This window comes from Winogradskyella marincola (genome assembly GCF_029624125.1).
GTDB lineage: Bacteria > Bacteroidota > Bacteroidia > Flavobacteriales > Flavobacteriaceae > Winogradskyella > Winogradskyella marincola.
Window position 1 is genome coordinate 1 of record NZ_JARSBN010000001.1, and the last position, 57,671, is coordinate 57,671.

General features: G+C 33.1%; 62 protein-coding genes and 2 tRNA genes (1 of these 64 running past the window's edge). 30 read left to right on the plus strand and 34 right to left on the minus strand.

The window, feature by feature from the left end:
* The first annotated feature begins 289 nt into the window (after nt 1-289).
* From thrS to P7122_RS00025, 5 genes are all read left to right on the plus strand, one after another.
* Nucleotides 290-2,227, plus strand: coding sequence for a threonine--tRNA ligase (thrS, locus tag P7122_RS00005; protein ID WP_278003734.1), 1,938 nt, complete (start codon nt 290-292; stop codon nt 2,225-2,227).
* A 36-nt stretch (nt 2,228-2,263) separates the two neighbouring features.
* On the plus strand, nt 2,264-2,815 hold the full coding sequence (gene infC / locus P7122_RS00010; protein WP_278004346.1) for a translation initiation factor IF-3: 552 nt from the start codon (nt 2,264-2,266) through the stop codon (nt 2,813-2,815).
* A gap of 62 nt (nt 2,816-2,877) precedes the next feature.
* Nucleotides 2,878-3,075 (plus strand): 50S ribosomal protein L35, encoded by a 198-nt coding sequence (gene rpmI / locus P7122_RS00015; protein ID WP_129761794.1) that lies wholly within the window; start codon nt 2,878-2,880, stop codon nt 3,073-3,075.
* A gap of 107 nt (nt 3,076-3,182) precedes the next feature.
* Nucleotides 3,183-3,527, plus strand: coding sequence for a 50S ribosomal protein L20 (rplT, locus tag P7122_RS00020; RefSeq protein ID WP_208155216.1), 345 nt, complete (start codon nt 3,183-3,185; stop codon nt 3,525-3,527).
* A gap of 102 nt (nt 3,528-3,629) precedes the next feature.
* The gene (locus tag P7122_RS00025) at nt 3,630-4,433 is read left to right on the plus strand and encodes an HAD family hydrolase (protein WP_278003735.1); all 804 of its coding nucleotides are present in this window, start codon (nt 3,630-3,632) and stop codon (nt 4,431-4,433) included.
* Here P7122_RS00025 and P7122_RS00030 read toward each other — a convergent pair.
* The 11 genes from P7122_RS00030 to tgt all read right to left on the minus strand — a co-directional run bounded on the left by P7122_RS00030 (nt 4,407) and on the right by tgt (nt 15,531).
* Complete coding sequence (locus P7122_RS00030) at nt 4,407-4,829, minus strand: secondary thiamine-phosphate synthase enzyme YjbQ (RefSeq protein ID WP_278003736.1); 423 nt, start codon at nt 4,827-4,829, stop codon at nt 4,407-4,409. The genes P7122_RS00025 and P7122_RS00030 overlap by 27 nt on opposite strands.
* Entirely contained in the window at nt 4,830-5,528 is a 699-nt protein-coding gene (locus P7122_RS00035) for a T9SS type A sorting domain-containing protein (RefSeq protein ID WP_278003737.1), read from the minus strand.
* Nucleotides 5,529-5,584: 56 nt separating this feature from the next.
* Entirely contained in the window at nt 5,585-6,769 is a 1,185-nt protein-coding gene (locus P7122_RS00040; protein ID WP_437130084.1) for an asparagine synthetase B, read from the minus strand.
* Between the two features lie 146 nt (nt 6,770-6,915).
* Entirely contained in the window at nt 6,916-7,641 is a 726-nt protein-coding gene (locus tag P7122_RS00045) for a sulfotransferase-like domain-containing protein (RefSeq protein WP_278003739.1), read from the minus strand.
* Complete coding sequence (locus P7122_RS00050) at nt 7,634-8,551, minus strand: aminotransferase class IV (protein ID WP_278003740.1); 918 nt, start codon at nt 8,549-8,551, stop codon at nt 7,634-7,636. The genes P7122_RS00045 and P7122_RS00050 overlap by 8 nt, the downstream gene beginning before the upstream one ends.
* 61 nt (nt 8,552-8,612) lie before the next feature.
* Entirely contained in the window at nt 8,613-9,647 is a 1,035-nt protein-coding gene (locus tag P7122_RS00055) for an AI-2E family transporter (protein WP_278003741.1), read from the minus strand.
* A gap of 73 nt (nt 9,648-9,720) precedes the next feature.
* Nucleotides 9,721-11,253: a replicative DNA helicase gene (dnaB, locus tag P7122_RS00060; RefSeq protein ID WP_278003742.1), complete on the minus strand. Its 1,533-nt coding sequence runs from the start codon at nt 11,251-11,253 to the stop codon at nt 9,721-9,723.
* Nucleotides 11,254-11,422: 169 nt separating this feature from the next.
* Complete coding sequence (locus P7122_RS00065; RefSeq protein WP_278003743.1) at nt 11,423-12,376, minus strand: acetyl-CoA carboxylase carboxyltransferase subunit alpha; 954 nt, start codon at nt 12,374-12,376, stop codon at nt 11,423-11,425.
* A 49-nt stretch (nt 12,377-12,425) separates the two neighbouring features.
* Nucleotides 12,426-13,334, minus strand: coding sequence for a DMT family transporter (locus tag P7122_RS00070; protein WP_278003744.1), 909 nt, complete (start codon nt 13,332-13,334; stop codon nt 12,426-12,428).
* Nucleotides 13,321-14,397: an LptF/LptG family permease gene (locus P7122_RS00075; RefSeq protein ID WP_278003745.1), complete on the minus strand. Its 1,077-nt coding sequence runs from the start codon at nt 14,395-14,397 to the stop codon at nt 13,321-13,323. The genes P7122_RS00070 and P7122_RS00075 overlap by 14 nt, the downstream gene beginning before the upstream one ends.
* A gap of 3 nt (nt 14,398-14,400) precedes the next feature.
* Nucleotides 14,401-15,531: a tRNA guanosine(34) transglycosylase Tgt gene (gene tgt, locus P7122_RS00080; protein WP_278003746.1), complete on the minus strand. Its 1,131-nt coding sequence runs from the start codon at nt 15,529-15,531 to the stop codon at nt 14,401-14,403.
* 166 nt (nt 15,532-15,697) lie between these two features.
* On the opposite strand from tgt, the gene P7122_RS00085 reads away from it, so the two are divergent.
* The 3 genes from P7122_RS00085 to P7122_RS00095 are packed head-to-tail and all read left to right on the plus strand — an operon-like array spanning nt 15,698 to nt 18,171.
* Nucleotides 15,698-16,543, plus strand: a complete 846-nt coding sequence (locus P7122_RS00085) for a transketolase (RefSeq protein ID WP_278003747.1) — start codon at nt 15,698-15,700, stop codon at nt 16,541-16,543.
* Nucleotides 16,544-16,563: 20 nt separating this feature from the next.
* Complete coding sequence (locus P7122_RS00090; protein ID WP_278003748.1) at nt 16,564-17,517, plus strand: transketolase family protein; 954 nt, start codon at nt 16,564-16,566, stop codon at nt 17,515-17,517.
* 54 nt (nt 17,518-17,571) lie between these two features.
* Complete coding sequence (locus P7122_RS00095; protein WP_278003749.1) at nt 17,572-18,171, plus strand: outer membrane beta-barrel protein; 600 nt, start codon at nt 17,572-17,574, stop codon at nt 18,169-18,171.
* An 82-nt stretch (nt 18,172-18,253) separates the two neighbouring features.
* Here P7122_RS00095 and P7122_RS00100 read toward each other — a convergent pair whose 3' ends face one another.
* Nucleotides 18,254-19,285 (minus strand): FKBP-type peptidyl-prolyl cis-trans isomerase, encoded by a 1,032-nt coding sequence (locus P7122_RS00100; protein WP_278003750.1) that lies wholly within the window; start codon nt 19,283-19,285, stop codon nt 18,254-18,256.
* A gap of 138 nt (nt 19,286-19,423) precedes the next feature.
* Between P7122_RS00100 and P7122_RS00105 the strand changes: the two genes are divergently transcribed.
* From P7122_RS00105 to P7122_RS00115, 3 genes are read left to right on the plus strand one after another with little or no spacing between them, the layout of a single operon-like run.
* Nucleotides 19,424-19,792 carry an RNA-binding S4 domain-containing protein gene (locus tag P7122_RS00105; RefSeq protein ID WP_278003751.1) on the plus strand — a complete coding sequence of 123 codons (369 nt, stop codon included), beginning with the start codon at nt 19,424-19,426 and terminating at the stop codon, nt 19,790-19,792.
* Nucleotides 19,779-20,369 (plus strand): methyltransferase domain-containing protein, encoded by a 591-nt coding sequence (locus tag P7122_RS00110; protein ID WP_278003752.1) that lies wholly within the window; start codon nt 19,779-19,781, stop codon nt 20,367-20,369. Before P7122_RS00105 ends, P7122_RS00110 begins: the two co-directional genes overlap by 14 nt.
* Before the next feature lie 54 nt (nt 20,370-20,423).
* Complete coding sequence (locus P7122_RS00115; protein WP_278003753.1) at nt 20,424-20,927, plus strand: phosphoribosyltransferase family protein; 504 nt, start codon at nt 20,424-20,426, stop codon at nt 20,925-20,927.
* Here P7122_RS00115 and P7122_RS00120 read toward each other — a convergent pair.
* The gene (locus tag P7122_RS00120) at nt 20,919-21,440 is read right to left on the minus strand and encodes a shikimate kinase (protein ID WP_278003754.1); all 522 of its coding nucleotides are present in this window, start codon (nt 21,438-21,440) and stop codon (nt 20,919-20,921) included. The genes P7122_RS00115 and P7122_RS00120 overlap by 9 nt on opposite strands.
* A 137-nt stretch (nt 21,441-21,577) precedes the next feature.
* Here P7122_RS00120 and P7122_RS00125 point away from each other — a divergent pair.
* The 6 genes from P7122_RS00125 (at nt 21,578) to P7122_RS00150 (ending at nt 25,621) form a co-directional block, all read left to right on the plus strand.
* Nucleotides 21,578-21,650, plus strand: a tRNA-Lys gene (locus P7122_RS00125).
* 55 nt (nt 21,651-21,705) lie between these two features.
* A tRNA-Leu gene (locus P7122_RS00130) sits at nt 21,706-21,790 on the plus strand.
* A gap of 141 nt (nt 21,791-21,931) precedes the next feature.
* Nucleotides 21,932-22,834, plus strand: a complete 903-nt coding sequence (locus P7122_RS00135; protein WP_278003755.1) for a MerR family transcriptional regulator — start codon at nt 21,932-21,934, stop codon at nt 22,832-22,834.
* Entirely contained in the window at nt 22,834-24,294 is a 1,461-nt protein-coding gene (crtID, locus tag P7122_RS00140) for a bifunctional phytoene desaturase/3,4-desaturase (protein WP_278003756.1), read from the plus strand. Before P7122_RS00135 ends, crtID begins: the two co-directional genes overlap by 1 nt.
* A 23-nt stretch (nt 24,295-24,317) precedes the next feature.
* Nucleotides 24,318-25,157, plus strand: coding sequence for a phytoene/squalene synthase family protein (locus P7122_RS00145; RefSeq protein WP_278003757.1), 840 nt, complete (start codon nt 24,318-24,320; stop codon nt 25,155-25,157).
* A 17-nt stretch (nt 25,158-25,174) separates the two neighbouring features.
* Nucleotides 25,175-25,621: a sterol desaturase family protein gene (locus P7122_RS00150; protein ID WP_278003758.1), complete on the plus strand. Its 447-nt coding sequence runs from the start codon at nt 25,175-25,177 to the stop codon at nt 25,619-25,621.
* Here the strand turns inward: P7122_RS00150 and P7122_RS00155 are convergent, their stop codons facing one another.
* From P7122_RS00155 to P7122_RS00195, 9 genes are all read right to left on the minus strand, one after another.
* On the minus strand, nt 25,622-26,185 hold the full coding sequence (locus tag P7122_RS00155; RefSeq protein WP_278003759.1) for a TlpA family protein disulfide reductase: 564 nt from the start codon (nt 26,183-26,185) through the stop codon (nt 25,622-25,624). It lies immediately after the preceding gene.
* Between the two features lie 11 nt (nt 26,186-26,196).
* Nucleotides 26,197-26,868, minus strand: a complete 672-nt coding sequence (locus tag P7122_RS00160) for a Crp/Fnr family transcriptional regulator (RefSeq protein ID WP_278003760.1) — start codon at nt 26,866-26,868, stop codon at nt 26,197-26,199.
* Nucleotides 26,869-26,998: 130 nt separating this feature from the next.
* Nucleotides 26,999-29,266, minus strand: a complete 2,268-nt coding sequence (locus P7122_RS00165) for an aconitate hydratase (protein ID WP_278003761.1) — start codon at nt 29,264-29,266, stop codon at nt 26,999-27,001.
* Between the two features lie 195 nt (nt 29,267-29,461).
* Nucleotides 29,462-32,242 carry a bifunctional aconitate hydratase 2/2-methylisocitrate dehydratase gene (locus P7122_RS00170; protein ID WP_278003762.1) on the minus strand — a complete coding sequence of 927 codons (2,781 nt, stop codon included), beginning with the start codon at nt 32,240-32,242 and terminating at the stop codon, nt 29,462-29,464.
* Nucleotides 32,243-32,626: 384 nt separating this feature from the next.
* Nucleotides 32,627-33,619 (minus strand): acyltransferase family protein, encoded by a 993-nt coding sequence (locus P7122_RS00175; RefSeq protein WP_278003763.1) that lies wholly within the window; start codon nt 33,617-33,619, stop codon nt 32,627-32,629.
* Between the two features lie 50 nt (nt 33,620-33,669).
* On the minus strand, nt 33,670-34,623 hold the full coding sequence (locus P7122_RS00180; protein ID WP_278003764.1) for an AAA family ATPase: 954 nt from the start codon (nt 34,621-34,623) through the stop codon (nt 33,670-33,672).
* Nucleotides 34,624-34,626: 3 nt separating this feature from the next.
* The gene (locus tag P7122_RS00185; protein ID WP_278003765.1) at nt 34,627-36,066 is read right to left on the minus strand and encodes a peptidylprolyl isomerase; all 1,440 of its coding nucleotides are present in this window, start codon (nt 36,064-36,066) and stop codon (nt 34,627-34,629) included.
* Entirely contained in the window at nt 36,029-36,880 is an 852-nt protein-coding gene (locus tag P7122_RS00190; protein WP_278003766.1) for a peptidyl-prolyl cis-trans isomerase, read from the minus strand. The genes P7122_RS00185 and P7122_RS00190 overlap by 38 nt, the downstream gene beginning before the upstream one ends.
* 6 nt (nt 36,881-36,886) lie before the next feature.
* Nucleotides 36,887-38,833, minus strand: coding sequence for a peptidylprolyl isomerase (locus P7122_RS00195; protein ID WP_278003767.1), 1,947 nt, complete (start codon nt 38,831-38,833; stop codon nt 36,887-36,889).
* 232 nt (nt 38,834-39,065) lie between these two features.
* Between P7122_RS00195 and P7122_RS00200 the strand changes: the two genes are divergently transcribed.
* Nucleotides 39,066-39,521, plus strand: coding sequence for an SRPBCC family protein (locus P7122_RS00200; protein WP_278003768.1), 456 nt, complete (start codon nt 39,066-39,068; stop codon nt 39,519-39,521).
* Nucleotides 39,514-39,753 carry a hypothetical protein gene (locus tag P7122_RS00205; RefSeq protein WP_278003769.1) on the plus strand — a complete coding sequence of 80 codons (240 nt, stop codon included), beginning with the start codon at nt 39,514-39,516 and terminating at the stop codon, nt 39,751-39,753. The genes P7122_RS00200 and P7122_RS00205 overlap by 8 nt, the downstream gene beginning before the upstream one ends.
* 24 nt (nt 39,754-39,777) lie before the next feature.
* Here P7122_RS00205 and P7122_RS00210 read toward each other — a convergent pair whose 3' ends face one another.
* Both P7122_RS00210 and P7122_RS00215 read right to left on the minus strand, forming a co-directional pair.
* Nucleotides 39,778-40,917 carry a lycopene cyclase family protein gene (locus P7122_RS00210; protein WP_278003770.1) on the minus strand — a complete coding sequence of 380 codons (1,140 nt, stop codon included), beginning with the start codon at nt 40,915-40,917 and terminating at the stop codon, nt 39,778-39,780.
* A gap of 91 nt (nt 40,918-41,008) precedes the next feature.
* Nucleotides 41,009-41,941, minus strand: coding sequence for a peptidylprolyl isomerase (locus tag P7122_RS00215; protein WP_278003771.1), 933 nt, complete (start codon nt 41,939-41,941; stop codon nt 41,009-41,011).
* Between the two features lie 282 nt (nt 41,942-42,223).
* On the opposite strand from P7122_RS00215, the gene P7122_RS00220 reads away from it, so the two are divergent.
* The 4 genes from P7122_RS00220 to P7122_RS00235 all read left to right on the plus strand — a co-directional run bounded on the left by P7122_RS00220 (nt 42,224) and on the right by P7122_RS00235 (nt 44,322).
* Nucleotides 42,224-42,703 carry a MarR family transcriptional regulator gene (locus P7122_RS00220; RefSeq protein WP_278003772.1) on the plus strand — a complete coding sequence of 160 codons (480 nt, stop codon included), beginning with the start codon at nt 42,224-42,226 and terminating at the stop codon, nt 42,701-42,703.
* A complete protein-coding gene (locus tag P7122_RS00225) occupies nt 42,700-42,942 on the plus strand; it encodes a YgjV family protein (RefSeq protein ID WP_278003773.1) in 243 nt (80 codons plus the stop codon). Before P7122_RS00220 ends, P7122_RS00225 begins: the two co-directional genes overlap by 4 nt.
* On the plus strand, nt 42,939-43,739 hold the full coding sequence (dapB, locus tag P7122_RS00230) for a 4-hydroxy-tetrahydrodipicolinate reductase (RefSeq protein ID WP_278003774.1): 801 nt from the start codon (nt 42,939-42,941) through the stop codon (nt 43,737-43,739). Before P7122_RS00225 ends, dapB begins: the two co-directional genes overlap by 4 nt.
* Nucleotides 43,740-43,896: 157 nt before the next feature.
* Nucleotides 43,897-44,322 carry a hypothetical protein gene (locus P7122_RS00235; protein WP_278003775.1) on the plus strand — a complete coding sequence of 142 codons (426 nt, stop codon included), beginning with the start codon at nt 43,897-43,899 and terminating at the stop codon, nt 44,320-44,322.
* A gap of 21 nt (nt 44,323-44,343) precedes the next feature.
* Here P7122_RS00235 and P7122_RS00240 read toward each other — a convergent pair whose 3' ends face one another.
* The 3 genes from P7122_RS00240 to P7122_RS00250 all read right to left on the minus strand — a co-directional run bounded on the left by P7122_RS00240 (nt 44,344) and on the right by P7122_RS00250 (nt 46,390).
* Nucleotides 44,344-44,727 (minus strand): VOC family protein, encoded by a 384-nt coding sequence (locus P7122_RS00240; RefSeq protein ID WP_278003776.1) that lies wholly within the window; start codon nt 44,725-44,727, stop codon nt 44,344-44,346.
* Nucleotides 44,728-45,096, minus strand: coding sequence for a DUF1428 domain-containing protein (locus P7122_RS00245; protein ID WP_278003777.1), 369 nt, complete (start codon nt 45,094-45,096; stop codon nt 44,728-44,730).
* 463 nt (nt 45,097-45,559) lie between these two features.
* Nucleotides 45,560-46,390, minus strand: coding sequence for an alpha/beta hydrolase (locus P7122_RS00250; RefSeq protein WP_278003778.1), 831 nt, complete (start codon nt 46,388-46,390; stop codon nt 45,560-45,562).
* 193 nt (nt 46,391-46,583) lie between these two features.
* Between P7122_RS00250 and P7122_RS00255 the strand changes: the two genes are divergently transcribed.
* Nucleotides 46,584-47,276: a CPBP family intramembrane glutamic endopeptidase gene (locus P7122_RS00255; RefSeq protein WP_278003779.1), complete on the plus strand. Its 693-nt coding sequence runs from the start codon at nt 46,584-46,586 to the stop codon at nt 47,274-47,276.
* A 32-nt stretch (nt 47,277-47,308) separates the two neighbouring features.
* Here the strand turns inward: P7122_RS00255 and P7122_RS00260 are convergent, their stop codons facing one another.
* From P7122_RS00260 to recQ, 4 genes are all read right to left on the minus strand, one after another.
* Nucleotides 47,309-47,827 carry a GNAT family N-acetyltransferase gene (locus tag P7122_RS00260; protein ID WP_278003780.1) on the minus strand — a complete coding sequence of 173 codons (519 nt, stop codon included), beginning with the start codon at nt 47,825-47,827 and terminating at the stop codon, nt 47,309-47,311.
* Between the two features lie 9 nt (nt 47,828-47,836).
* Nucleotides 47,837-48,166 (minus strand): DMT family transporter, encoded by a 330-nt coding sequence (locus tag P7122_RS00265; protein WP_278003781.1) that lies wholly within the window; start codon nt 48,164-48,166, stop codon nt 47,837-47,839.
* A gap of 72 nt (nt 48,167-48,238) precedes the next feature.
* Nucleotides 48,239-48,802 carry a Crp/Fnr family transcriptional regulator gene (locus P7122_RS00270; RefSeq protein WP_278003782.1) on the minus strand — a complete coding sequence of 188 codons (564 nt, stop codon included), beginning with the start codon at nt 48,800-48,802 and terminating at the stop codon, nt 48,239-48,241.
* Nucleotides 48,803-49,003: 201 nt separating this feature from the next.
* Entirely contained in the window at nt 49,004-51,205 is a 2,202-nt protein-coding gene (gene recQ, locus P7122_RS00275) for a DNA helicase RecQ (RefSeq protein ID WP_278003783.1), read from the minus strand.
* Between the two features lie 218 nt (nt 51,206-51,423).
* Here recQ and P7122_RS00280 point away from each other — a divergent pair, with 218 nt between their 5' ends.
* From P7122_RS00280 to lptB, 4 genes are all read left to right on the plus strand, one after another.
* On the plus strand, nt 51,424-52,389 hold the full coding sequence (locus tag P7122_RS00280) for a KpsF/GutQ family sugar-phosphate isomerase (RefSeq protein ID WP_278003784.1): 966 nt from the start codon (nt 51,424-51,426) through the stop codon (nt 52,387-52,389).
* Nucleotides 52,389-53,213, plus strand: coding sequence for a twin-arginine translocase subunit TatC (gene tatC / locus P7122_RS00285; RefSeq protein ID WP_278003785.1), 825 nt, complete (start codon nt 52,389-52,391; stop codon nt 53,211-53,213). Before P7122_RS00280 ends, tatC begins: the two co-directional genes overlap by 1 nt.
* Nucleotides 53,206-53,553: a carboxymuconolactone decarboxylase family protein gene (locus tag P7122_RS00290; RefSeq protein ID WP_278003786.1), complete on the plus strand. Its 348-nt coding sequence runs from the start codon at nt 53,206-53,208 to the stop codon at nt 53,551-53,553. The genes tatC and P7122_RS00290 overlap by 8 nt, the downstream gene beginning before the upstream one ends.
* Before the next feature lie 73 nt (nt 53,554-53,626).
* Nucleotides 53,627-54,367, plus strand: a complete 741-nt coding sequence (gene lptB, locus P7122_RS00295) for an LPS export ABC transporter ATP-binding protein (protein ID WP_278003787.1) — start codon at nt 53,627-53,629, stop codon at nt 54,365-54,367.
* A 1-nt stretch (nt 54,368) separates the two neighbouring features.
* On the opposite strand, the gene P7122_RS00300 is transcribed toward lptB, so the two are convergent.
* From P7122_RS00300 to P7122_RS00310, 3 genes are read right to left on the minus strand one after another with little or no spacing between them, the layout of a single operon-like run.
* Nucleotides 54,369-54,680, minus strand: coding sequence for a hypothetical protein (locus P7122_RS00300; protein ID WP_278003788.1), 312 nt, complete (start codon nt 54,678-54,680; stop codon nt 54,369-54,371).
* On the minus strand, nt 54,677-55,483 hold the full coding sequence (locus tag P7122_RS00305; RefSeq protein WP_278003789.1) for a TerC family protein: 807 nt from the start codon (nt 55,481-55,483) through the stop codon (nt 54,677-54,679). Before P7122_RS00305 ends, P7122_RS00300 begins: the two co-directional genes overlap by 4 nt.
* A gap of 20 nt (nt 55,484-55,503) precedes the next feature.
* On the minus strand, nt 55,504-56,262 hold the full coding sequence (locus tag P7122_RS00310; protein ID WP_278003790.1) for a CDP-alcohol phosphatidyltransferase family protein: 759 nt from the start codon (nt 56,260-56,262) through the stop codon (nt 55,504-55,506).
* Nucleotides 56,263-56,407: 145 nt separating this feature from the next.
* On the opposite strand from P7122_RS00310, the gene P7122_RS00315 reads away from it, so the two are divergent.
* Entirely contained in the window at nt 56,408-57,478 is a 1,071-nt protein-coding gene (locus P7122_RS00315; protein ID WP_278003791.1) for a putative type IX sorting system protein PorV2, read from the plus strand.
* A 13-nt stretch (nt 57,479-57,491) separates the two neighbouring features.
* On the plus strand, nt 57,492-57,671 hold the 5' end (the start) of the coding sequence (locus P7122_RS00320; RefSeq protein ID WP_278003792.1) for an Lnb N-terminal periplasmic domain-containing protein. The gene runs 981 nt beyond the window's last position; only the first 180 of its 1,161 coding nucleotides appear in the window; its start codon is at nt 57,492-57,494; its stop codon lies beyond the right edge, outside the window.

Genomic DNA, 57,671 nt, shown 5'->3' on the forward strand with positions numbered 1-57,671 from the left:
TGAAATTATTTTTGCCTTTTTTTAACCCCAAACAACCAACACCTTGTATAACAACTATATGAGGTCTTATTTTTTTTGATTAATTACATATTACTATATAAATACGTTTCATTATAACTTTCTTCAGCTTTACATATTAATATATAATAAGTGTCTTAATAATATTATGTGCAAAAGTTACTTTATTATATATATGTATTATTAAAAGAAATAATTCATCATTAAACTTTGCTTTGACTATTACTATAATAGATATATCTTTGTTAGCTTAAAACAGATAATTAATAAAATGATTAAAATTACTCTACCTGATGGTTCAGTTAGATCTTTTGAAAAAGATGTAACTCCTTATGAAGTGGCTGTAGATATTAGCGAAGGTTTTGCTCGCAATGTTATTTCAGCAAAGTTCAATAATAATGTTATTGAAACTACCACTCCCCTAACCACAGATGGTGACCTTATATTATACACATGGAGAGATGATGAAGGTAAAAAAGCATTCTGGCATTCTTCAGCACATATTTTAGCACAAGCTTTAGAGGAACTTTATCCTAATGTAAAGCTTTGGGTTGGTCCGGCTATTGAAAATGGTTTTTATTACGATGTAGATTTAGGCGAAGGTTCTATCTCTGACAAGGACTTTAAAACCATTGAAAATAAAATGATAGAAATTGCTCGTGGTAAACATGATTTTAAAATGAGAGAAGTTTCTAAAGCTGATGCTATATCATATTATAAAGGTAAAAATGAATACAAAGTAGATCTTATTGAAAATCTAGAAGATGGTACAATAAGTTTTTGTGACCATTCTACTTTTACAGATTTGTGCCGTGGAGGTCATATACCAAATACAAGCATTGTTAAAGCTGTAAAAATACTTAGTGTAGCTGGCGCATATTATAAAGGTGATGAAAATGAAAAACAATTAACCAGAGTTTATGGTATTTCTTTCCCAAAACAAAAAGAGTTAACTGAATATTTACACCTATTAGAAGAAGCTAAAAAAAGAGACCATAGAAAACTAGGTAAAGAATTAGAACTATTCACATTCTCTCAAAAGGTAGGACAAGGATTACCTTTATGGCTACCAAAAGGGGCTGCCTTAAGAGAACGTCTTGAAAATTTCTTAAAAGCAGCTCAGAAAAAAGCAGGTTATGAAATGGTCGTTACACCACATATAGGTAATAAAGACTTATATGTTACTTCTGGTCACTTTGCTAAATACGGTGAAGATAGTTTTCAACCAATTAACACACCTGCAGAAGGAGAAGAGTTTCTCTTAAAACCTATGAACTGTCCACATCATTGTGAAATATACAATAATAAACCTTACTCATATAAAGAATTACCTAAACGATTTGCTGAATTCGGTACAGTATATAGATATGAGCAAAGTGGAGAGTTACATGGACTAACACGTGTTAGAGGATTTACGCAAGACGATGCACACATTTTTTGTACACCAGATCAATTAGACACTGAGTTCAAAGAAGTAATAGATTTAGTATTATATGTATTTGGTTCTTTAGGCTTCGAAAATTTTACAGCTCAAGTTTCGCTAAGAGATCCAGAAAATCCTGAAAAATATATTGGTAGTGACGAAAATTGGGAAAAAGCAGAGCAAGCCATATTAAATGCAGCTAAAGACAAAGGTCTTAATTATGTTGTTGAAACAGGAGAAGCTGCTTTTTATGGTCCAAAATTAGACTTTATGGTTAAGGATGCTTTAGGCCGTCAGTGGCAGTTAGGTACTATCCAGGTAGATTACAACCTTCCTGAGCGTTTTGATTTAACATACAAAGGCAGTGACAACGAGCTTCATAGACCTGTTATGATCCACAGAGCACCCTTTGGAAGTATGGAACGATTTGTCGCTATCTTGTTAGAACATACAGGCGGAAACTTCCCACTTTGGCTTATGCCAGAGCAGGTTATGATATTATCTGTAAGCGAGAAATATGAAAAATACGCCGAAAAAGTTTTAAATTTGCTAGAAAATAACGAAATTCGCGCCCTCGTAGATAACAGAAATGAGACTGTAGGGAAGAAAATAAGAGAAGCAGAAATGCAAAAATTTCCTTATATTATCGTTGTCGGAGAACAAGAAGAAAATAATAACACCATTACGGTGAGACAACATGGAGGTGAAGATCTTGGCACAATAAGTGTTAATGACTTTTCTGAAATGATTGATAAAAAAATAAAAGAAAGCTTAAAAAGCTTTTAATAAATATTGTTTAATTAAAATTTATAAGCCATAGCAATACGTAGAAACAGAAGGAGTTATAACAGACGAGAAGTCCAAGAAGACAAACATCGTATAAATTCTAAAATTAGAACTGAAGAAGTTCGATTAGTAGGAGACAATGTCGAAGTCGGTATTTACCCTATTAAGAAAGCATTATCCATGGCTGACGAACAAGGATTAGATCTTGTTGAGATTTCACCAAATGCAAATCCTCCTGTTTGTAAGATTATGGATTATAAGAAGTTTCTTTACGAACAAAAGAAACGTGATAAAGCTTTAAAAGCAAAAGCCACTAAAGTAGTGGTGAAAGAAATTCGTTTTGGACCTCAAACAGACGACCATGATTACGAATTTAAAAAGAAACATGCTGAGAAGTTTTTAAAAGATGGAGCAAAACTTAAAGCTTTTGTGTTCTTTAAAGGACGATCAATAGTATTTAAGGAGCAAGGACAAATCTTATTATTAAGATTAGCGCAAGATCTTGAAGAGTATGGTAAAGTAGAACAAATGCCAAAGCTTGAAGGTAAGCGTATGATTATGTTTATCGCTCCAAAAAAAGCAAAATAACTTAAGACAACATCTTAAGCTATAAATAAAATAAGCGAAACGTAAATTAAAACTAGGACAAAATGCCTAAAATGAAAACTAAATCGAGTGCTAAGAAACGTTTCAAACTAACTGGCACTGGTAAGATTAAAAGAAAGCACGCTTTTAAAAGTCACATCTTAACAAAGAAGTCTAAAAAGCGTAAGCTTGCGTTAACTCATGATACATTAGTACATAAGTCTGACGAAGATAATATTAAAACAATGTTACGTTTAAAGTAACAACGTTTTAATCGGTTAAAACAATTTATAAACCCTGGAGTTAGGCAAAATTATTTAGCAAGTACCATATTTTTTTGGTCGCCTACTACAAAAAACAATTAAAAGAAATGCCAAGATCAGTAAATTCAGTTGCTAAAAGAGCTAGAAGAAAAAAGGTTCTTAAGCAAGCAAAAGGTTACTTCGGAAGACGTAAAAACGTTTGGACAGTAGCAAAAAATGCGGTTGACAAAGCGATGCAATACTCGTATAGAGACCGTAGAAACAAAAAAAGAACATTCCGCGCGTTATGGATTATGCGTATTAATGCAGGTGCAAGACAACACGGAATGAGCTATTCTAAGTTTATGGGTAAATTAAAAGCTAACAATATCGAATTGAACCGTAAGGTTCTTGCAGATTTAGCAATGAATCACCCAGAAGCTTTTGAAGCAATAGTAAACAAAGTAAAGTAAGGCTTTTAGCCAAATTAATAACAACATTTCGCTTATATAAAATCCGATTCATGCATTTGAATCGGATTTTTTTATTGTATCAATTTATACTCTAATAAAAAAATGAAATATGTAAAACTAGTTGTATCCGATATGGATGGCACACTACTAAATTCAAATCACGAAGTAAGTCAACGCTTTTTTAATTTGTTTAAAAAGATGCAGTCTTTAAATATAAAATTTGTTGCAGCTAGTGGCAGACCATATTATAGTATTACAGAAAAACTTCACCCTATAACAAAGGACATAATAATTGTGGCAGAAAACGGAGGGCTTGTTATAGAAAACAAAGAAGTCTTACTTAGCAACAACATCCATTCAGATAAGTTAAATAAGCTTTATAATTTAGTCTCTAATATAAAAGATGTATATCCTATATTTTGCACTAAACATCTTGCTTACTTTCTTAATACACCTTTAGAAATAGTAAATACTTTTTCTGAATATTATTCAATAAATAAAACCATTAGTTCTTTAAAAGAAATAGAAGATGACGTTATAAAAATAGCTCTATATCATTCTAAAAATTCAGAAAGCTTTATTTACCCACACGTAAAACATTTGGGCTCAGAATTTAATGTTGTTGTGTCTGGTAACCATTGGGTTGACATTTCAGAATCTATCACAGATAAAGGAAATGCGCTTTCTTTTCTACAAAACAGATACAACATAAAACCTTCTGAAACTATGGTTTTTGGAGACTTTAATAACGATTTAGAAATGCTTAAACTATCTAAATATAGCTATGCAATGGCAAATGCACATAAAGATGTTAAAGCTACAGCCAATTTTGAAACTGACACAAATGATAACTTTGGTGTAGAGAAAGTAATAGAATTATTAATTGCCGAAAGCAGTCAAGACTAACAGTCTTCCTGAAGCATTATTTCTATGCTCACAGAGGTATATGCCTTGCCAAATACCTATATTTAGTTTACCATTAGTAATTGGTATTTGTACCGAAGTTCCCATCAAAGAAGCTTTTATATGTGCTGGCATATCATCTGGTCCTTCATAGGTATGTTTATAATACGATTGATTTTCGGGCACCATTTTATTAATATGACTTTCAAAATCTAATCTTACTGTTGGGTCTGCATTTTCATTTATGGTTAAACTTGCAGAAGTATGCTTAATAAAAACTTGTAATTGACCTATTCTTATTTCTTCTAACTCAGGAATTGCATTTATTATTTTTGAAGTAATAAGATGAAAACCTCTTGGATAAGCTTCTAGTCTAATCTCTTTTTGAAAGAATTTCATTTAATTTTTAATAAACTTTACTATCATTTCACCATGATCACTCTTAATTTCTAAGAAGTATAATCCTTTTGATAATTGTGATGTATCAATCGTTGGGCTTAACGTTACGTTCTCTAAGATTAAAGCTCCTCTTATATCTAAAATATTAAGCGTTAAAAAATCTGAGCCTTTGTAATCTATATTTAGTTTATCCTGAACTGGATTTGGATATACTTTTATTTGATTGATAAACTTTTCTGCAATAGATAAACTCACACTCCTGTAGATTGCAATATACCCTGGATAATTCTCTAAACGTAATTCGTCATAATCATCATATGACGTTAATGTTATTGTATGATCAGTATCTGCCTCTATGTAATTAAAATAACTGCCTTCAAAATTGTTTTCTTCAGAAGTATCACAAACTGAAAGAGTAAATACTACATCATTAGGATTTAACGAGTTTAAAGATGAATTATAAGTGTAATATCCATAGAACCCATTGCAAGCACCGACACCATCAAAAGTTAAATCATCATTTATAGTTATCGAAGGTAAAAAATTTGGTTGTTCATCCTCTATATCCCATACAACTCCTTCTAAATCTACCTCAAGCTGATATAAGTACCAAGTTTGGTAAAGATTAGTATCTTGGGAGTAAATATTAAAAGTAAAGAATAGGAATAGGAATATAAATATGTATTGTAATTTTATCATAACTTATTGTTTTCACATCTTTTTTAAAACTACAAAATTTATAATATACAAAACCATCAAGTTTTTTGCTTCTTCTTCTTAGCAGCTGGAAAAAGTACATTATTTAATATTAACCTATAACCAGGAGATGTTGGGTGTAAATCGAGTTCTGTCTTTGGGTCTCCTACTCTATGCGTATAATCTTCTGGATCGTGACCTCCATAGAATGTAAAAAAGCCTTTACCCTTAATTCCGTGAATGTATTTTGCTTCTCCATTAGTTCTATTTTCACCCATTACTAATACATTAGATTTTATTTCATCTCTTGTAAATGATGTGGTCTGTCCCATAAAACCTTTTACCAAAGATGTATGATTTTGAGTTAACATCGTTGGAATTGGATCCCATTTTGCTGAATATTCCATCAACGAGAAGTAATCAGTTTTAAAAGGTATCTGACGTTTAGACGTCATATCTATTGAAGAAAATTCATAAACATTAGGACTTCTTTCTAATATGTAGTCCTTAAACGCAAAGGTTTTTGAGTAATCTATTTTGTTCTGATATCCAGGATCACTTCCATCTCCATCAAACATAGGCTCGCAAATGTCAACGCCTTCTGCTGATAAAGCAATATCAAAACTATCGGTTGCAGAACACATTGCAAACATAAATCCTCCACCTACTACGTAATCTCTAATTTTTAAGGCTACTGCTAATTTTGCATCCGAAACTTTATCATAGCCTAACTTATTTGCCAGTTCTTCTGCCGCTTTCTTTTCTTCAATATACCAAGCTGCAGAACGGTAGGTTCTGTAAAATTTCCCATATTGACCTGTAAAATCTTCGTGATGCAAGTGTAACCAATCATAAAGCAACAATTCATCATTCAAAACCTCTTCATCATAAATAGTCTCATACGGAATTTCCGCATAGGTCAAAACCATAGTTACCGCATCGTCCCAAGGCTGCTTTCCATAAGGTGTGTAGACTGCAATCTTTGGTGCTTTTTCTAACACAACAGCTTCTTGATTTACTGCAGGACTTGCAATTTCATCTAATATTTCTTTTGCTTTGATGTCTGAAATCACTTCAAAAGACACACCTCGTATCTGACATTCGCGCTGAATGATTTCTGCATCAGGTAACAAAAACGAACCTCCTCTATAATTTAAAAGCCAATTTACTTTGAGTTCGCGCTCCAAAGTCCAATAGGTAACTCCATAAGCCTTGAGATGGTTTTCCTGAGACTCAGCATCCATTGGAATTAATATATATGAAGCGTATGCATTAACACTGAGTAACAGTGCAAATAATATGAAAGTTAATTTTTTCAAGTTCATAGATTTAAAACGAAATATAACCAATTTTTAGTCTTTCTAGTCTTATTTTATCATTCTTTTAAGAGCTAAATGGTATACTCCATCAGTCTATTATAGTGAGGTAAACATTGGTCTAAGAGCGCATTTAGGTGTGTTGGAAAAGCTTCTGTTTTTGGTTTATATTTTTGAAATCCACTTGATTTATGAACGTTATGATACCAATAATCTGCCCAAACACCATCTTCTTCTCGCTTTTGTGGTTTCCAGGATAACATTGATTTTTCAAAAAGAATACCAGCAAATTCGCATAACTTCCGTAGTGTCACTTCAGGATTTTTAAGGACTTGTTTAGAATTTATAACCTTGAAAGGAATACTTTGACTTTCAAAATAGTTTAAAAGATCGATATGAAGTTGATAACCTACATCATCAATTGTAGGATTATGAATCACTTTATCAAAGGATGGCAACATATCTACAGGATCTCTGGTTAAAATAATGTTGATGGTATCCTTCATAAATGAACGATCTATATCTAAAAGATGATGCGTCATTTGTTTGAAAAACAAGACTGGCTTTTCAGTATTATTCAACATCATTTCTACCACCTTCTCTCCATCATATTCCATTGTATTCATAATCTCTTCTGCACCTGGATGATAACTATTTGCATCTGGATGATGCTTTAAGTAATAGGCATAAAGTGGTTCATCAAACACTTTTGTATCCTTACGTTGTGCAAAAGAATACATCAGTGCCGTGGATATATTTCTTGGTCCAGACCACAGACATATACGCTTTATATTATCCATTGGCTATTGTTTTTTGGATTAACTTTTCATACAAATCGTTAAGTTTTCTAGTCATTTTTCCATACTTACCCTCTCCTATTTGTCGTCCATCAATTTTTGTAACAGGTGTTAAACCACCAAAGGTTCCTGTAACAAAAGCCTCGTCTGCTCCATAAACATCAAATAAAGAAAAATCCTTTTCAAAACAAGGAATATTGTTGGCCTTGCAAACTTCTATAACCTTAGCTCTGGTAATGCCATTCATACAATACTTGCTTGTGGATGTCCATACTTCGTTATTTTTAATCATAAAAAAATTAGTAGCGTTACAAGTGGCTACAAATCCATTAACATCTAGCATTAAAGCTTCATCAGCACCTGCTTCAATCGCTTGAATAAGTGCCTGAACTTCGTGAAGCTTACTATGGCAATTTAACCTTGGGTCTAGATAATCTGGAGAACCTCTTCTAATGGTACTTGTAAATAAAGTAATTCCTTTCTCTTTAGATACTTTTGATGCTTTTTTATACTCAGGAATAATAACCACATTGGGTCCAGAAATAGTTAATCTTGGATCTTGAGATGGTGTTTTTTTAATGCCACGTGTTACCATAATTCTAACGTGTACATCATCTGTCATACCATTAACATTAAGTGTGTCCCATACTTTTTGGGTTAACTCTTTTTTAGTAAATGGTAATACCATACCAACCGTTTTTGCAGATTGCCATAAACGGTTAAAATGATCTTCGATAAATACCAGAACTCCTTGGTGTAATCGTAAAGCTTCCCAAACACCATCTCCTACTAAATAACCACTATCAAAAACAGAAATTTTTGCTTCGTTTCTGGGAAAGAGTTCGTCATTAATGGAAATAAGAATAGTATCGTTTCTAGAGTCTTCTTGTGCATTGTGCGTACCGTGAACCATAATGTTTTGTTTATGGTATGAAGATACTTAAAAATTACAACGCTAAAAACGCTTAAAAATCTTAATCTAATTTTGTCTCATTGCCAGAAAGAAGACTCGCAATGACCTTAGTACTTGGAAATTGCTCTAAAATAATCTTGATAAAAACAGTGATAGGAATAGCCATTATAAGTCCTGGAATTCCCCAAAGAAATCCCCAAAACATCAACATAACCAAAACTGCTATGATATTTATTGAGAAAGATTTTCCCATAAAAATTGGTTCTAAGATTGCACCAAAAACAACCTGAACCATTGAAATTGAAACTATAAAGAAAAGTAATGTACTTGTTGGATCTAACTCTACAAAGGCAAAAATTGAAAGTAGAATCACAGAAATAAAGGATCCTACCATTTGCACAAAGTTAATAGCAAATGCAAATAAGCCCCAAAATATTGGAAAACTCACATCAAACATTACACACATTAAACCCGTAAACAAACCAGTTAAAGCACTAACTAACACCTTTACTTTAATAAATTTAATCAGATCTTTTTCAATCTTCATAAAAGCTTTTATGGACGTATGCTTTTGTTTTAATAATGTATTGTTGAGCAAATTATGAACGTTTATAGACTCACCTAACCATAACACTACAAAAAAAGCAGTCATTAAAAGTGTTGTAAAAAAGGTGCGAATAAAACCAAATGTAGTTCCTAAGTTTTCTTTTTCAAAAAACTGGGCTAAGAAGCCTTTGTCTTGTTCAAATTCAATACCAAAACTATTGGATAGGTATCCTTTTAAATCTACTATTTTTTCTTCAGCCTTTGGAATAAATTCTGATTTGGTAGCTAAGATTTCTCTACTAGATAACTGAATTAATTCTATACCTAAATATACACCTACAGTAACCAACAATAACACAACAAGGATACTGAGAAATTTTGGAACTTTTTTTCGTCCCAATTGTCTCATAAGAGGCAAAAACAACAATGCAATAAACATTGAAAAAATCAAAGGTATAAATATAAAAGACAGTACTTTAAGTAAATAAAATACTAATGGTATAACGATGATTAACAACAGGATATTGGTTGTACGTCTTTGATCTAACATGAGGCAATTTTCTTCTTAAATAGCGAAGCGTAAATATAGGTTAAAAAAGAGGCTTAATACTTATAAAATGATGTTAAAAAGGTACACCATCATCATCAGGACCACCAAAGGCATCACTAGCCGATGGAAAACTATCTGGTGTAAAAGCGTCTTCGTTTGCTCCTGTATTCATTTTTGAATGAAATTCGCCAAAAGGTGTATCAAAATCATCTAAATTATCAAACTTACCTAAATGACCGATAAACTTCAACCTAATGTTTTCTAAACCACCATTTCTGTGTTTTGCTACAATAAATTCTCCTTGACCTTCTGTTGGTGAGCGCTCTTCGTCATCCCACTCATCAATCTTATAATATTCTGGTCTGTATATAAACGATACAATATCCGCATCTTGCTCAATCGCACCAGATTCACGTAAGTCTGAAAGTAATGGTCTTTTACTTCCACCACGCGTTTCTACCGCACGCGATAACTGAGATAATGCAATTACAGGTACATTCAATTCCTTTGCTAAAGCTTTAAGGTTACGAGAAATCATAGAAATTTCTTGCTCACGATTACCTCCTTTTTGACTTCCACCTGCTGTCATTAACTGCAAATAATCAATCATAATCATCTTGATACCATATTGCGAAGCTAAACGACGTGCCTTTGCTCTTAAATCGAAAATGGATAAGGATGGTGTATCATCAATATATAATGGAGCTTTTTCTAAAGTTTTAACTTTAACATTAAGCTGTTCCCACTCGTGTTTTTCTAGTTTACCTGTTCTTAGTTTTTCTGAAGATAAGCCTGTTTCACTAGAAATTAAACGTGTTATTAACTGTACAGAAGACATCTCTAGAGAGAAGAAAGCTACAGGATTGTTAAAGTCTACAGCAATATTTCTCGCCATTGTTAAGGTTAAGGCCGTTTTACCCATACCAGGACGTGCTGCAACGATAATTAAATCTGAAGGCTGCCAACCAGAAGTAAGCTTATCTAATTTATCAAACCCAGTTGGTATACCACTTAATCCTTCTTTGTTAGAAATTTCTTCAATTTTCTTTTTTGCCTGTATTACTAAACTTTGCGCTGTCTCTGTCGACTTCTTAACGTTACCTTGAGTAACTTCATAAAGCTTAGCTTCTGCATTATCTAAAAGATCAAAAACATCTTTAGTTTCATCGTAAGCTTCTTCTATAATTTCATTTGAAATTTTTATTAAACTTCGCTGAATATACTTTTGAAGAATTATACGTGCATGAAACTCAATATGTGCTGAAGATGATACACGTTGAGTTAACGAAATTAGATAAAAATCTCCGCCAACTAAATCTAGTTTTTCATCTTTCTTTAATTGTGTAGAAACGGTTAATAAGTCAATAGGTTCACTATTTTCAAACAACTTAAAAATGGCTTCGAAGATGTATTTATGAGCATCTTTATAAAAAGCATCAGGACTTAAAATATCTATAACCTCATCAACACCTTTTTTATCGATCATCATAGCTCCAAGCACAACTTCTTCTAAATCAATTGCTTGAGGTGGTATTTTACCTTTTTCTAAACTAATAATAGTGCTTTTATCGACTTTATAACTTGGTATTGGATTGGGTTGTTTCATAAATAACAAAAGTAATTAAATAGTATCGATGAACTGTGTATTATAGGAATTCCAATCTCAACAGGTCTTCAACAATCTAACTGTTAATAACTTAAATATATTGTTAATAGTGCCAAAAAAAACCGAAGACTCAACTTCAGTTTTTTTTAGTTGCTTATGTTTAGTGGATTTAGTCTTTATAGACTCCCATTTCATCGTATTTACTCATACGATTTTTCACTAATTCTTTTGGTGATAAGTTTTTTAACTCTTCGTAGGTCTTTACTATAGCATCTTTTACAGCTAAAAATGTTTTTTCTCTATCTGTATGTGCACCACCAAGCGGTTCTTTAATAATTTGGTCTACAAGCTTCATACGCTTCATGTCTTTTGCTGTAAGCTTTAAAGCTTCTGCTGCTTGTTCTTTGTACTCCCAACTTCTCCATAAAATAGAAGAACAAGACTCTGGCGAAATAACAGAATACCATGTATTCTCTAACATCATAACCTTATCTCCTACTCCAATACCTAAAGCTCCACCTGAGGCTCCTTCACCAATAATAATTGTTATAATTGGCACTTTTAAACGAGACATTTCTAAAATGTTTCTAGCAATAGCTTCACCTTGTCCTCTTTCTTCTGCTTCTAGACCAGGATAAGCACCAGGAGTGTCTATTAAGGTTACAACAGGAATTCCGAATTTTTCAGCAGACTTCATAAGACGCAGTGCCTTACGATAACCTTCTGGATTAGACATTCCAAAGTTTCTATACTGTCTTGTCTTGGTGTTATATCCTTTTTGCTGACCTATAAACATATAGGTTTGATCGCCAATTTTACCTAAACCACCAATCATAGCTTTATCATCCTTAACATTTCTGTCTCCATGCAATTCTAAAAAAGAATCTCCACAAAGTGCTTTGATGTGATCTAGTGTATATGGTCTGTTTGGGTGACGAGACAACTGAACACGCTGCCAAGCTGTAAGATTTTTATATATCTCTTTTTTAGTTTCAGCTAGCTTTTTTTCGATCTGCTTACAGGTTTCTGTAACGTCTACATCACTCTCTTTTCCAATGATTTGACATTTATCAAGCTGCTCTTCTAATTCTTTTATGGGTAATTCAAACTCTAAATATTCCATACAATTTGAAGTTAGTTTTTAGTTAATTTAGTGTACAAATATACAAACTTCAATTGTTAACAGGCATCTTTTTTCGTTTTCGAGCTTTATTGTTTTTTAATATGGCGTCTAATAGCACCATTAATATTATTAAAGTAGCACCAAGATAAAACTGTGAGGACATCTGCTCAGTTTCTGGAAAAAGGAACAGCGCTAATATTATACCGTAGATTGGCTCTAGGTTATACGTTAAAATTACCGTAAAGGGACTTATGTATCTCATTACTTCTACAGCTCCAATAAAAGCATAAGCTGTACATACTGAAGCCAAGATTAAAATATAAACCCAATCCATTTGAGGTAGCGTAAAGAAATCTTTATTAAAATGAATTCCTGAAAAGTGTATGAATAGACTTAAAAATATAACTCCACTTATAAACTCATAAAATGAAATGACCGTTGAATTATATTTTTCTATAAATCGTCCATTTATAACTGCAAATAAGGTTGAAAAAAGTGCGGACAGCAATCCTAGTATAATACCGTTGATATATTTTAGCTCACTACTCGTAATTAGAAATACTCCTAATATTACTATTAATCCAAAACCTATTTCATAGAGCAAAACACGTCTTTTAAAAAAAATAGGTTCTATAAATGACGCAAAAAAAGCACCTGAGGAAAACATAGCTAAGGCTATAGAAATGTTAGACTGTTTTATGGATTCAAAAAAAGTAATCCAATGCAAAGCTATTATTACGCCTGCTGCAGAAAACTTAATAATTGCTTTTTTACTTACCTTAATATTAAGTTTAATAATTTTTATGTAGATGAACATTAAAACAGCTGCAATGGCCATTCTATACCATACTATTGCTGTTGCTCCTGCTGAAATTTCCTTACCTAGAATTGCTGTAAAACCAGCAATAAAAACCAGAAAATGTAAATGAAGATAATCCTTTAATCTAGCGTTTTGCATTCTGTAGAAGGTATACTGCTAAAATACCAAATATAATATTAGGAAACCATACTGCTATAACAGGCGAAAAATTAGATTGCTCTGCCATAACACCAAATATTTTATCAAAAAAGACATAAATCATAGCTATAGCAATACCAAAGGCTAAGTTAACTCCCATACCTCCTCTTCGTTTAACCGAAGACACTGCAACCGCTATAATTGTTAATATGAATATTGAAACAGGTAAGCTCCATTTTTTTAGCTTAACAACTTCATATCTACCAATATTTTTAGATCCTTTTTTTCTTTCAGACTCAATAAATCTTAGAAGTTCTCCATAAGATTTTGTTTCTGCAGCATACTCTACTGGAGTTAAATCGGCTAGTTCAAAAGGCAAAATGGTGTCTTTTCGTCTTACTTTTTCTACAATTTCTTCACCATCTTTAAAAGTACGTTTTATATAAGATATAAGCCTGTAACTACTGTCTTTTTCTATATACCTAATATTATCAGCAAAGATCTTGTATTTTAATTCGTTGCCCTCAAAATGCTCGTAAGTAAAATTATTACCTGTTTTACTACTAGGCACAAAACTACTTACATATATATAGTCGTTATCGTTAATTTGCTGATATACGTGTCTGGTTTCTTGTATTTTTTTGTGCTTTTTAAGGTATTTGTATTTAAACTCATTAAACCCTTGACTGGCTATAGGTGCCAGATACATCCCTAAAACCAATGCTACAGCTGCTACAATAGTTGCACCTATTAAATAAGGCCTTAAAAACCTTGTAAATGATACTCCAGAGCTCAAAAAAGCTACTATCTCTGTATTATTAGCTAGCTTAGATGTAAACCAGATTACAGATAAAAATAAGAACAAAGGAAATAACAGATTGGCAAAGTAGACTGTAAAATCTATGTAATAGGCTGTAACCTCACTAAAAGGTGCTTCATTCTCTATTATCTTACCAACTTTTTCGGCTAAATCTACTGTTATTCCTATAGGAATAAACAGTAATAACATCATTAAAAATGTTAACAAATAGCGCTTTAGTATGTACCAATCTAAGATTTTCACTTACTACAATCTTTTATCCATTTGTTTAACCATTTTCTCTTTCCATACTTTAAAGTCTCCTTCTATAATATGCTTTCTGGCCTCTCTCACCAACCATAAATAAAATCCTAAATTATGAATTGTAGCTATTTGTTTTCCTAACAATTCATTTACTGAGAACAAATGTTTAAGATATGCTTTACTATACTCTGTATCCACATAAGTTATTCCCATTTCATCTATTGGCGAAAAATCTTCAGCCCATTTTTTATTCTTAATATTTATGGTGCCATGTGCTGTAAATAACATACCGTTTCTGGCATTTCTGGTAGGCATAACACAATCAAACATATCTACACCTAACGCAATATTCTCTAAAATATTGATTGGTGTACCAACACCCATTAAATAACGAGGTTTTTCTTCTGGTAAAATATCACAAACTACCTCTGTCATAGCATACATTTCTTCAGCAGGCTCACCAACCGACAAGCCTCCAATAGCATTTCCTTGTGCTCCTGCATTTGCTATATACTCAGCAGACTGTATTCTTAAGTCTTTGTATGTGCTACCTTGTACTATTGGAAAAAACGTTTGTTCATAACCATATTTAAAAGGCACTTTTTCTAAATGTGTCATGCATCGTTCTAGCCAACGATGTGTCATGTGCATAGAACGCTTGGCATAATTATAATCGCAAGGGTAAGGTGTACATTCATCAAAAGCCATAATGATATCTGCACCAATAGAGCGTTGAATTTCCATTACATTTTCTGGTGTAAATACATGGTAACTACCATCTATATGCGATTTAAACTTTACACCTTCCTCCTTAATCTTTCTGTTTGCAGATAAAGAATACACTTGATAACCACCAGAATCGGTTAAAATATTACGATCCCAATTCATAAACTTATGCAATCCACCAGCCTTTTCTAAAATTGGTGTTTGCGGTCTGAGGTAAAGGTGATATGTATTTCCTAAAATAATATCTGGATTGATATCATTTTTCAATTCGCGTTGGTGCACGCCTTTTACAGTGGCTACAGTACCAACAGGCATAAAAATTGGTGTTTCTATAACACCATGATCAGTTGTAATAACACCTGCTCTTGCCTTTGTTTCTTTATCTTTTGCTATGCGATTAAATTTCATAAAAGTAAGTCTGGTGGCAAATATAATTAACTCTAACGCATTGGACTCTTAATTAAATTCAAAAATTGTTAGCAATTATTCAAAATCGTTAATAAGTGTCTCTAAACGGCTTTTGAATGCCACTTATAAAAAGTTATTTTTGCAGCATTAATTTAAGCTCAAAAACATGTCTAATATTCAACAATTAGAAGATTTAACTACTCAAGTTCGTAGAGACATTCTACGCATGGTACACAAAGTAAATTCTGGTCATCCTGGCGGATCGCTAGGTTGCGCAGAATTTTTCGTATGCCTTTACAAAGAATTAATGGAAACCAAAGATGGTTTTGAAATGGATGGCATAGGAGAAGATTTATTTTTCTTGTCTAACGGTCATATATCACCAGTATATTATAGTGTACTTGCGAGATCTGGTTATTTTGCAGTTGATGAATTAAACACTTTTAGATTAATAGATTCTAGATTACAAGGACATCCTACAACCCACGAAGGCTTACCTGGAATTAGAATTGCATCTGGTTCTTTAGGACAAGGAATGTCTGTTGCTATAGGTGCTGCTGAGACAAAAAAACTCAATAATGATAAGCACTTAGTATATAGTCTTCATGGAGATGGTGAGTTACAAGAGGGTCAAAACTGGGAAGCAATAATGTATGCTGCCGGAAATAAAGTAGACAACCTTATTGCCACCATAGACTTAAACGGCCAGCAAATTGATGGCTCTACAGACAACGTTTTACCAATGGGTAATGTAAAAGCTAAGTTTGAAGCTTTTGGTTGGACAGTTGTAGAAATTGAAGAAGGTAATAATATTGAAGCTATTTTAGAAGGTATGCAAAACGCAAAATCCTTAACAGGAAATGGCAAACCAGTATGTGTATTACTAAAAACCGTTATGGGTAATGGTGTAGATTTTATGATGCATACACACGCATGGCATGGTAAAGCACCAAACGATGAGCAATTAGCAACAGGTCTTGCTCAAAATGCAGAAACTTTAGGAGATTATTAATCTAGCAATCAAAACACGAAATGAAAACATATACAAATACAGGAAGTAAAGATACACGCTCTGGTTTTGGAGCCGGTTTAACAGAGTTAGGACAAACGAATGAAAATGTTGTAGCGCTTTGTGCCGACTTAACAGGATCTCTTAAAATGGATGAATTTAAAGCTAATCATCCAGAACGTTTCTTTCAGGTAGGTATAGCAGAGGCTAATATGATTGGTATGGCTGCAGGTATGACAATTGGTGGTAAAATTCCTTTTACAGGTACGTTTGCTAACTTCTCTACAGGTAGAGTCTATGACCAAATACGTCAAAGTGTTGCTTACTCTCACAAAAATGTAAAAATCTGTGCTTCGCACGCTGGTGTTACATTAGGTGAAGATGGTGCTACTCATCAAATTCTAGAGGACATTGGTTTAATGAAGATGCTCCCAGGAATGACTGTAATAAATACTTGCGATTACAACCAAACTAAAGCTGCAACCTTAGCTATAGCAAAGCATGATGGTCCTGTATACTTAAGATTTGGTCGTCCAAAAGTACCTAATTTCACTCCAGAAAATGGTGAATTTGAAATTGGTAAAGCCGTAAAACTTACAGACGGAAACGATGTTACAATAGTAGCTACAGGTCATTTAGTATGGGAAGCTCTTGAAGCTGCAAAGACTTTAAACGACAACGGAATTAGTGCAGAGGTTATAAACATTCACACTATAAAGCCATTAGATGATAAAGCTATTTTAGATTCTGTTTCTAAAACAGGATGTATTGTAACTGCAGAAGAGCATAATTACTTAGGTGGTCTTGGAGAAAGTGTTGCTAGAGTATTAGCGCAACACAAACCAACACCTCAAGAGTTTGTTGCTACTAAAGATACATTTGGTGAGTCTGGTACACCTGCTCAGCTTATGGATAAGTATGGTTTAAACAGTTCTGCTATACAAGAAGCTGTAAAAAAAGTAATCAAAAGAAAATAACTTCATTTTGGCAACGTTTTTGATATTAGATACCTAATCTTAAAAACGAACATTATGAAAAATTTGAAAAAAGCAGCTCTATTAGCTGTAGTTCTGGCATTTGTTGGATTAAGTGCTCATGCACAAAAAGGAAGTGCTTTTGGGTTTAAAGGTGGTTTAAACTATGGTGCTAATGGAGATTATTTTGAATCCATTGGTGACAACGCTAAAAATCCAGACAGAAACATTGGCTATCATATTGGTCTGTTTGGTAAAATTGGAAATCAGTTTTATTTTAGACCAGAGCTTGTTTATACTGCAACCAAAAGTGATTATGACGACAATGCCTTTAATGTAAAGAAAATTGACGCACCGCTTTTAGTTGGAATTAAAGTTTTAGGACCTGTAAGTGTCTTTGGTGGCCCTTCGCTACAATATATACTTGACACAGAATTTGAAGGCATTGATGTTAATGATGTAGAGGATGATTTCTCTGTAGGTTTAAACTTTGGTATAGGGCTTAACTTTAATAAAATAGGTATTGACCTAAGATACGAAAGAGGTTTTAACGATAATGAAGCCACTTTTATTAATAACAATTTAGGTTCTGGTGCCTCTAGTAGAATAGACACAAGACCAGATCAATTGATTTTAAGTTTATCAATTGCGTTATAGATTATATTGAAAAACATAGAAAATAAAAAAGCCGCTAAAAAGCGGCTTTTTTATTGCAATTATTTCTAATTGAAAAATATTACTATTCCTCTTCTTCGTTATAATTTATTGAAATGTCTTCTTGTAAATAATCTGGTATACCGTTATTATCAGAGTCTATTGCAGTAACAGTATTAATTGTTATAACACCATTAGAAGTAGATCTGTTTAATTCATACTCATTACTAGCTAATACTGGCTCAGTATCACCCATATTTACAGTGTAAGTATTAGGCACTAATTCATTAATTGTTAATACACCATCATTATCGTCGTCTTGATCTATGTAATTTGGTGCAGAATCATCGTCTGTATCATCATCTAAAACATCTAAATTAGCATCTAAATCTTCTACATAAGAAGGTATACCGTCTGCATCATGATCAACTTCATCGTATTGTAAAAGTTCAAACTTAAATACAAGATTAGAATAAGATGCTATACTTCCTGAAGCTGTTCCTGAGAAATAAGCAATACCAGAAGGCACAAACATTACACCTAATCCATAGTTATTATAGTTTGTTATACCATTAGAATTTGTAAAACTATCTGCACAGTTAAACATTGGTATAATTAATTGCCAAGATCTAATAAGACCAGGATTAAAACCAGCACCTGTTAAAAATAAATCTTCTGGTGTAGCAAGAGAATCAAAGACAGTTCCATCTACAAGTGTAAAACCTTCGTATCGCATTCTAACCTGATCGGTAAATCTTGGAGAGTCACCACCACCTTGGTTTATTCTTAAAACATAGTAATCATAATCTGTATCTTCATAAGTAGTTGTATGAGTTTCTACAGCATCAATCAATAGTGTATGTCCTGCTGGTAAATCTTCTCCTTCCTCTAATTCTGTAATGATAATATCTGAGTACTTATGGTTTGATCCAGATAAAAAGAAATCTGAATTATAATAGTGTGTAGATAAATAATCTACAAGAGAATCACTATCTGCCAATTGTTGTTCTCCTCTGTCTCTAACTACCACATCAGGAACTTTTACATCATCATCCTCACAAGACACTACAAATACAGACACTAATACTAGATAAACTATAAGTTTTATTGATTTCATATTCTAAAAATTATATTTTGATAGGATTAACCACAAATCTTATCAAATGTTCATTATTGCTTTAATTATGTGGTGCAAGATACATTAAATTAATATTTTTATGCCAAAAGGTTAACGTAGATTTTAGTTAAAAAATATATGCGAATTGATAAATATTTATGGTGTGTACGCTATTACAAAACCAGAAGTTTGGCAACCCAAGCTTGCAAAAAAGGACAAATTAAGATAAATGATAGTGTAGCAAAGCCTTCTAGAGAGGTGTACCCAACTGATAAAATAGAATTGAGAAAAGATCAAATCTCTTATCAACTAACGGTTAACGATCTTCCTCCAAACAGAGTTGGTGCTAAACTGGTTGATATTTACCGAACCGACACCACGCCAAAAGACGCTTTTGCTGCCAAAGAACTTTTAAAATATAGTAAAGATTACTATCGTAAAAAAGGTAGCGGAAGACCAACAAAAAAAGACAGAAGAGATATAGATAATTTTTATGAAGAAGAATAAATTAGACAAAGATTATTGGGAAAACAGATACTCTAAAGATGAGACAGGTTGGAACATTGGATACGCCTCTACTCCTATCGAAAAATACATTTCTCAGCTACAGGATAAATCTATCAAAATTTTAATACCTGGAGCAGGAAATAGTTTTGAAGCAGAGCTTTTATGGAATAAAGGATTTAATAATACTTATGTATTAGATTTTGCAAAACAACCCATAGAAAATTTCAAAAACAGGGTTTCAACATTTCCACACAAGCAATTACTTCATCAAGATTTTTTTGAACTCAATCAAACATTTGATCTTATCATTGAACAAACTTTTTTCTGCGCTTTAAATCCTAATCTGAGAAAGCAATATGTAGAAAAAATGTTTCAATTATTAAACCCTAAAGGAAAACTAGCTGGCTTGCTATTTGATTTTCCATTAACAGAATCTGGACCACCTTTTGGCGGAAGCTTTAATGAGTATGAAACTGCTTTTAGTAAATATTTCAAAATTAAAACACTAGAACGCGCAACAAATTCTATAAAAGAAAGGCAAGGTAAAGAACTGTTTTTTATCTTTGAGCGTCTATAACAAAATCTAATTGCTAGTTAGTAGCATTACAATTTAAAACCAAAAAAGCGCACCATGGCACTTACAAAAAACACTATTTTAAGCCATAAAGAAATTGAGCACAAAATAAGACGTATTGCTTACCAGATCTACGAAAGCAATGTTAATGAAACTGAAATTGTAATAGCTGGTATTGAAAGTAATGGATACATTTTGGCTAAAAAAATTAAATCTCAACTCGATAAGATTTCTGATATTAATTCTACGCTTTGTAAGGTAACCGTTGACAAAAACGAACCTACCAATCCTATAAAAACATCTATAAAAAGTGAAGATTATACTAACAAATCTATAGTTCTTATAGATGATGTTTTAAACTCTGGAAGTACACTAATTTATGGTATTAAGCATTTTCTAGACGTCCCTTTAAAGCAATTTAAAACTGCTGTTTTAGTTAACCGTAACCACAAAAAGTTTCCTGTAAAAGCCGATTTTAAAGGTATTTCTTTATCTACATCGCTTTTTGAGCATGTACACGTTAATCTTTCTAAGCAACCTTATGAAGCTTATTTAGATTAAAGCTTTTACAATCTCTTCTAAAATATCCTTCTTAGACTTATTATCTGATGTAATAATATTTGAAGCTTGATTATAATATTGGGTTCGTTCAAACAGATGCTTACCTATAAACTCTGTGAGCTCTTCTTTTGTTGTTAAATGACTAATCAGCGGTCTGCTATCTTTCTCTTTAAATAACCTTAGAACTAAATTTGGTATCGATAACTTTAGGTAAAATAAATTAACATTAGAATTATCTAAAAGTATGTTTATGTTATTACCATAACAAGGTGTGCCACCTCCTAAAGCCAAAACTAAATTATCTTTTGTACTTAAAACTTCGTTTAAATATTGTGTTTCCTTTTTTCTGAAATATATCTCCCCTTTATTTTTAAATAATTCAGGAATTGAGCAGTTTTCTTGCTCAGAAATGTACTCATCTAGATCTAAAAAATTGTAATTCAGAACAGTAGCTAAATTCTTGCCAATTGTAGATTTTCCAGAACCCATATATCCCATTAAAGCAACTATCATAAGCCTTACTTTTTTGATTTTTAATTAACTAAGTCAGCGCAACACAAAAAAACAAAAAATTAAATAAAAAAAGTGTTGTTTTATTAAATAAAGCTTATATATTTGCACCCGCATTAGAGAAGCACATTTAATGTTTAGACCGGGTAGCTCAGTTGGTAGAGCATCTCCCTTTTAAGGAGAGGGTCCTGGGTTCGAGCCCCAGCCCGGTCACAAAAAAGTTAAGCGTAAAGCTTAACTTTTTTTTTATATTTACTTTTTGTTTTTTGCGCACGTGGCGGAATTGGTAGACGCGCTGGCTTGAGGGGCCAGTGACTGTTTAGGTCGTGGAAGTTCGAGTCTTCTCGTGCGCACAATTACTTTCTTCTTTATCCTTTTTTTTATTTCTAACTCTAATCTTAGATTGCTAACACTAAATTTTTCATTAATTTTTGTTAATTCTGATAATGCTATTATTTAAAATCTTATTTTTGTTTAACTTATTTTAAAAATAAATGAACAATATTAAGAATCAATTTAGTATTAAAGATTTAGAAAACCTTACAGGAATTAAAGCGCATACAATAAGAATATGGGAAAAGCGCTATAATTTATTACAACCAAAACGCACAGACACCAATATACGATATTATGACTTGGCTAACTTTCAAAAACTACTTAATGTTAGCTACCTTAATAACAATGGCTATAAAATCTCTAAAATAGCCACTATCCAAGAAGAAGAGATACCTAATTTAGTTAAAGAGATTGCAAACGAAAACAATTTAGACAGTCACGCTATAAATGCTTTTAAATTGTCTATGCTAAATTTTGATCAGTCTTTGTTCTATAAAACTTACGAATCCTTATTAAAAGACAAAGACTTCGAAAGCATTTTCTACACCATTTTTATTCCGCTTCTAACCGAAATAGGACTCTTATGGCAAACAGACACTATAACACCAGCTCACGAGCATTTTATATCTGGTTTAGTAAGGCAGAAAATTTTAATTAATACAGAGCTCTTACAAGCTAAACTGCAAAACAAGTCCACAACAACATTTGTCCTTTATTTACCTGAAAACGAAATACACGAGCTTGGATTAATGTTTGTAAATTATCTTTTACTTAAGAAAGGTTACCACTGCATTTACTTAGGGCAAAGTGTACCAATTCTTAGCCTTAAAGATATACAGAGTTATTACGATGATATTGTTTTCATATCTTATTTAACCGTAAAACCAAGTTCAGAAGACTTACGTAAATATCTTGAGGAATTTGAAATTACATTATTAAAAAATCATAACTCTAAACTTTGGCTTTTAGGCAAAGTATTACAAAGCTCTAATATGGAAAACCTACCAAAGCAAATAATACCTTATAAGTCTATAAAATCCTTAATAAGCACCATAGACTAATGAATAAAACCATCTCAATAATAGGATCAGGGTTTTCTTCGCTATCAGCAGCATGCTATTTGGCTAAGGCTGGATATAAAGTGTCTATTTTTGAAAAAAACAACACTGTAGGCGGAAGAGCAAGACAACTCATTAAAGATGGTTTTACGTTCGATATAGGACCTAGCTGGTATTGGATGCCTGATGTTTTTGAAAAGTTCTTTAACGACTTTAATAAAAGCACTAGCGACTACTACACATTAGACAAATTGAGTCCTGCCTACAAAATTTTCTTTTCAGATGACGTAATTACCATTGGAGACCACATGGATCAAATTTGTGAAGAGTTTGAACGTATTGAATCTGGAAGCTCTAAGCCTTTACGCAAATTCATTGCTCAAGCTCAAGATCATTACAACATCGCCATAAACAAAGTAGTTTTAAAGCCTGGTATTTCACCTTTAGAATTAGTTACAAAAGACACCATAACTCGTGTTGATCGTTTTTTTAAATCTATAAGTTCTGAGGTTAGAAAAAACTTTAAAAACCCAAAACTCATTTCTACGCTAGAATTTCCTGTTTTGTTCTTAGGTGCTAAACCCAACCAAACACCATCATTTTACAGCTTTATGAACTTTGCCGATTTTGGTTTAGGTACATGGCACCCAAAAGGCGGCATGTACGAAATCATTAAAGCTATGAAAAGCTTAGCAGAAAGCTTAGGTGTTACAATACACACCAACAGTAATGTTGAAAAGATTAATGTTGAAAACGGAAAAACAACTGGCATTACTGTTAACGGTAATTTTGTAACCTCAGATGCTGTGTTGAGTGGTGCAGACTATCATCATTCTGAAACACTATTGGATAAAAACCTCAGGCAATATTCAGAATCTTATTGGGACAAACGCACCTTTGCTCCTTCTTCTCTACTCTTTTATGTTGGTTTTAATAAAAAACTAAAAGACATAGAGCATCATAATTTGTTTTTTGACACAGATTTTAAAAACCATGCAGAAGATATATATGATAATCCTAAATGGCCAAAAAATCCATTATTTTATGTTAACTTCCCTTCAGTAACAGATAAAAGTATGGCACCAGAAGGGTGCGAAACAGGTTTTTTTCTTATTCCTATTGCACCTGGACTAGAAGATACACCTGAGCTGAGAAAACAGTATTTTGACATTATCATAAATCGTTTCGAAAGCTTAACAAAACAAGAAGTAAAAGACAGTATTCTGTTTAAAGAATCGTTTTGCGTTAACGATTTTATAAGTGAATACAACTCATACAAAGGAAATGCCTATGGCATGGCAAACACCTTAAGACAAACTGCTTTTTTAAGACCAAAACTAAAAAGCAAAAAAGTAAATGGACTCTACTTTACAGGCCAATTAACCGTACCTGGTCCTGGAGTACCTCCATCTTTAATTTCAGGAAAATTAGTTTCTGAACTTATCCTTAAAAACGAAGTTTAATCGCATAGAAAAAAGACCGTATTATGAAATCAATTTTTGACAATGTTTCCAAAGAATGTAGCAAGTTAGTAACCAATGCTTACAGTACATCTTTTTCTATAGCAACAAAAATGCTATCAGATAGTATTAGACAAGATATTTATAACATTTATGGCTTTGTTCGTTTTGCAGATGAGATTGTAGACACGTTTCACGATTACAATAAAGAAAAGCTATTCAATAATTTTGAATCAGATTTAGATGCTGCATTAACAGACAAAATAAGCCTGAATCCTATCCTTAATTCCTTTCAGGAAACCTATCATAAATACAATATAGACAAACATCTTGTTGAAGCTTTTATGAACAGTATGCGACTAGACTTGCACAAAAAAGACTACCTCACCGAAGAAGAATACAAAAACTACATTTATGGCTCTGCTGATGTTGTTGGATTAATGTGCCTTAAAGTTTTTGTAAAAGGTGATAACGAAAAGTACGAAAATCTTAAGGACTCTGCCATGAGCTTAGGTTCTGCTTTTCAGAAAGTAAATTTCTTAAGAGACTTAAAAGCTGATTTTGAAGATTTAAGTCGCACTTATTTCCCAAATACTGATTTAAATCAATTAGATGAAGCTTCAAAAAAAGCAATTATAGATGACATTGAAGCTGATTTTGCAAAAGGATTACAAGGCATAAAGCGTTTACCTCTCGAAGCTCGATTTGGTGTATTTATGGCTTATCGTTATTATAACAAGTTGCTGCAAAAACTAAAACAAACACCAGCTTTAGAAATAAAATCGGCCAGAATTAGAGTACCTAATTATAAAAAAATTGAGCTACTCACTCGAAGCTATGTAAAATTTCATTTAAATTTATTGTAACTCACAACCCAAGTATTATGCAAACTTTTTATTGGATATTAATCTTTTTAGGAACGTTTTTTATCATGGAATTTAACGCTTGGTTTACTCACAAGTACATTATGCATGGGTTTTTATGGAGTTTACATAAAGATCACCACCAAAAAGACCACGACAGCTGGTTTGAGCGTAACGATGCTTTCTTTATTTTTTATGCCATTGTAAGTATGACCTGCTTTTACCTTTGGAGTTATGAAGACGTTTGGTACACACTACCTATTGGTCTAGGTATCTTATTTTATGGTATTGCTTATTTTGTAGTGCACGACATCTTTATCCATCAACGTTTTAAATGGCTAAGAAATATTGATAACAAATATGCAAGAGGTGTAAGACGCGCTCATAAAATCCACCATAAACACTTGGGCAAAGAGCATGGAGAAAATTTCGGAATGCTCATTGTACCTTTTAAGTATTTTAAATAATTATTCAGCAAGCAATTGATCTAATTGTGCGCGAACATTATCACTGTTCCAATCTACAGCACCAGACTTATCTATAACGATGTCTCCTTGTTTATTAACAATTAGAGTGCGAGGTATGGACTTAGTGATTAATTCTTTTGGATAATCAGACCTTCTTATAAATACAGGAAATGTGTAGTTGTTTTTTGCTTTGAAAGCTTTTACTACCTCAAAATTATCGGTTGTGATAAATAAAAATTCCACCGTATCACCATAATCATTATACAAGTCTTGAAGACTTGGCATTTCTGCAATACAAGGTGGACACCAAGTAGCCCAGAAATTTATCAACACTACTTTTCCTTTAGCTTGTTTTAAGTTATAAGCTGCTTTATCTTCCTTTAACAATTGCCAATCATAGCTTTCTAAGCCAACTCTTTTATCTAGCGAAACCTCATTTACAGGATTAACCAAGGCGATTCCCTTATGAAGCCATATTTGAATAAATTGTCTCGTCTGCGGAATAATGAACAACAAGATTACAACTACAAACACAATATTACTCTTCTTAAATTTACTTTTCATCAGTAACAAAATTACGCCGAAGTACTAAAAATTCTAATTTGTCGACGGTTAAAATCAATAACATCTGCTTCTTTTAGCTCATTCATTAAAATATTTAACGTGGGACGAGAAATACCTATTAAAGATGCTATATCCTTTTGTGTATATGGATGATTAATTATGTGATCTCCAGTCTTATCACAATCGTAACCATAATCTGAACAGAGTTCTTGCAAAAATTCCATTAATCGAGTTTTAGAATCTTTAAAGAGCAACAATTGAAGTCTTCGTTCTAATTTCTTAAATTTAAAACCAATGAACTTATAAATTCTTAAACTGAAGGTTTTGTTATCTCGCATTAAATCGTGCATGGTATCTACTCCAACAGGACAAATTGATGTTTGGTTGTCCAGAGATTGAGCAAACTCATCACGTTTTTCTTCACCTAAAATTGCTTTTTCACCAAACAACTCACCTTTTCTTAAAATTGCTTTAACGACTTCGGTGCCGTCTTCATTATAATACCCAATCTTAACCTTACCTTTTTCTATTAAATACACTTTGTTAGCAGCATCTTCTTCAAAATATATATAATCACTTTTTTTATAGGCATCAAATGTATGACAGGCTTTATATTGCTTAAACTTATGAGGACATAACAAATTGAATAAATTCACATCTTCAAGGATCCAAATAGAATTCATGACTAAAGAAAGATTTAATTGAGTTAAAACTAAAGTCGTTAAACCTGTCAATTCCTTTCAATCCAAAAACAAAAAAACTCTCAGTCATTAACTGAGAGCTTCTTTATCTATATGCAAAAGAGAAAGCTAATTAAGCATTTTGTTTCTTAATTAAATTAAGTGCTGAGCCTTCTTTATACCATTCTATTTGTGCTTCATTATAAGTATGGTTTAAAGCTATAACATCTTTAGAACCATCTGAATGCACAACTTCAACATGCAATTGTTTATCTGGTGCAAACTCATTTAAATCTAAGAAGTTAAATGTATCATCTTCTTGAATTAAATCGTAATCGGCTTCGTTAGCAAACGTAAGCCCTAACATACCTTGCTTTTTAAGATTTGTCTCATGGATACGCGCAAAAGATTTTACAATTACCGCTGCAACCCCTAAATGTCTTGGCTGCATAGCTGCATGCTCTCTAGAGGAACCTTCACCATAATTATGATCTCCAACTACCACAGACCAAATACCATTTTTCTTATAATCTCTTTGCGTATCTGGCACACCTCCATAATCACCTGTTAGTTGGTTTTTTACAAAGTTTGTTTTCTTATTAAAAGCATTAACAGCACCAATTAAAGTATTGTTAGCTATATTGTCTAGATGTCCTCTAAAACGTAACCAAGGACCAGCCATCGAAATATGGTCTGTTGTACATTTTCCGAAAGCCTTAATCAATAGTTTAGCACCTGTAACAGAATCTCCAATAGGCTCAAAAGGTGTTAGCAATTGTAATCTTTCTGAATCTGGTTTTACAGTCACTTCTACTCCACTACCATCTTCTCTTGGTTCTAAATAACCGTTTTCTTTTACCTCAAAACCTTTTGGTGGTAATTCCCATCCTGTAGGTTCATCTAACATAACCTCTTCACCGTTTTCATTGATAAGAGTATCTGTCATAGGATTAAAATCTAAACGACCAGCAATAGCAACTGCTGCAACCATTTCTGGTGATGCAACAAAAGCATGTGTATTAGGATTACCGTCTGCACGTTTAGCAAAGTTTCGGTTAAATGAATGTATTATACTATTCTTTGGTGCATTTTTAGGGTCGCTATATCTTGCCCATTGACCAATACATGGTCCACAAGCATTTGTAAAAATTGTAGCATCTAACTTTTCAAAAATCTCTAAAATACCATCTCTTTCTGTAGTATAGCGCACTTGCTCTGAACCTGGATTAATACCAAATTCTGCTTTGGTTTTTAATCCTTTATCTAAAGCTTGCTGAGCAATTGAAGATGCTCTTGATAAGTCCTCGTAAGAGGAATTTGTACAAGACCCTATCAAACCCCATTCTACTTCTATAGGCCAATCGTTTGCAGATGCCTTTTCTGTCATCTCTTTACCTGCTGGTGTTGATAGATCTGGTGTAAATGGTCCATTTAGCAATGGACTTAACTCAGAAAGATTTATATCAATTACTTGATCAAAATACTGCTCTGGATTTGCATATACTTCTTCATCTGCAGTTAAATATTCTCTTATTTTATTTGCTTCTTCAGCAACATCAGTTCTATCTGTAGCACGTAAGTAACGTTCCATAGAATCATCATAGCCAAAAGTCGATGTTGTAGCACCAATTTCTGCTCCCATGTTACATATAGTACCCTTTCCTGTACATGACATAGATGTAGCACCAGGACCAAAATATTCAACAATGGCACCTGTACCTCCTTTTACAGTTAGTATTTCTGCAACTTTTAAGATTACATCTTTAGGTGCTGTCCATCCAGATAGTTTTCCTGTTAATCTTACACCTATTAATTTAGGAAACTTAAGCTCCCAAGCCATACCAGCCATAACATCTACAGCATCTGCTCCACCTACACCAATAGCTACCATTCCTAATCCACCTGCATTAACCGTATGCGAATCAGTACCAATCATCATTCCACCAGGAAACGCATAATTTTCTAACACTACCTGATGAATAATACCTGCACCTGGTTTCCAAAATCCTATTCCGTATTTATTAGATACAGATTCTAGAAAATTAAATACCTCACTACTCGTATCGTTGGCGTGTTTTAAATCGGTTGCAGCACCATCTTTTGCTTGAATTAAATGATCGCAATGCACTGTTGTAGGTACAGCAACTTTTGGCTTACCTGCTTGCATGAATTGCAATAATGCCATCTGTGCTGTTGCATCTTGACACGCTACTCTATCTGGTGCAAAATCCACATAATCTTTACCTCTGGTAAATGGTTTAGTTGGTTTGCCATCCCAAAGATGAGCGTATAATATCTTTTCAGAAAGTGTTAATGGTTTTCCAACAATTTTCCTTGCTGCATCTACGCGTTCAGTCATATTGGCATAAACCTCTTTTATCATTTCAATGTCAAAAGCCATGTAATTTGTTTTTTTGGTTATTTTGTTCTTAAATTTATTAAAAAACCGACAGATTTAAAGTAATACCTAGAAATATCGATTTAATTTAGATTGGATATAATTTAACAAATCACAATTAAAACTATCATAATAAAAGGTTAATAAAAAAGCCCGAATTTAAAAATTCGGGCTTTTGAATATAAATTATTTTGACTGTTATGCCATTACTAATTGTTTTTGAGATGGCTTGAATTTAGTTAACACAATTCCATCTACAGCAGCTTCGTATTCTGCCATAGTTGGTGTACGACCAAGAATAGTTGATAATACCACAACTGGTGTTGATGATAATAATGATTCTCCTTTTTTACCATCGGCATCTTTTACAACACGACCTTGGAATAAACGTGTAGATGTTGCCATTACAGTATCTCCAGGCTCAGCTTTTTCTTGGTTACCCATACAAAGGTTACAACCAGGACGCTCTAAATACAACATGTTTTCGTATTTAGTACGTGCAGCTGCTTTTGGTGCATCATCGTTAAACTCGAATCCTGAGTACTTTTGTAATACTTCCCAATCACCTTCAGCTTTTAATTCATCAACAATATTGTATGTTGGTGGCGCTACAACTAATGGCGCTTTAAATTCTACTTTACCGTGTTGAGCTTCGATGTTTTTTAGCATTTGCGCTAAAATTTTCATATCACCTTTATGTACCATACAAGATCCAACGAAACCTAAATCTACTTTTTTAGTTCCGCCATAGTAAGATAATGGACGAATAGTATCGTGAGTATAACGTCTTGAAGGATCTTCGTTATTTACATCTGGATCTGCGATCATTGGTTCTGCGATTTCATCTAAATCGATAACCACTTCTGCATAATATTTAGCATCTGCATCTGGCTTTAATGCTGGTTTAGTACCAGATTTAAGCTCTTCTATTCTGCTGTTTGCTTTATCTACTAAACCTTGTAACATTTGCTTTTCGTTATCCATACCTTTTTTAATCATGATTTGGATACGATCTCTAGCAATTTCTAAAGATTCGATTAATGTTTCTTCTTCAGAAATACAGATAGACGCTTTCGCTTTCATCTCTGCAGTCCAATCTGTAAATGTAAACGCTTGATCTGATGTTAAAGTACCAATGTGTACTTCGATTACACGACCTTGGAATACGTTTTCGCCATCAAATTGCTTTAACATTTGCTGTTGCGTTGCATGTACCACATCACGGAAATCCATGAAGCTTCTCATGCTACCTTTAAACGTTACTTTTACAGACTCAGGAATTGGCATTGTTGCTTCACCAGTTGCTAAAGCTAATGCAACAGTACCAGAATCGGCACCAAAAGCAACACCTTTAGACATACGCGTATGCGAATCTCCACCAATAATGATATCCCAATCGTCTACCGTAATATCGTTTAATACTTTATGAATTACATCTGTCATTGCGTGATAATGACCTTTAGGATCACGACCAGTAATTAAACCGAAATCGTTCATAAACTTCATTAAACGCGGAATGTTAGCTTTTGATTTATCATCCCAAACTGAAGCTGTATGACAACCAGATTGGTAACCAGCATCTACAATTGGTGAAATTACCGTAGCTGCCATCATTTCTAATTCTTGAGACGTCATTAAACCTGTAGTATCTTGAGAACCTACAATGTTTACTTCTACACGAACGTTAGATCCAGCGTGTAATGTTTTTCCTGGTGTTGTACCAACAGCGTTTTTATTAAAGATTTTTTCTACTGCTGTTAACCCTTGGTTTTCTAAAGTAATTTCTTTAGATGCTGCATACACTTGAGGAATTTCGATACCTAAAGCTTTACAAGCAAAAGTTTGTAATTTTTTACCAAAAACCACAGCGTAAGATCCACCAGCTTTGATAAACTCCATTTTTTGTGGTGTTAATGCTGTAGAAATATCTTTAAGCTCTTGGTCTCCGTTATATAATTTTTTCTCTTTTGTATTAATTGTTAAAACCGTACCAGTTTTTACAGAATATACCTCTTTTAAAATTGGCTCGCCATCTGCATCGACAACTGTGTTACCGTTTTCGTCTTTTTGTTTTACCCAGTTTTTAAGGTCAATTCCAATTCCTCCTGTTACACCAACAGTAGTTAAGAAGATTGGTGCAATACCATTTGTTCCTGCAATTACAGGTGCAATATTGATAAATGGCACATAAGGTGACGAAGGAATTCCTGTCCATAATGCCACGTTATTTACACCAGACATACGAGACGATCCTACACCCATTGTTCCCTTTTCTGCAATAAGCATAATACGCTTATCTGGATGTTGCTCTTTTAAAGCTAACACTTCTTGTTGCATATCTTTGTTATGCTCAAAGATAGATTGACCATGTAACTCACGATCTGATCTTGAGTGTGCATCAGCTCCTGGTGATAATAAATCTGTTGAAATATCACCAACACCAGCAACATAAGTAACTACTTGAATTTCTTCTTGAACTTCTGGAAGTTTTGTAAAAAATTCTGCTTGTGCATAGCTCTCGATTATCTCTTTTGCAATCGCGCTACCAGCTTTCATTGCTTGTTCTAAACGTTCGGTATCTGCTTCGTATAAAAATACTTGTGTTTTTAATACTTTAGCTGCAGCTTCAGCAATTGCTTTATCTTCACCTAAAGCTAAATCCAAAAGTACTTCTACAGATGGTCCACCTTTCATGTGAGATAATTGCTCGAAAGCAAATTCTGAAGTAATTTCTTCTACATTAGTTTCACCTAAAATAATTTCTTTTAAAAAGTCTGCTTTTACACGTGCAGCACTTGTAGTACCTGGTAAAACATTGTATATGAAGAAGTTTAAGGAATCTTCTCTAAACTCGTTATTTACGTCTTTTATTTGTGCTATAATTTCACTTAATAATTCCGCACCATCAATTGGCTTTGGATGTAATCCTTGAAGTTTACGAGCTTCAATCTCCTTAATATAATCGTTGTATGTCTGCATAAAATTAATTTATTTTAATACTGTTTCATCCTTTATCTTCTGTGGCTTTGAATGAAATCCTTGCAAAAATATGAAATTCGTAAAGCATTTAAAAATATGTAAGAAAATTGCTTTTTCTTTGAAAATAAACCACGAAACACACACAAAACAACGTTTAATACAAAAAATTAGCTTTTAAATTATTAGTTAAATAAAAATTTAACAAATACCCTTATTTAGAATGAATCTTTATTATAAGCTGTTATTGTACAATATTTATTTACCAACATATTTTTCTCTAAGAGATAGTATCGGTCGCTCAAAAAACAGATAGATTATTTGAGCCATAATTAAAGTCAATGACAAGAATAAAACTAAATACAGAACCTTACCCAAAAAAGATATCTAATCTTCTTTATAATACCTCTGAATACTTAATAAAATCAAAGAATAGTTCACCAAATAGATCGCATAAGATCTAGTGCTTATAAAGTAAAACACATTTTCTAAAATCCTATTCTGTTTTAAATTGATAAAATAAGGAAAGAGCATTGCACAACTTAGCAACACTAAAGGTATATACAAGAAAACATAAAACCACAAATGTGTTTGAGGATACAAACCAAAGTAATAAATCAGAAGGTGAGTTGCACCAAAAACAAATAATGCTATGGCACTAAACAACTTTTTCTTTTGCATAAAGAATGTTTCATATTTTTTAATAAAATACACTAGAAGAAAACCGAAGTAGATAGCATCTATTCGGTATAAAACTACTTTTCTAAACCCTGAACTCCACTCTTTATAACTAGTAACATTAGCATTAAAATAATAACTTATTTTAAAAGCAAAAAGCGCAACTATCAAAACCAGTGTCAACTTTAAAAACAATTGCTTATGCTGCTTTTTAAACATAAAAAAAGACAGATATAGTAAAAAAGGTAGTATTAAATAAGCATACTCTTCAATGGATAAACTCCAAGCCTCTGTAAAAAAATTAGGGTGCGGATTTATAAAGTTTTGTAAAAACGGAATGTAAAGCCATAAGTTTTTGGGTAGAGCATCACCAAGAATCAGTAGCAAAACGATGTTAAGAGCTAATACCAAAAAATAATTAGGCAATGTCCTAAGCCAGCGTCTTTTCCAGAAGGTTACTAAATCAGAAAATGAGGTTTTACCTTCCTCAATATTTTTGATAAGTAATCCTCCTATTAAATAACCACTGAGTACAAAGAATAAATCTACACCAACAGCTCCAAGTGTTCTTATAAAAGATAAAATGAAAGTATTATGATCTGCATAAAGCAGGTAAGTGCAATGTGAAATTACAACCAAGCTAATGGCTATAGACCTAATAACATCTATACCATAAACTCTTTTGGAACGAATTAAAGTCACCTGTTCTTATTAAAAGAAGCAAATTACTGAATAATTAAATTCTATTGAACTTAGAAAAGACTTTTTATAATTTTTTCATCAGAAACACCTTCTGCTTCAGCCTTGTAGTTTTTTATAATTCTGTGTCTTAAAATACCAGTAGCTACAGCTTGTATGTCTTCTATATCTGGAGAAAACTTTCCCTTAGTAGCAGCATGCGTCTTAGCTGCCAATATTAGATTTTGTGAAGCTCTAGGTCCAGCTCCCCAATCTACAAACTCTTTTACAATATTTGCTGCTGAGTCTTCATTTGGCCTTGTTTTAGCAACCAAAGACACTGCATATTCTATAACATTATCTGCCACAGGAATACGACGTATTACATTCTGAAAATCGATAATTTCTTGTGCTGAGAACAATGCATTAACTGAAGCTTTAACATCTGTAGTTGTTGCTTTTACAACTTCTACCTCTTCATTAAACGAAGGGTACTTTAAGTTAATAGCAAACATAAAACGGTCTAACTGTGCTTCTGGCAAAGGATAAGTACCTTCTTGCTCTATTGGGTTTTGTGTTGCCAATACAAAATAAGGTAAGCTTAATTTATATTGATGACCAGCAACTGTTACTGCGCGCTCTTGCATCGCTTCCAAAAGTGCTGCCTGAGTTTTTGGTGGAGTTCTGTTTATTTCATCTGCCAGAATGATATTAGCAAATATTGGGCCTTTAATAAATTTGAAATTACGATTTTCATCTAAAATTTCACTGCCTAAAATATCACTTGGCATTAAGTCTGGCGTAAACTGAATACGTTTAAAATCTAAACCAAGAGCCTGTGCAATTGTATTAACCATTAAGGTTTTTGCTAAACCAGGCACACCTATTAAAAGTGAATGACCTCCAGAAAAAATGGAAATTAGGATCTGATCTACAACATCCTCTTGACCAATAATGACTTTAGCAACTTCTTGCTTTAGTGTTTTATATTTTTTTACAAAGTTTTCAATTACAGCAACATCAGACATAGACTATTCGTTTTTTAACCAGTTATTCTGATACTCACAATCTCTGTACTCGCCATTTATTTTTACATAAGTCTCCGCAATTACCTGCTTTTGCCATTTTTCTATAGCTCTAACTTGTTTGTCTTGTAGTGCTAATTCTTTAATCTTTAAATAGTCTCTTGCATAATCTGCTTCATGATCGTCAATACGATCTGTAACAGTCATTATTTTGAACTTAATGTTGTTAATACGATCTTCATCTTGAATAACCTGACTAACCTCTCCATCTTTAAGACCTTGTATTTGGGTGTACATTTCTGTATCCATTTTAGTCAACTCAAAATTAAAATCCTGAGTGGTTGGGTTGGTTAAACGACCTCCTTCAAACTTAGTTTCTTCCTCGTCACTAAACTCTCTGGCTGCTTCTGCAAAAGTTGTTTTACCACTTACGATCAATTCTCTAACCTTTTCAATCTTTTCTTGTGCTTTTTGAATTGTCTCTGGCGACATCTCTGGTCTTAATAAAATGTGTCTTACAATATATTCTTGCCCTCTAATTTTTTCTAGGTAGATAATATGAAAACCAAAATCTGTTTCAAAAGGTTCTGAAATTTCACCTTCTTGTAAATTGAAGGCTACATCTCTAAACTCTTTTACCATTCTAGGTTGTTTTCTATTCATGGCTGGTAATAAACCTCCGTTGTTTTTAGAGCCTGAATCTTCAGAATAAAAAAGTGCCTTAGTAGCAAATTTAGAACCGTTTTCTATATCTTTTTTAAACCCATTTAGCCTATCTATAACTGCTTGCTTTGCTTCTTCAGTAACTTCAGGTATTACAACTATCTGTGCCACTTTTAACTCAGTACCAAATGTAGGTCTCTCGTCTTTTGGTATTTCATTAAAAAACGTTCTTACCTCTTCTGGTGTTACCTCTACATTGTCAATTACCTTTTTCTGCATTTCTTGAGCGAGGTAACCATTTTTGTTAATCTCGTACATCTCATCTCTTAAGGCTTGTTCAGAATCTTTTTTGTAAAAATCTAATATGCCTTGCATATCTCCTCCTGTTTGCGCCAAAATACCTTGTAATTGCTGGTCAACCATAGATTTAATATAAAGCTCATTTACCAAAACACTATCTTGAATGGCTTGGTGAGCATATAATTTTTTCTCTAAAAGGCTTCCAAAAAGCTCACAACGAGAAACACCACTTAAGTCAGCTCCTTGTGCTTCTAGCTGAGCTATCTCGCGATCTAAGTCGGACTCTAATACAATAAAATCCCCAACTACAGCAGCAACACCATCAGCTTTTACTCTGGTTGTATTAACTACAGAATCTTTTACTTTCTCTTTTACAACTTCATCTGGAATAATTTCTTGTGCACCAATAGTGCCAACATACAGAAAACAACAAAGGCTTAAAGCCTTAGTTATAGATTTGAAATTTATTGTTCTTAATTGCATCTTTTGAAATATCTTTTTCTAGTTGTTTAATAAGCTCTAGTTTACGCTTATTAATTACAATTTGTTTTATAGTTTTACTAACATACTCTAATGGTGCATAATCGTTCTGCAAGCGTATGTCATTAACATGCATCAAATATAGGTTTATTGAATCTTTGAGCTGTAAGAAATTAGATTTTTTTAACAGTTGGTCTTTACTTTCTTGCGTTACCACAGGCACTTTATCTACAACCTGACTGAATTTCACCCAAATAGAATCATTTAAAGAATAAGATTTAAACTGCATGGATATTGAATCTAAAAAGCGTTTGTCCTTAGGTTCATATCGTTTAAATCTATTTTTTATGGTATCTAAATCTATAGGATTTAGCGGAAGACTGATGTATCGTAATTGTAATAAATCATCGTTTAATTTAAAAGATTCTTTATTCGCTTCATAAAACACCTCTGCTTCTTCTGCATTAACAATAGTATCTATATTCTTTTTTACTAGAGCTTCTAAATAAGCTTTGGTATATAGATCGTTTTTATATTGTTTTACCAGTTTAGAAAACTCTTCTTGTTTGTCTTCAGAAAGGTTTAGTAAGGCGCCATCCATAAGTAGTAATTGACGAGCCCATCGATTAATGTACCCATTAACAATTACTAAACTATCTTCTTTACTTGTGCCTTCTGGAACCAAACCTTCTACATCTTCTTTATAAAGGTATGCTTCATTAACTCTTGCTATAGGTTCTCTGTCATCTGTCTTTTTAAAAAAATCACAGCTGAAACATCCTAAACATACAACTAATATAAAGAGCGTCTTTTTCAAGAAATTTTATTGATTATTAATTTTTGCTTTTACTTTTTTTAATGCCTTTTTGTTAACATCTACCTTAAAGCGTTTGTACAGACTATCTATCCAGTTTGCTTCAATCTCGTTTTGGTAATCATTAATTACATTACCTTTTGCTTCTTCTAAGGTTTTAATTCCTGCTGGTAAAACAGCTTTAATATCTATAACATGAAACGCGTCGTTGTGCGAATATATTTCTGACACACCTTGCTCTATCTTAAGATTAGAAGGAAGCTTTGGATCGTTTGTATCATAAGTTCCTTTTGTAAAAATGATGTTCTTTTTGCCATCTTTATCTAAAGCTTTCTTTATGTCTTGCTCAGATTTTCCTTTCTTCATCATTTTTAAGGCTTTCTTGGCATAATCCTCATTTGCAGCAGTTGCTATGACCACATCTACTCGATCGCTCCACTGGTACTTGCTTTTGTGCTTTTGGTAATATGCTTCTAAACCTACACTGTCTTTAGAGGCTTTGTTCCAGATTTCTTTTTCCATTAAATCGAACAACAATAATCCATCTCTATATTCTTTTAAAATATCTGCAAAATCTTTGTTCTCAAATTCTAGATTATCTTCTCTGTATTTTAGAATTGAAGTTTCAAAAAACTTATCAAACTCCTTGTCTATTACAACAGAAAAATCACCTTTTTTGTTAACATAATTACGCTGTGCAGACATAAGATGACGGCCAAACGCTTCGTAAGAAAATGATTGATCACCTATTGTAAATACCGTTTTATCTATTTCAAAATCTTCTGGTAATCTCCATGAACGCGCAAAATAATTTTCATTTAAAAGTGAGGTAAAGTATTTTTTTGCTTCTGGGTTGTAAGATATTTGATAGCGCTCTTTTAATGCATCTACCATAGCCTCATTAATAAGCTGAGATCTAGAATCTCGCTTTACCTTAGATTCTATTTCTGGTTTTAATTCTTCAAAAGATTTAATGGGTTCATATGCTATACGTTTTACGATATGCCAACCGTATTCAGACTTAAAAGGCTTACTTATGTCATTATCATTTTGTAATGCAAAAGCTTGGTCTTCAAAAATTGTAGAACTTAACTGACCGCTTTTAAAAGCCGATAGCTTTCCACCATTTCTGGCAGAACTTTTATCGTCTGAAAATTGCTTTGCTAAAGACTCAAACTTTTCTCCTTGTTGTAGTTTTTTATAAATATCATTAATGCGCTCCTCAGGATTTAAAAGTGTGTCATTTTGCTGTAACGCTATCATAATATGAGCTGCGGTAATAGTTCCTCTAGATTTGCGCTTATCTTTTACCATAACAACATGGTAACCAAACTGAGTTCTAAAAGGCATAGAGATTTCACCTTTTGGTGTGTTAAAAGCAGCTGTTTCAAAATCATAAACCATTTTGAAGGCTGAGAAATAACCCAAATCTTCAAGAAAAACGGATTGCCCATTGTGTGCACTGGATTTTACAGCATCAAACCCTTCTTCTAAGACACGTTCTCTCAACTTTAAAACCTGATTATAGGCCTTTAATGTATCCTTTGCATTGCCATCTAAACGCACCAAAACATGAGCGGCATTTACATCATAATTATTACGCTCATAAGCCTCTTGCACCAAGGCATCTGTAACTTTATTTTCTGAAAGATAATTCTTTGTTAACTGCTTTTTGTATCTTAAAAACTCTCGTTGATACTTTGTATCTTCATCTAACTTAAGACGCTTTGCTTCTTTTAGTTTTAACTGATACTCTGTAAATAATTTTAAATAACCATCAACATCTTTCTGACTTTCGTCTTTAACTAAATCTAAATTCTTGTTATAAACTCTTAAAAATTCTGAGGTCATTACAGGTTCGCCATCTACTTCTAACAACACTTCGTCTTTCTCTTGAGCAAACGATACGTTTAGAGCAATTAAAACTAAGAGTAAGCATTTAAATCTAAGTTTCATATTTATAAATTTTCTTCGTTAAAACTTGGTATATATACAAATAAAGACCTCTGATTAGAGGTTGAGCAAAAATAACATAAATCACTTATTTCGCAAGTTATAGCATTATCTTAATTTGTTAGTGCAGAACTGTGTTAAAACAGTAATTACATCTTATAAATAGGTTGAAACGTCGATAAATTAAACTTAGTATAATGCTTTTATCTATCTTTAATCTAATTGCAAACTCTCAATGAAATATACAACTGAAATTGTGATAGAGAAACCTCTGCTTGAGGTTACCAGAAAAATGGACTCTACCGAAAATATGAAACACTGGCAAGAAGGCCTTATAAGCGCAGAACACATCTCTGGAACACCAGGTGAGTTTGGTGCTAAAATGAAATTGAAATACAAACACGGAAAACGCAAAATGGAACTTATTGAAACTATTACCAAACAAGATTTTCCTAATGAGTTTCATGCCACATACGCAACCAAAGGTGTTAGAAATATTCAACAAAATTATTTTGAAAGCACTTCTGAAGGCCATACAAAATGGATTTGTGTAAATGAATTTGAACCAACTACATTTATGATGAATGCCATGCTGTTTTTAATGCCTAAAGCCTTTAAAAAGCAGACTAAAAAATTTATGACTAACTTTAAAAACTTTGCCGAAAAAAGCATCTCAGTTTCTAATGCGTAAAATAAAATTGATATGGGACTTTAGAGGTCCTGCAAGCCAAAAAACAGCAGAACATCATTTAATTCATCTTAAAGAATACATTGCTATAAACAAATTAGATATTACCATTGCAGACCTTGAAAGCTTTGGTGATATGCATAATACAGCGTATATGGTTGTTGACGAATCTGAAATGAAACCATTAAGAGATGCCCTAAAACCACATAGAGGACAAGTATATTTAGATTCTTAGATTAGATTGCAGAATTCTATAGATTTAAAACAGGCGTTTAAAAAAGGCTTGAATAAATCGTTTTGGTGGCACAGACAAGATAATCTTTAAATCTTCTAACCATGTAGATTCTTCATCAAGAAACTTAAAGATAGTTTTTACATCTGCTTTTTTAAACATGGATGCAAACAAGGCTGCACCTTCTTCATTATGATTGGCCAACACATCTAAAAAGATTAAATCATAAAACCAGAATTTTGATTTTTTATGATACTTGCTCAGATCATTTTCAGTTTTTAAAAAGCTAACTAATGCTTTAGTCTTTTTCGCTGTATTTCTAAAAGTGTAACCTGTACTAGCTTTTGTCCATCCGCCAGCTGTACCAATATTAAGTATGTGTTTTGAATTTAGTTGAGAGAACTTAAAAGCCGTCATTGGTATAGCTCCTTTTTCTTTTTCTTTTATTTCAAAATCATTAATCCCTCTTTCATTTAGATAGTGTATTATAGCCTCTTCGTATTCTTCAAATTGAAGTAATTCTTTAGAAAATAAAGTGTATTCAAAAAGTGCTGTGTGTTTGTCTATTGGTAACACATACATAAAACGTGTATTTCCGTTTTGTGGCACAGTAAAATCCATAAATGTTGCTGTAGAATCATCAAAAAAAGCTTCTTTGGTTTTTATAAACCAACCGACAAAGTGTTGTTGTAAAACAGGATGTTTTTTCTGAGTTTGGTACAACTCTGGGTTATGAATACTATTAAAAAGCTTTGAAGCCACATAACTTCCGTTCTTAGTTATAATCTGAACGAAATCTTTTAATTCTGTGAAGTTAACAACCTCATCATTAAGAAAGGTAATGTTGCTTTTCTTTTCAATACTTTGAAGAAGTGTGGTGTAAAAATCTTCACTTCGTATCATTTTGTATTGGTATGGTAATATGTCTATATCGTCTTTAAAATTATCACTTCCAAAGTAAATTTTAGACCAGGTTTTGGTCAATATATGATCCCATTCGCCTTTACCATTTTCCCAAAAACACCAAGTTCTGTCGTTCCCTTTTTGCTTTTCTTTATCAATGATTAAAATCGATTTATCATCAAAAAAAGGGTCTAAAGCCATACGGTAAGCCAACATAAGACCAGAAGCTCCTGCACCTAAAATGATGTAATCGTAGTTTGTCATCTTATAAAAAATAGAAAACACTAAGTTAATAAACATAAAAAAGTCCCACTATAATTAGTGAGACTTTTATTATTTAAATTTAAAATACGTCTTACTTTGTATCCATTAATTCTACATCAAAAACTAAAGTTGCGTTTGGTGGAATAACACCTCCTGCACCTGCAGCACCATACCCTAAGTCGCTAGGAATTACTAAACGAGCTTTGTCTCCTACATTAAGTAAACAGATACCTTCGTCCCAACCAGGAATAACCTGACCAACACCAACTTGAAAATCTAAAGGAGAATTTCTCTTATATGAAGAATCGAAAACAGTACCATCTGCTAATTGCCCTTTGTAATGTACAGACACCATGTTACCTTTTTCGGCTTTTTTACCATTCCCTTTTTGAATGATCTTGTAACGTAATCCTGAAGCCGTTTCTTCAAAACCTGCAGCTAATTTATCTAACTCTGCTCTTGCCGCTTCACGCTCTGCAGCAATACGTTTTTCGCGCGCACCTTCAAAAGTTCTAAACGCTTCAATAGCATTAAATTGCTCTGCTGCATCACCTACTCTCACAATCTCTAAGCTTTCAATTTTATCGCCTTGAGCTACAGCATCAACAACATCTTGTCCTTCTACTACATTACCAAAAACTGTATGCTTACCATCTAACCAAGGTGTTTCTACATGTGTAATGAAGAACTGGCTACCATTGGTACCAGGACCTGCGTTTGCCATAGATAGTTTACCTGGCGCATCGTGTTTTAAATCTGGATGTATTTCGTCATCAAATTTATAACCAGGATTTCCTGTTCCTGTGCCTTGAGGACAACCACCTTGTATCATAAAATCTGGTATAACTCTATGAAAGTTTAAACCATCATAGTAAGGAGTACCTTGAGGTTTTGCTGAATTTTCTAGATTCCCTTCTGCTAAAGCCACAAAGTTACCTACTGTACCTGGTGTTTTTTGGAATTCTAAGTTCACTAAGATTTCACCTTTAGAGGTGTTGAATTTTGCGTATAAACCGTCTTGCATTGTATTTTCTTTTGTTTTCAGGCTGCAAAGATACAAAGTTAAGTTGGAAGAGAGAAGCTTGTGTATTGAAGTGTTGCTTCTTGAAATCTATGAACTTATAGAGACTATTTATAATGCCTAAACTAAGTATCAATATTGTGTATCTTATACTCTCTTTTTTAAAATGCTGAAATAACAACAACCACTTCTTTATTAAAATTATCCTAAAAAACGCAAAACAATGTAACCAGTTACGATTTTATTATCTACATTTGCGTAACCAGTTACAAATATTTATAAATTATGGACTATTTACAACAAATAGGTTTTGCAGGATTGAATAGTAGAATTAAGCGCTTGAGTGATGAACTTTTGTACAGCACTAGAGACTATTATAAAAATGCTGACCTAGATATAGAACCCAATTGGCATCTTATTTTTTTGCTATTGGAAGAGCACGAGTCCCTAACTATTACCGAAATATCTCAAGAATTACGAATGTCTCATCCTGCTTGTGTGAAAATCATAAAGAAAATGAAAAAAAGAGACTATATAGATACTACAACAGACAAAAGCGATTCTAGAAAACAACTTTTGAAACTAAGTGGTAAAGCCAAAGACAGACTTCCGTTGTTTCACAAGCACTGGGATGCTTGTATAGAAACCACTAAGGATCTTATAAAAAAAAGTCCTCATTTTTTGCAAGAACTGTCAGAATTTGAAAGCTTAGTATCGGAAGAAAATTATATGAACAGAACTATAAAAAACTTTGATGAGTTATGACATGGTTTACTGAAGCTTTAGGGTATTTGGCAATTGCTACAGGCTTTTTTGCTATTACAAAAAAGGACATGGGTGCTTTTAGATTATGGCACTTAATTTCTAGTTTTTTATACATCATATATGGTTACTTGTTGCAATCTAGTCCGTTGATTATTGCAGGTGTTATTTTTTGCATTATACACCTTTATCATTTGAGAAAACTGAAAACTAACACAAAAAACAAAGCAAGAACACTATGATAAAAGTATTTATAGCAGGCGGAACAGGTTGGGCTGGATCGTCATTAAGCAAAGGCGTTTTTAACAGCCAAAATATGGAACTTGTTGGAGCTCTATCTAGAAACCATAAAGGACAAAATTTGGCAGAAATTCTTGATTTGGGTTCTGTAAACATTCCTATTTACGACACTATTGAAACAGCACTTAACAACACTGATTTTGATGTTCTTGTGGAATACACAAAACCAAATATTGCTAAAACGAACATTCTATCTGCTCTAAAAAAAGGTAAAAAAGTTGTCATTGGAACTTCTGGTTTAACTGAAAACGATTACTTAGAAATTGAGAACGTTGCCAATGAAAACAACACTTCTGTTTTAGCAGTTGGTAATTTTGCTCTGACGGTTGTATTGCTTCAGAAATTTTCGGAAATGGCAGCAAAGTATATTCCTAATTTTGAAATCATAGATTATACGCACGAAGACAAAATAGATGCGCCTAGTGGAACAGCAAGGGAGTTGGCATATCGGCTTTCTAAAGTACAAACACCAAATAAGTTTGTAACCGGAGATGCTTTAATTGGCGAAGTATCTAGTCGAGGAACTAACCTAAACGAGGTACAAGTCCATTCAATAAGACTTCCTGGGCATGTTATTTCTATTGAAAGTATTTTTGGTCTTAAAGACGAGAAGCTATCTATAAGACACGACTCTGGCGCGAGTGCTGAGCCATATGTAAAAGGTGGTCTTTTAGCTATTGAAAAAGTTGGAACTTTTAAAGGGTTGAAAAGAGGGCTTGACTCTGTAATGGATTTTTAAAAATTCTTAAAATAGGCATATAAGACAGTGTTGCTTCTCGATACAAATGTTTTTCATTTCAATCGAAAAATCCATTCAAAGTAGCGATGGTTTTTGTTTAACCAATTTAGATTTGGGAATTGATATAATAAGTATAGTTTTGCCTAAATTTAAATTTATGGGTTTATCACTTTCAAAATTATTTAATAAAACAGAAACGTCTGCGGATAGTATTGATGCAATCATTGCTTCTGTAGAGCATGATGCTTATGGTGTTTCTGATAGCAATGTGCTTTTTTCTGGCCTTAATGAGTTGGGTGGCTATTTCTTTTTTCAGACTATAGTTGTTGGTTCATTAAAGGTAAAGTGTAAAAATGGTGCTCGCTTAACTTTTAAAGGAAAGAATTTTGAATTGACCTTGAACTCTGACTCGCTTGAGTTTGAATCTCACCATACTGAAGTAAAAGGGCGTTTTGTGACTAATATTGATTTTCAGATTGAAGAAAAGGATATTAAATCTTTGCAAAATGCTACCTTATCTGAGATTGTATTGCATGTAAAGAAAAAGGAGTTGTTGTTTACTAAATACAACTCTGAGAAGTAGCCTTATCTTCAATAGTTTTTATTAGACATCGTTATTGACTTCAATCCAATACCCATTTGGATCCTGGAAGTAGATTTGTTTTATTCCATCGTCTCTGATATAGTCTTTGTTTGGTGAGTCTTTCCAGTCGGAATACTTAATATTTAAGGTTTCTAAATGGTTTACAAATGCGTTGAAATCTGTTGTTGCTAATGCAAAATGAACGGCTTTATTGGTCTTTATTTCTGCGTTGGGTCTTGGTATTAAATGCAGTTGGATACTCTGTGTAAGCTGAAGCCATCTGGTTTTGGAGGTTGAGGCTGTATTTTTAATTTCTTTTAACTGAAATACTTCTTTATAGAACGCAATGGATTGGTTGACATCTTTTACTGAAAGTGCGATATGGTTAAAAGCGAATGTTTGCATCTAAACAAGGGATTTAAAACCACCATAAACCATTCTGCTGGCATCGAAAACTAATTTCTCAGGGTTGATTAACGGTTCTACCAAAGCTGCCATTCTTGAGTCTTGTGGTACTTTTTGGTTTGCCAGATCTCTTACTTCTTTTGAAGGAAAGACTACCCAACCGAATACAATGGCTTCGTCTTCTTTGGTATTGATGACATCTGTAAAGGATTTAGTGCCGTCTAAGTGCAGATCGTCGCCAACAAATTCTTGGTAGGCTATTGCTCCGTGTTCTTTCCAAATTTCTGCAACTTGCTGTGCTACTTTTTGGTATTGGTCTATATGAATATGTGGTATTGGAAATACAAAGCCGTCGATGTAGTTTTTCATTGGTTTTGGTTTTATTTGGATGATCCGTTTTATTCTTTAATAATTCTATATTTTGGCTTTAAGATATGCTTTGTATCCTGACTTCTTCCCTGACTATTTATTTTGTTTCCGTTATTATCATACTTCTCAGGAATATTTTCAAGTCCTTTCTGAATTGTTACAATTCCACTGACCTCAATTATTTTTTTATCTAGTTTTTCAAGTCTTTGTATGGGATATTTACTATATAACCTTTCAAATAAACTCCTTCTTTAGTCGCGTCTTTGAACTCAATCTTAGCTTTAAAACTAACCGAATCAATTTTGGTTTCGGAATTTTAGATTGAGAGCTTCCAAATAAAAAGCTAACTAATAATAACGTCAAAAATACTATTCTCATAAAAAAACAATGGCTTATATAACTATCCGTGACTGTTTTAGAGATACTGCTTTTAATAGAACACTACTGTTAGCAATAGTGTAAATTATTGTTTGATAGGCTGGTGTATTTTTTCAAATGCGTTATAAACAGCATTGTGCAATGCATCTCCATGTGTTTTGTCTTCTAAAAAATCGTAAAAGAGTTTTGTGTTTTGTGTTTTGCTCTTTTTGAGCTTATTAAACAATTCTTTAGCGGTTCTTTCCATAACTTCTCCTTCTTTTCCTCCAGCTATATAAATGGCTTTTTGGGAAGTGTACGGAACAGGTTCTAGATCTAGAAGTTTTTCATCATCCCACCACAAGCTTGGACTTACAATGATATAATTATCGAAAAGTTGTGGATTTTTGAATAAAATCTCAGTTGCTAGCAATCCACCTAATGACTGCCCAATGATTGTTTTTGTTGTAGTTGTGTTGTACGTGGCGTCTATAAAAGGCTGAAGTTCTTTTTCTATAAAATCAATGAAAGTTTGTGATTTTCCTGAAGTGGGAAACTCTTTTTGATCTAACTCATTTTGAGATGGATATGTAAAATCTCTTTTTCGGTCTACATTACCAATTCCTACAACTATAGACTCTGGCAACATATTAATCCACGAGAAAGAACCAAACTGAACAATCCCTGAGATGTGGATAAAGTCTTCGTCTTTAGAGCCATCTAACAAATAGATTACAGGATAAGTTTTTAAACTATCTGCGGCATAGCCTATAGGTAAGTATATGTTTAAATCTCTGGTTTCGTTTAAAATCTTTGACTCTATTTTGATTGATTTTCCTATTGTAAAATCTGATTCGCTAATTTTTTCTGGTAAATCTTGCGCAAATGCTACAATAGTTATGAATTGAAATATTAAACCTAAAATACTGTACTTCATGTCTATGTTTATTATTGTTTTTAAATTGTTGGTTGTGAGATTATAGCCCTTTATATTTTATTACTTTTTACTATGGATTAAAATTAATGCTTTTAATTAGAAATTAGTATTGTACTTATTGAATTTTGATCTTAAAACCTAACCTTTAGCTTATTAGATGTATATTAGAGCTTATCTTAATTTTTGAAAACGCATGCTAGGTGTCCTTGTTGTTTTTGCTATCTCATGGTTGCTCCTTTGGCTTATTGAAAGGGAGCATATATCTGTTTTGGGTATACTGCCTAACAGCAAACGCATGAAAGCGTTTTCTATTGGCATGATTGTAATGGCTGTGTTTTGCTTGATTAACTTGTTGGGACAGGCTTATTTTAAGGAATTTAATTACGTTCGAAATATAGATTATGGCATCAAGGAGAGCCTGAATGGTATCTGGTGGACGTTTAAGGCTGCTCTTTTTGAAGAGCTCATTTTTAGAGGTGCATTGCTCTATCTACTCATTAAACGCTTAGGTATTAATTGGGCTTGTATTATTAGCGCTATCGCTTTTGGGATTTACCATTGGTTTAGTTACCAAATGTTTGGACGTGGCCTTGTACCTATGGCATACGTGTTTTTATTGACTGGTGCTTCTGGGTGGATGTTTGCCTATGCCTTTGCAAAAACCAAGTCTATATTAGTGCCTTTAGGCTTGCATTTTGGATGGATTGTGATTAGCATTGTTGTTCTCTCTTCTGGTCCGTTGGGAGATTCATTATATGTTACAGATGGTAAAGATGTTGATTTAAATGGCTGGGAACAGTTATTGTTTTTTCTGTGGCAGACTTTAATAGTTCCTGGAGTTATTACATGGTATATCTTTAAGAATTATAAGAGAAGAGAGGTTTGAGTATGTATGCCTTGGCTTTTATCAATTATTTTTCAATTTATGCTTAACCTCATCATAATGTCGGTTTGTTCGTCGTTTCCAAGTTTAAAAACATGCTTATCAAATGCCTTAAAACCGTTTTTCTCATAAAACCTGATAGCTCTTGGGTTTTCTTCCCAAACTCCCAACCACACATAGTCTACATTCTTTTCTGTGGCTAGCGCAATAGCTTTGTTATAAAGTATTTGACCAACTTTTTTTCCGTGAAATGCTTTTAATACGTAAATGCGTTCAATTTCTAGTGCGTTATGGTCTTTTATTTCGGTTTGCGATTGCCCAACGTTCACTTTTAAATATCCGATTGTTTCTCCGTCAAGTTCTGCAAAGTAAAATTCAGCGTTTGGGTCGCTCAATTCTGTTGTTAGTTTTTCAGTTGAAAATCCGTTTTCTAAATATGCCTTCATATTTTCTTCGCTATTTCCTGAAGAAAACGTTTCGGCAAAAGTTAACTTTCCAATGCTTTGTAATTCATTTAAGTCGTTGACTGTTATTTTTCTGATAACTATTTCCATGCTTTATAATTAATGAGTTGATACGGCTTTTAATCCAATAATAGAAGCTATGAGCGTAGTGAGAAATAGCATTCGCAAAAATGTTGCAGGTTCTTTAAATACAAAGATACCTACCAGAACTGTACCAACGGCTCCAATGCCTGTCCATATAGCATAAGCTGTTCCAATAGGTAATGTTTGGGTTGCTTTAACTAAAAGACCCATACTAATGGCAAGTGTGATTAAAAAACCAGCATACCATAAATACATCTCGTTTCCAGATGCTTGTTTTGCTTTTCCCAAACAAAATGCAAAGGCTACTTCAAATAAACCTGCAATAATTAAAATGATCCAATTCATAAACTTCTATGTTTTGGACAAAGGTCTTAATAAGGTTTGAAGAAAAACTTAACAAATGATAAAAAACGAAACTTACGTAATATTAGCACGTATTCTGCTTAAACTTACTTGTGTTATCCCTAAATAGGAAGCGATGAGCCCAAGCGAAACGCGTTGTATTAAAGTGGGATGTTTTTTTAAGAGTTCTATGTAACGTTCGGTTGCGGTTCCTAGTTGATTTGATATAAAACGTTGTTCGGCTTTTATAAGTTCTTGTTCGGCAAACTTTCTGCCCCAATTTGCAATGTCAATATCTGTTGCGAATAAATTTTGAAGGCTTGCTGTACTAATTTTGTAGAGTTCGCAGTCTTCTAATAGCTCAATATTTTCGTAGCCTTTTTGATTGAGAATATAGCTTTTTAGTGAAATAATGGTATCGCCTTCTTCGCCAAAAGCAATGGTAACTTCGCTGTCATCAAAATTTGAAAACGTACGCGCTATTCCCTTTTTTATAAAAAAGATATCCTTCTCAACCTTATCCGAGCGGATTATAAGGTGGTTTTTAGGAAAGCTTACTTCCTCAAAACACTCAATAAATTTGTGTTTGGATGATGCGTTAATTGGATGGGTTTTATCAAGAATTTGATAGATGTTCATGAGGATAATTTACTTGCACAACTCTTTATCTTTACTTAACTCTAGAGTTTAGTAGTTTTTTTTAACGCGCTTTTATTTTAAAAGACTCTACTTTCATTTTTTTAAATTATCTAGAACTAGTTATATAAATATAAAAATTCCCCTTATCACACAGACAATTAAGGGATAAGAGGAATTGTATTCTTTTACAAAATGTATGTTTTAATTCGCTACTTCGCTAATAAACTTAATGCGGTATAATCGTAGCTCTTCGTCGTCATAGTCGCCATCAAACTCTTCTATAGCATCTGAAATTTTATCGCTTTCAGAGTCCATAAAATAGTCATGGATTTCTTCTTGCTGGTCTTCATCTAAGATTTCATCTATCCAATAGTCTATATTCAATTTGGTACCAGAATACACTATAGATTCCATTTCGCCTATAAACTCTGGCATTTCCATTCCTTTTGCAGAGGCGATATCATCTAGTGGTAGTTTTCTATCTACGTTTTGTATGATATAGAGCTTAAGTGCAGAGTTGGTTCCTGTAGATTTTACGACCATATCGTCTGGTCTTGTAATATCATTTTCTTCTACATAATCTGCTATAAGATTTACAAAATCCTTTCCGTATTTTTTGGCTTTGCTTTCTCCTACTCCATGTACATTAGACAATTCTTCTATGTTTACAGGGTATTTTAATGCCATATCTTCCAAAGAAGGATCCTGAAAAATAACAAATGGTGGTACACCTAATTGCTTGGCATTGCGTTTTCTTAAATCCTTGAGCATGGTCATTAGCTTTTCATCAGCTACTGCGCCACCGCCTTTAGAGTTTGTAATAATACCATCGTTAGACTCTTCATCGTATACGTGGTCTTCTGCCATCATAAAGGATTGCGGATTATTTAAAAATTCTTGTCCAGATTCGCTTAGTCGTAGTACACCATATGTCTCGATATCTTTCTTTAAAAATCCTGCAACGATAACCTGACGTATCAATGCCATCCAAAAACGCCCTTCTTTGCTTTTACCTATACCAAAAAATGGTTGTGTATCCGTTTTGTGTGATGTAATTAAGGCATTAGACTTTCCGATAATAACCTGTACCAAGTCTTTAGCTTTGTACTTTTCGTTGGTTTTATCTACGGTATCTAGTAGTATCTTTACTTCATCTTGAGCTTCTACCTGATTTTTTGGATTACGAACATTATCGTCCATATCTCCTCCTTCTCCAGTCTCCGTGTCAAATTCTTCTCCAAAATAGTGTAGAATAAATTTTCTTCTAGACATGGATGTTTCTGCAAATGCCACCACTTCTTGCAATAAGGCATGACCAATTTCTTGCTCTGCCACAGGCTTACCAGACATAAACTTTTCTAGTTTTTCGATGTCTTTGTAAGCATAGTATGCCAAACAATGCCCTTCTCCTCCATCTCGTCCTGCTCTACCAGTTTCTTGATAATAGCTTTCTATACTCTTTGGTATATCGTGATGAATTACAAAACGTACATCTGGCTTGTCTATTCCCATACCAAAAGCTATAGTTGCCACAACCACATCTGTATCTTCCATTAAGAACATATCCTGATGTTTTACTCTAGTCTTGGCATCTAAACCTGCGTGATATGGCACAGCCTTAATTCCATTAACCTGAAGCACTTGGGCTAACTCTTCTACACGTTTTCTGCTTAAACAATATACAATACCAGACTTACCTTCGTTTTGTTTTATAAAACGTATAATATCTGCATCTACATTTTTTGTTTTTGGGCGTACTTCGTAATATAAGTTTGGTCTGTTAAAGGAAGCTTTAAAAGTAACAGCATCTGTCATTCCTAAACTTTTAAGAATATCTTCTTGCACCTTTGGTGTTGCTGTTGCTGTAAGTCCTACAATCGGAATATCATCACCTATACGTTTTATTATGTGTCTTAAGTTTCTGTACTCTGGTCTAAAATCGTGTCCCCATTCACTAATACAGTGCGCTTCGTCTACTGCCATAAACGAGATTTTCTGAGTTTTCAAAAAATCTACGTATTCTTCTTTTGTTAACGACTCTGGTGCTACATACAATAGTTTTGTAACGCCATTAATTATATCATCTTTTACGCGTTTTACTTCTGTTTTATTCAATGATGAATTTAAAACGTGAGCGACTCCTTCGTTTTCAGATACAGCTCTTATGGCATCTACCTGGTTTTTCATTAAGGCAATAAGTGGAGATACCACTATTGCTGTCCCTTCTTTAATTAAAGCTGGTAGTTGATAACAAAGTGATTTACCACCACCTGTTGGCATTATAACAAAGGTGTTATTACCATTTACTACATTTTTAATAACTTCTTCTTGTAGACCTTTAAACCCAGAAAAACCAAAATATTTTTTTAGTGAGGAGTGTAAGTCAATTTCTGCAATACTCATTAATCCCTTTTCGTATTTATTTCTTCTTTTAAGAATGCTAAACTTTATTACAAATATAATATGTAGAACTTAGCTTTGCATCTATAATTAATCTGTTTCGTACTTGTAATTTTTTCATAGCGATTTGGGAATATTTGAATGAAAAAATTCACGTACTTTTGCATAACCTTAAAGATAATAAAATCTTTAAATTTAAAAAACACAATAAAAAATTAGTTTTGAACACTGTGTCATCCATATTAAACACTGCAAAAAGCACTATAGCGTTAGAAAGTAAGGCTATTAGTAATTTATCTGAATTGCTTACTGATGATTTTGCCAATGCTGTAGAGCTTATTTACAATTCAAAAGGAAGAGTTATTATTACTGGTATTGGTAAAAGTGCCATTATTGCCAACAAAATTGTAGCCACCTTAAATTCTACCGGAACACCTTCTGTTTTTATGCATGCAGCAGATGCTATACATGGTGATTTGGGTTTAATTTTAAAAGATGACGTTGTTATTTGTATTTCTAAAAGTGGAAACACACCAGAAATTAAAGTATTGGTCCCTCTTATTAAGAATGCAAAAAATAAAATGATTGCCATTACGGGTAATAAGGATTCTTTTTTGGGCCAGCAAGCAGACTTTGTTTTAAACGCTTACGTTGAGCAAGAAGCTTGCCCTAATAATTTGGCACCAACCACCAGTACCACTGCACAACTTGTTATTGGTGATGCTTTGGCTGTTTGCTTACTGGAATTAAGAGGATTTTCTAGTAAAGATTTTGCAAAATACCATCCTGGTGGTGCTTTAGGTAAACGCTTATACTTAAGGGTAAACGACTTATCGTCTCAAAATCAAAAACCAGAAGTGCGCTTAGATGCTAGCTTAAAAGAAGTTATTGTAGAAATTACTGAAAAAATGCTAGGTGTAACTGCTGTTATAGAAAATGACAATATTGTAGGTATTATTACAGATGGCGATTTGCGAAGAATGCTTAGCAAGAGTGATAATATTACCAATCTTACGGCAAAAGACATAATGAGCACAAATCCTAGACGCATTAATGAAGATGCTATGGCTGTAGATGCTAAAGAACTTATGGAAGAATTTGGCATTTCGCAATTGTTAGTTGAGCATGATGGTAAATATGCAGGTGTTGTTCATTTACATGATTTAATAAAAGAAGGCATTATATAATGACGAAGAAAGGTGTAGACGAAATGTCTTTTCTAGACCATCTAGAAGATTTAAGATGGCATTTAATTAGAGCAACATTAGCTATTGTTATTGCTGCAGCGCTTGCTTTTGTATTTAAAACATTCATTTTTGATGTCATCATATTTGGACCAACTCTAATGAGTTTCCCTACGTATGAAAGTCTCTGTAAAATGTCTCAGTTTTTAGGTATTGAAGACACTACGTTTTGTGCTGATAAATTTCCGTTTATCATACAAAACAGAACTGTAGCTGGTCAATTTTCTGCTCATATATGGACCTCTATATATGCTGGTTTTATTGTTGCTTTTCCGTATGTACTATACCAATTATGGCGCTTTATCAGTCCTGGACTAAACCCTAATGAACGTAAAAACTCTAAAGGGTTTATAATCGTAGCTTCGCTCTTATTTTTCCTTGGTGTGCTGTTTGGGTACTATATAATTACTCCATTATCCATCAACTTTTTAGCGAACTATCAAATTAGTGAACAAATCTCTAATGAGTTTGATATTAGCTCAGTTATTGCCATTGTAAGATCTTCATCCTTAGCCTCTGGCTTTGTATTTGAGTTACCAATTATTATCTATTTTTTAACTAAAGTTGGATTGGTAACACCTCAATTTTTAAAAAATTACAGAAAGTACGCCTTAGTTATCGTACTTATATTATCTGCTATAATAACACCTCCTGATGTTGCTAGTCAGGTTATTGTAGCTATACCTATTTTAATACTATATCAAGTTAGTATTTACATTTCTTCTATAGTAGTAAAAAATCAAAACAGAAAAAGAAAACATGTCTGATATTGTAAAAGAATTCAATGACTATCGTTCTAAGATGAACGATAAAATCCTTTCGGATAATAACAAAATTGTAAAGCGTATTTTTAATCTAGACACTAATGCTTTTGCAGAAGGTGCGTTAGATAAAAAAACTAAAGAATTACTTGGTCTTGTAGCCTCTACTGTATTACGTTGCGATGATTGTGTAAAGTACCACTTAGAATCGTCTCATAAAGAAGGCCTTACAAAAGCCGAAGTAAGCGAAGCGCTTGGCATTGCAACTCTTATTGGCGGAACTATTGTAATTCCTCATCTAAGAAGAGCTCATGAATATTGGGAAGCCCTTGAAAACCAAGGTTAAACTTTTTATAAATGTTAGCTACTAATAAGCGGTTCTATATGAATTTATTATTTTTAGCGTTCTTAGTTATAGTATGAAGTTACGTGCAGAAAATTTAATGAAGTCCTACAATGGACGAAAAGTTGTAAAAGACGTTTCTCTTGAAGTAAATCAAGGTGAAATTGTAGGCTTATTAGGACCTAATGGTGCTGGTAAAACGACTTCATTCTACATGATTGTTGGTATTATTAAGCCCAATGGTGGAAATATTTTTCTAGATAACACCAACATTACCAAATATCCAATGTACAAACGTGCGCAAAACGGTATTGGGTATTTAGCACAAGAAGCTTCCGTTTTCAGAAAATTGAGTATTGAAGACAATATCTTAAGCGTGTTACAACTTACCAAGTTGAGCAAAAAAGAACAGCACGATAAAATGGAATCTTTAATAGAAGAATTTGGTCTTGGCCATATTAGAACCAATCGTGGAGACTTGCTTTCTGGTGGTGAGCGTCGTCGTACAGAGATTGCTCGTGCACTTGCTACAGACCCTAACTTTATACTATTAGATGAGCCTTTTGCAGGTGTAGATCCTGTTGCTGTAGAAGATATTCAGCGTATTGTAGCTAAGCTTACCAAAAAGAATATTGGTATACTTATTACAGACCATAACGTACAAGAAACACTTGCTATTACAGACAGAACATACTTAATGTTTGAAGGTGGTATCCTTAAAGCTGGAAAACCTGAAGAATTAGCTAGTGACGAGATGGTACGTAAAGTTTATCTTGGTCAAAACTTTGAGCTACGTAAAAAGAAGTTAGAGTTTTAATCTAAGCTAATTTCTTTATTTTTCTTCTCACTCTTTTTAAGCTTAAAACTCCTAAGTAAATTACAGCAGATTGCAGAAATAAATTTACCATCCAATATACTGCTCTAACGTATAGGCTTTCGTTAACATAAAAAGGCAAACCTCTGTGAATTGCACTTATAGGCAAACTAAAAATTGCAATTACAGGATTGGTTACAGCAGTTAAATCACTTTTACTTTTTGTTAGCTGTACATCTAAAAAGACAATTAAAAATTGAATCACCATTAAGGTAAAAAAAATGATGAGAAACGGTCTAAGCTTTAGTTTTTTCATTTTTTTGTGATTTCTTGATTTATTAATTTTTTCTGATAACGTCCCTGTACAATATCCACAACAACCAATACAGCTATTACAAAGTAGAATGTTGTTTTGCTCATAGGTACTATCTCATTTCCAAAGATTTTAAGATGGGCTAAATGACCACCTTCTGTAACCAACATAATACCAACAATAAATAAAATAAATAATCCTAATACTTCGTACATTCTATTCTTTGCTAAGAAAGCTGAAATTTTATCAGCAAGTAACAACATTAATAATCCGCTAAGTACAATAGCTATTGCCATTACTATAAATGCTGTTGTTGAGTTTTCTATGTCACTGGTTAATCCTATTGCAGCTAATATCGAATCAAAAGAAAACACCAAATTCATAATTACAATACTCACCACAACTGCATTAGCCGATTTACTTTTTTTGGAACCATCACCTTCAACATCATGTCCAAGGTCTGTTGTAGAAATCATGTGCCAAATTTCTTTAATAGCTGTATAGATAATAAAACCACCTCCTGCTAATACTATTAAACTATGACCATTAAATGCAAAGTCTAAAACATCTTCAATATGTCCTGTTAAAAAAGAAAAAGGCTCTTGAAAATACTCAATAACCGACACTAAAACAAACAACAAAACTATTCTTAAAACAATGGCTATTAATATACCAACTTTTCTTACTCGCTTTTGCTCACTTACAGGTGCTTTTTTAGACTCTAAAGAGATATATAACAGGTTGTCGAATCCTAGTACTGCTTGAAGCATTACTAGCATTAAAAGGGTAAAAATAACTTCAGCCATTCTTTAGTTTGTTGTATTTGTTAGTTGATATTCTTTCTATCTATTATAGATAAAATTATGTAAAAAATGATAACCATTGGTATTGCTGCAAAGTGCAATATAACCAGCATCACTAGACTTATAATTAAAAAGGTGTAGCGCAATGCATTATTCTTAAAGCTCCAATCTTTAAACTTTAACGCAAATAATTTTATCTTAGAATTTAATAGATAGCAGCTTACAAGTGTTAACACTATCAGAAACCATTTATTTATAATAATAGAATTCATTAAATCACTATTCTGATATTCTAGAATAAGAGGTAGAGATAAAATTAATAAGGTATTTGCTGGCACTGGCAAACCTTTAAAATAGGTTTGCTGATCTTCATCTAGATTAAACTTTGCCAATCTGTAAGCAGAAGCCAACGGGATTAATAACCCAATCAATGGTAATATTGACATTTTAAAGCCTTGCCAGTGAAAAACGGTATTCCAACTATTAGAATAAGAAGCATAATCTGGACTATCAATCGTAAGCGTTATTAGCTTAAACATAATAACACCAGGCACTACTCCACTTGTTACCAAATCTGCTAAAGAATCTAGTTGAATACCTAAAGGACTTTGCACATTGAGCTTTCTTGCCAAAAGACCATCAAAAAAATCAAAAAAGATACCTAGAAACACAAAGAAAGCAGCTACCACAAAATTACCGTGTACTGCAAATATTAAAGCGATACAACCTGAAAATAAATTGAGTAGTGTAACTATATTAGGAATGTGTCGCTTAAAACTCATAAGAATATAATTTTTGTAAAAATATAAAAGTATTTGAGCTTAGCTTATTATTTTTTTCAAATTGTGTTTTTAATTAAACAATAAGAAGCTGTTTTTAAAGTTAAATACATAGAAAAATTGTGCATATTTGTAAAAAATTTTGCTGTTGAAAAATTACATCGTAATTCTCTTAACACTTATAACCGCTTTAGTTTCGGCTCAATCTACAAGAAAATATTCTAACGAATTTATGAATATTGGTGTTGATGCTGCTGCCTTAGGGATGAGTAATGCTGTAGTATCACATACTGCAGATGTTAATTCTGGATATTGGAATCCGGCAGGATTAGTACACCTTGAAGACAACCAACTCTCCTTAATGCACTCTAGCTATTTTGCCAATATTGCCAACTACAACTACATTGGTTATGGTATGTCATTAGATGATCGTAGTGCTGTAGGTATTTCTCTAATAAGATTTGGTGTAGATGATATTTTAGATACTACGCAGTTAATAGACGATGAAGGCAACATTAACTATGATAGAATTAGCACCTTTTCTACTGCAGATTACGGATTAACCTTTTCTTACGCCAGAAAATTACCTTTAGATGGATTAAATTTTGGAGTTAACGCTAAGATTATAAGACGTATTATTGGCGACTTTGCTTCGTCTTGGGGATTTGGATTAGATGCAGGTATTCAGTTTGAAAATAATTCTGGATGGAAGTTTGGAATCATGGCAAGAGACATAACAACGACCTACAACGCTTGGTCTATTGACGAAGAAAAGTTTGAACAAATTAGTGGTGCTGTTGATGGACAAAACCAAGAATTGCCAGAAACTACAGAGATTACCATTCCAAAGTTAGAGATTGGTATGTCTAAAAAATGGATTTTCAACTATGATTACTCTCTGTTAGCTGCTGCAAATCTTAACGTCCGTTTTGAAGAAAACAATGATATCTTTTCTACGTCTTTTGCAAGTATAAATCCTGCTTTAGGGTTTGAATTTGGATATACTGATTTAGTGTTTCTGCGTGGTGGTGTTGGTAATTTTCAGAATGAAAGACAAATTGACGATTCTGAGAACTTAACGTTTCAACCAAATTTTGGAGTTGGTTTTAAATACAAAGGCATTCAAATTGACTATGCTTTTACTGATATTGGAGACCAAAGTGCCGCACTATATTCTAACGTATTCTCTTTAAAAATAGATTTTAGTATTTTTAGATAGTTAACCCTATACAATGAAAATAAAACTATCGCTTTTAGCATTCCTTTTTGTTACTGTTTCGTATGCTTTTCAATTTCAGTTATCTGATGATGCAGAAGCCTCTGTATTAACCTTTGGACCTGGCAATTCTCTTAACGATGCTTTTGGCCACAACGCTTTTAGAATAAAAGACAAGGCTAAAGGTATAGATATA

Bases quoted from the DNA above. Each gene is read 5' to 3' on its own strand.
- P7122_RS00225 (WP_278003773.1), top strand. From the start codon at position 42,700: ATGACATGGTTTACTGAAGCTTTAGGGTATTTGGCAATTGCTACAGGC.
- P7122_RS00255 (WP_278003779.1), top strand. From the start codon at position 46,584: ATGCTAGGTGTCCTTGTTGTTTTTGCTATCTCATGGTTGCTCCTTTGG.
- dnaB (WP_278003742.1), bottom strand. From the start codon at position 11,253: ATGAAACAACCCAATCCAATACCAAGTTATAAAGTCGATAAAAGCACT.
- P7122_RS00195 (WP_278003767.1), bottom strand. From the start codon at position 38,833: ATGAAACTTAGATTTAAATGCTTACTCTTAGTTTTAATTGCTCTAAAC.
- P7122_RS00030 (WP_278003736.1), bottom strand. From the start codon at position 4,829: ATGAAATTCTTTCAAAAAGAGATTAGACTAGAAGCTTATCCAAGAGGT.
- P7122_RS00245 (WP_278003777.1), bottom strand. From the start codon at position 45,096: ATGAAAAACTACATCGACGGCTTTGTATTTCCAATACCACATATTCAT.
- P7122_RS00240 (WP_278003776.1), bottom strand. From the start codon at position 44,727: ATGCAAACATTCGCTTTTAACCATATCGCACTTTCAGTAAAAGATGTC.
- rplT (WP_208155216.1), top strand. From the start codon at position 3,183: ATGCCAAGATCAGTAAATTCAGTTGCTAAAAGAGCTAGAAGAAAAAAG.
- P7122_RS00220 (WP_278003772.1), top strand. From the start codon at position 42,224: ATGGACTATTTACAACAAATAGGTTTTGCAGGATTGAATAGTAGAATT.
- P7122_RS00105 (WP_278003751.1), top strand. From the start codon at position 19,424: ATGCGAATTGATAAATATTTATGGTGTGTACGCTATTACAAAACCAGA.
- P7122_RS00180 (WP_278003764.1), bottom strand. From the start codon at position 34,623: ATGTCTGATGTTGCTGTAATTGAAAACTTTGTAAAAAAATATAAAACA.
- P7122_RS00305 (WP_278003789.1), bottom strand. From the start codon at position 55,483: ATGGCTGAAGTTATTTTTACCCTTTTAATGCTAGTAATGCTTCAAGCA.
- P7122_RS00250 (WP_278003778.1), bottom strand. From the start codon at position 46,390: ATGAAGTACAGTATTTTAGGTTTAATATTTCAATTCATAACTATTGTA.
- lptB (WP_278003787.1), top strand. From the start codon at position 53,627: ATGAAGTTACGTGCAGAAAATTTAATGAAGTCCTACAATGGACGAAAA.
- P7122_RS00215 (WP_278003771.1), bottom strand. From the start codon at position 41,941: ATGCAAGACGGTTTATACGCAAAATTCAACACCTCTAAAGGTGAAATC.
- P7122_RS00100 (WP_278003750.1), bottom strand. From the start codon at position 19,285: ATGAAATCAATAAAACTTATAGTTTATCTAGTATTAGTGTCTGTATTT.
- P7122_RS00025 (WP_278003735.1), top strand. From the start codon at position 3,630: ATGAAATATGTAAAACTAGTTGTATCCGATATGGATGGCACACTACTA.
- rpmI (WP_129761794.1), top strand. From the start codon at position 2,878: ATGCCTAAAATGAAAACTAAATCGAGTGCTAAGAAACGTTTCAAACTA.
- dapB (WP_278003774.1), top strand. From the start codon at position 42,939: ATGATAAAAGTATTTATAGCAGGCGGAACAGGTTGGGCTGGATCGTCA.
- P7122_RS00120 (WP_278003754.1), bottom strand. From the start codon at position 21,440: ATGATAGTTGCTTTAATGGGATATATGGGTTCTGGAAAATCTACAATT.
- P7122_RS00115 (WP_278003753.1), top strand. From the start codon at position 20,424: ATGGCACTTACAAAAAACACTATTTTAAGCCATAAAGAAATTGAGCAC.
- tatC (WP_278003785.1), top strand. From the start codon at position 52,389: ATGACGAAGAAAGGTGTAGACGAAATGTCTTTTCTAGACCATCTAGAA.
- P7122_RS00095 (WP_278003749.1), top strand. From the start codon at position 17,572: ATGAAAAATTTGAAAAAAGCAGCTCTATTAGCTGTAGTTCTGGCATTT.
- P7122_RS00065 (WP_278003743.1), bottom strand. From the start codon at position 12,376: ATGGAATATTTAGAGTTTGAATTACCCATAAAAGAATTAGAAGAGCAG.
- P7122_RS00050 (WP_278003740.1), bottom strand. From the start codon at position 8,551: ATGGTTCACGGTACGCACAATGCACAAGAAGACTCTAGAAACGATACT.
- P7122_RS00160 (WP_278003760.1), bottom strand. From the start codon at position 26,868: ATGAATTCTATTTGGATCCTTGAAGATGTGAATTTATTCAATTTGTTA.
- P7122_RS00210 (WP_278003770.1), bottom strand. From the start codon at position 40,917: ATGACAAACTACGATTACATCATTTTAGGTGCAGGAGCTTCTGGTCTT.
- P7122_RS00260 (WP_278003780.1), bottom strand. From the start codon at position 47,827: ATGGAAATAGTTATCAGAAAAATAACAGTCAACGACTTAAATGAATTA.
- P7122_RS00110 (WP_278003752.1), top strand. From the start codon at position 19,779: ATGAAGAAGAATAAATTAGACAAAGATTATTGGGAAAACAGATACTCT.
- P7122_RS00135 (WP_278003755.1), top strand. From the start codon at position 21,932: ATGAACAATATTAAGAATCAATTTAGTATTAAAGATTTAGAAAACCTT.
- P7122_RS00310 (WP_278003790.1), bottom strand. From the start codon at position 56,262: ATGAGTTTTAAGCGACACATTCCTAATATAGTTACACTACTCAATTTA.
- P7122_RS00265 (WP_278003781.1), bottom strand. From the start codon at position 48,166: ATGAATTGGATCATTTTAATTATTGCAGGTTTATTTGAAGTAGCCTTT.
- P7122_RS00235 (WP_278003775.1), top strand. From the start codon at position 43,897: ATGGGTTTATCACTTTCAAAATTATTTAATAAAACAGAAACGTCTGCG.
- P7122_RS00070 (WP_278003744.1), bottom strand. From the start codon at position 13,334: ATGCAAAACGCTAGATTAAAGGATTATCTTCATTTACATTTTCTGGTT.
- P7122_RS00085 (WP_278003747.1), top strand. From the start codon at position 15,698: ATGTCTAATATTCAACAATTAGAAGATTTAACTACTCAAGTTCGTAGA.
- P7122_RS00045 (WP_278003739.1), bottom strand. From the start codon at position 7,641: ATGGATAATATAAAGCGTATATGTCTGTGGTCTGGACCAAGAAATATA.
- P7122_RS00090 (WP_278003748.1), top strand. From the start codon at position 16,564: ATGAAAACATATACAAATACAGGAAGTAAAGATACACGCTCTGGTTTT.
- P7122_RS00145 (WP_278003757.1), top strand. From the start codon at position 24,318: ATGAAATCAATTTTTGACAATGTTTCCAAAGAATGTAGCAAGTTAGTA.
- P7122_RS00055 (WP_278003741.1), bottom strand. From the start codon at position 9,647: ATGTTAGATCAAAGACGTACAACCAATATCCTGTTGTTAATCATCGTT.
- thrS (WP_278003734.1), top strand. From the start codon at position 290: ATGATTAAAATTACTCTACCTGATGGTTCAGTTAGATCTTTTGAAAAA.
- P7122_RS00205 (WP_278003769.1), top strand. From the start codon at position 39,514: ATGCGTAAAATAAAATTGATATGGGACTTTAGAGGTCCTGCAAGCCAA.
- P7122_RS00040 (WP_437130084.1), bottom strand. From the start codon at position 6,769: ATGGATGCTGAGTCTCAGGAAAACCATCTCAAGGCTTATGGAGTTACC.
- P7122_RS00155 (WP_278003759.1), bottom strand. From the start codon at position 26,185: ATGAAAAGTAAATTTAAGAAGAGTAATATTGTGTTTGTAGTTGTAATC.
- crtID (WP_278003756.1), top strand. From the start codon at position 22,834: ATGAATAAAACCATCTCAATAATAGGATCAGGGTTTTCTTCGCTATCA.
- P7122_RS00185 (WP_278003765.1), bottom strand. From the start codon at position 36,066: ATGCAATTAAGAACAATAAATTTCAAATCTATAACTAAGGCTTTAAGC.
- P7122_RS00300 (WP_278003788.1), bottom strand. From the start codon at position 54,680: ATGAAAAAACTAAAGCTTAGACCGTTTCTCATCATTTTTTTTACCTTA.
- P7122_RS00165 (WP_278003761.1), bottom strand. From the start codon at position 29,266: ATGGCTTTTGACATTGAAATGATAAAAGAGGTTTATGCCAATATGACT.
- P7122_RS00200 (WP_278003768.1), top strand. From the start codon at position 39,066: ATGAAATATACAACTGAAATTGTGATAGAGAAACCTCTGCTTGAGGTT.
- P7122_RS00035 (WP_278003737.1), bottom strand. From the start codon at position 5,528: ATGATAAAATTACAATACATATTTATATTCCTATTCCTATTCTTTACT.
- P7122_RS00290 (WP_278003786.1), top strand. From the start codon at position 53,206: ATGTCTGATATTGTAAAAGAATTCAATGACTATCGTTCTAAGATGAAC.
- P7122_RS00170 (WP_278003762.1), bottom strand. From the start codon at position 32,242: ATGCAGACATACAACGATTATATTAAGGAGATTGAAGCTCGTAAACTT.
- tgt (WP_278003746.1), bottom strand. From the start codon at position 15,531: ATGAAATTTAATCGCATAGCAAAAGATAAAGAAACAAAGGCAAGAGCA.
- recQ (WP_278003783.1), bottom strand. From the start codon at position 51,205: ATGAGTATTGCAGAAATTGACTTACACTCCTCACTAAAAAAATATTTT.
- P7122_RS00270 (WP_278003782.1), bottom strand. From the start codon at position 48,802: ATGAACATCTATCAAATTCTTGATAAAACCCATCCAATTAACGCATCA.
- P7122_RS00150 (WP_278003758.1), top strand. From the start codon at position 25,175: ATGCAAACTTTTTATTGGATATTAATCTTTTTAGGAACGTTTTTTATC.